Source organism: Pseudomonas sp. OF001, assembly GCF_904426495.1.
In the GTDB taxonomy this organism is placed as follows: domain Bacteria; phylum Pseudomonadota; class Gammaproteobacteria; order Pseudomonadales; family Pseudomonadaceae; genus Geopseudomonas.
On record NZ_CAJGBM010000011.1, the window covers coordinates 56,692 to 101,019 of the forward strand.

The window sequence follows — 44,328 nt, forward strand, 5'->3', positions numbered from 1 at the left end:
GGCATCCCCGGCGCAGAGCACCAGCACGGCGGTGAGCAGGCTGGTCAGGCATCCGGCCAGCAGGCTCAGCACGGTGACGTCGGTGGCCGTCTGCTCGTCCTCCGGCAGCGGGATGGCGATCTCGTAGCGCAGATTGGCCACCACCAGGAACACCGCCAGCAGGCCGCCGTACACGGCGAGCAGGCCGAAGTCCTCGGGGCTGAACAGGCGGGTCAGCAGCGGTGCGGCCAGCACCATCAGCATCTGCCCGCTGGCGGTGCCGCCGACCAGCACGCTGACGCTGCGGGCGAACGGCTGGCGGGGCAGCAGCCGCCCGGCGCTGACGCTCAGCTGGCGGATCATCTTCATGCGCTCCGCAGGGCGGCGACGATCTGCAGCTGGTCGCCCTCGCCCAGGTAGGGATGCATCGGCAGGCTGAGCACCTGCTCGGCCAGCAGGTCGCCCACCGGCAGCACGGCGTCCGGATCGGCCACCGCCGGCTGGCGGTTGAGCGGGATCGGATAGTGCACCGCGGTGGGCACGCCGGCCGCTTCCAGGCGCTGCTGCAGGGCGCTGCGCTCGGCCACGCGGACGGTGTACTGAGCCCAGGCGCTGCGGTTGTGCGGCGCGACGTGCGGCATGGCCAGCAGCGCCGAGCCTTCGCGGCCGCAGCCGGCCGCGGCGAGCAGGCGGTCGTAGCGCGCGGCCACCTGCTGGCGCAGCTCGATCTCCTCCTCGAGGATGTCCAGCTTGGGCAGCAGGATGGCCGCCTGCAGGGTGTCCAGGCGGCTGTTCACGCCGACCCGCACGTGGTGGTAGCGGCGATCCTGGCCGTGGCGGGCGATCTGGCGCAGCACCCGGGCCAGTTCGTCGTCGCCGGTGAAGATCGCCCCGCCGTCGCCGTAGCAGCCCAGCGGCTTGCTGGGGAAGAAACTGGTGCAGGCGATGGTGGTCAGGCTGCACGAGCGGCGGCCCTTGTAGCTGGCGCCGAAGCTCTGCGCCGCGTCCTCGATCACCGGCAGGCCGTGACGGGCGGCGATGGCGTTGATGGCGTCGAGGTCGGCGCACTGGCCGTACAGCGACACCGGAACCAGGGCGCGGGTGCGCTCGGTGATGGCCGCCTCCAGCCGCGCCGGGTCGAGGGTGCCGGTGTGCGGCTCGATGTCGACGTATACCGGCCGCGCGCCGAGCAGGGCGACGGTCTCGGCGGTGGCGACGAAGGTCAGGGCGGGGGTGATCACCTCGTCGCCCGGGCCGACGCCCAGCGCCATCAGGGCGATCTGCAGGGCGTCGGTGCCGTTGGCGCAGGTGATGCAGTGGCGGGCGCCGGAGAAGGCGCTCAGGCGCTCCTCCAGCTCGGTCACCTCCGGGCCGAGGATGTACTGGCCGTGGTCGAGGACGCGGCGGATGCCGGCCTCGATGCGCTCGCGGATGCGCTGCTGCTGGGCTTGCAGGTCGATGAACTCGATCATTTCCGTGCCCTCTGACGGGGGATGGGGCCGCTCCGGGCGGAGCGTTTCAGTAGGCGGCCTCGTCCATCACCTCGCCCAGCACGGCGCAGGTCTTGTCGATCTCGGCGTCGGTGAGGGTCGGGTGGACGAGGAACATCAGGCTGGTCTCGCCCAGTTCGCGGGCCACCGGCAGGCGCTCGGCCGGGCGCCAGCGGGTGTCGTCGAAGGCCTTTTCCAGGTAGACCTCCGAGCAGGAGCCGTAGAAGCAGGGCACGCCGCGGGCGTCGATCGCGGCGAGGATGCGGTCGCGGTCCCAGCCGGCGGCGAGCTGGCCGGGCTCGACGAACAGGTAGCACTTGTAGGCGGCATGCACGAGCTCGTCGGGCAGGCGCGGCACGCGCAGGCCGCGCAGCTGGCGGGCGCAGTCCCAGATGCGCTCGGCGTTGGCCAGGCGGCGGGCGTGCCAGGCATCGAGGCGGCGCAGCTGGATGCGGCCGATCACCGCCTGCACCTCCATCATTCGCCAGTTGGTGCCGAAGCGTTCGTGCAGCCAGCGGAAGCCCGGCCCGGTGTGCGGGCGGTGCACCGCCTCCCAGCTCTTGCCGTGGTCCTTGAGCGACCACATGGTCGACCACAGCTCGCGGCTGTTGGTGGTGACCATGCCGCCCTCGCCGCCGGTGGTGATGATCTTGTCCTGGCAGAACGACCAGGCGCCGACGTGGCCGATGGTGCCGACCGAACGCCCCTTGTAGCGGGCGCCGTGGGCCTGGGCGCAGTCCTCGATCACCTTGAGGTCGTGCTCGGCGGCCAGCGCCATGATCGGATCCATGTCGCACGGCCAGCCGGCCAGGTGCACGCAGATCACCGCCCGGGTGCGCGGCGTCAGCACGGCGCGGATGGTCTCGGCGGTGATGTTCTGCGAGTCGCGATCCACCTCGGCGAACACCGGCACCGCGCCGGCGTTGACGATGCTGGATACCGAGGCGAGAAAGGTGCGCGGCGTCACCACCACTTCGTCGCCCGGGCCGATGCCCAGGCCCTTGAGGGCGACGTCCAGCGCCACGGTGCCGTTCTCCAGGGCGATGGCGTACTCGGCGCCGGACCACTCGGCGAATTCCTTCTCGAACAGGTGGCACTCCTCGCCGGTCCAGTAGTTGACCCGGTTGGACAGGATGACGTCGCGTACCGCGTTGGCCTCTTCTTCCGTGAAGCATGGCCATGGTGAAAAGCTGGTATTCAACATGATGACCTGCTCCTGACTTTCACGCTTTCGGTGCTCGGTATCGGGGGAAAAAGCTTGTGTCGACAGGGGAATGCTCGCTGAGCTTCTGGTATTCCTCGTGATTGATGATTTTCCTGATCAAGTGGAAATCCCTGGTGAAGCGCGAGAATCCGGACTTGAAGTTGAATAGGGAGTCTTCCCGGGCGCCATGCCCGCCGCCCAGGCAGAAGTACTTGTAGCCGAGACGGGCGGCGTCCCGTCTGACGGTGTCGAGCATCAGTTTGGTGGGCGCCAGATTGCGGAACTCTGCTGCGGTGCCGCTGAGGTGGAACTGCACGAATTCGCCGCTGAAAACGAATATCCCGCTGCACATGATTGCGTCGTCGAGCGTGCAGGAATATATGCGGACTTCAAAATCCCCGGCGTCCAGCAATGCGCGATAGTACGCCGCCGGGAAGAAGTAATAGGACGCGGCCTCGAGTGACCTCATGGTCGCCTCGTAGTTGTCGATGAGGCCTTTCAGACTGCCCACGCCATTGTCCTGTACGCAACGGGCGCCGAGCTTGTGGAGCTTTCTCAGGCTGGCCTTGTGGTCCGGGCGGTAGGCGTCGTACTGCTCCTGCTCGGGCCGATCCAGGCGGATGATGACGACCCGTCCGGACGGCTGGAGATGCTCCTCGCCCAGCAGCCGGCTGGTCAGGATGGGGTGGCTGCGGGAGAACAGGCTGACATATCCCTGCTGGTACAGATGGGATATGAGAGCATCCCAGAACGAGGGAATTTCCACCTCTTCGATCTCGCCGTAGAACAGTGGGGATGGATATCCGTAGACCGAAGTGAGGTCCTTGAAACTGGATCCCTCGATCGTTCGGGAAAGCAGGGGGAAGAGTATTCCGCCGTTCGAGAGTCGGACTTCGAACATGACCGGAGTTCCCTCGCCGTTTTGGCGGGAAATCTGGTGGAAGTCCCAGCTGTGGTAGCAGTCGTGGCGTGGCACCCTGGCCAGGGCATGTTTCCAGCTTTCCTGGCCCGATATCTCAATAATGTCCATGACGGAGGATTCCACTAGTTGGCGTTGACGCTCTTCGGCGGATGGATTGCCTGCTTGGAACCGGTGAACTTGTCGGACGTGGCATCGTCCTGGAAATTGATGTCCTCGCGCAGGACGACTTTGCGGATGGTGCGGAGAATGATCTTCAGGTCCAGCCAGAAGGACTGGTGGTCGACGTACCACAGGTCGAGGCGGAACTTCTCCTCCCAGCTCAGCGCGTTGCGGCCGTTGACCTGGGCCCAGCCGGTGACCCCGGGACGCACCGCGTGGCGGCGGAACTGCTCGGCGTCGTACAGCGGCAGGTACTCCATCAGCAGCGGGCGCGGGCCGACCAGGCTCATGTCGCCCTTGAGCACGTTCCACAGCTCGGGCAGCTCGTCGAGGCTGCTGGCGCGCAGCCAGCGGCCGAAGGGGGTCAGTCGCTCGTGGTCGGGCAGCGGCTCGCCGTGCGCGTCGACGGCGTCGCGCATGGTGCGGAACTTGACGATCTCGAAGGGCATGCCGTTGCGCCCCGGGCGCAGCTGGCGGAACAGCACCGGCGCGCCGAGGCGGCGGCGCACCAGCCAGGCGATCAGCGCCAGCAGCGGGGCGAGCAGCAGCAGGGCGGTGGCGGAAACCAGGAGGTCGAACAGGCGCTTGCTCATATCCCCATCTCCTGCAGCATCACCGCGTTGACGCGGTGCACGTCGTACTTGTCCTCGGCCACCTGGCGCGCGCGCGCGCCCATGCGCCGGGCCAGCCCCGGCTCCTCGATGAAGCGCAGCATGGCGGCCTCGAGGGCGTCGACGTCGCGCACCGGCACCAGGAAGCCGTTGTCGCCGTCGACCACCGTCTCGCGGCAGCCGGGGGCGTCGCTGGTGACGATGGCGCGGCCCATGGCCATGGCCTCCAGCACCGTGCGCGGCGTGCCCTCGTGGTAGGAGGGCAGCACGTAGACGCTGCAGGCGGCGATGGCCGGGCGCACGTCGCTCTGGCGGCCGAGGTAGGCGAGGGTGCCGTCGGCCACCCAGGCGTCCAGCTCGCGCTGCTCGATGGCGTCCGGGTTGTCGTCGATCCAGCCGACCAGGCTGCACACCACCTGCGGATGGCGCGCGCGCACCCGGCGCGCGGCGGCGGCGTATTCGCGCACGCCCTTGTCGCCGAGCAGGCGGGCGATCAGCAGGAAGTGCGGGGTCGCCGGCAGCGGTGCGACCCGGTACTCGCTGACGTCCACCCCGGAGCCGTTGACCACGCAGGAAGGGGTGGCCGGCGGCAGGATGCCGAGGTTGCGGAACAGCGCCTGGTCGTCGGGGTTCTGCAGGAACACCTTGTGCGTGCAGCGCAGCGCCAAGGCATACAGCGGCTGCACCAGCGAGCGCAGCGCCAGGTGCCGTTCGCCCTCGGCGGCGTTCTGCTGGAACACGTAGCCGAGGCCGGTGACCAGCGCGTAGCGCCGCGGCACATGGGCCAGCAGCGCCGCCAGCGAGCCGTAGATCACCGGCTTGATGGTGTAGCCCAGCACGAAGCTCGGCTGGATGCGCAGCATCAGCTGCCACAGGTAGAGCAGGGTGGCGGCGTCGGCCAGCGGGTTGGTGCCGGTGCGCTTGAGCGGGATGTCGTGCACGCGGATGCCGCGCGCCTCCAGGGCTCGGCGCACCGGGCTGTCCGGCGGCAGGTCCGGCGCGGCCACGTGCACGGTCAGGCCGCGCCCGAGCAGCGCCTCGAGCAGCGGGCCGCGGAAGCCGAGGATCGAATCGGCGAAGCTAGCGATGAGCAGAAAGTTCATGGCGCCGGGTCTCCGTGAGCCAGGCCTGGAACATCAGCACGTCCCAGAGCTGGTGCTGCCAGTTGTGGCGTCCGCCCAGATGCTCGTTCCACAGCCGGCGGATCGGTTCGGGATGGAAATAGCCGTCCTGACGCAGGCGACCCTCGTCGAGCAGGTCCTCGGCCCAGTCGCGCAGCGGGCCGCGCAGCCAGCGGTCCAGCGGGATGCCGAAGCCCTGCTTGGGGCGCTCGATCAGCTCGCGTGGCACGTGGCGGTAGAGCACCTGGCGCAGCAGCCACTTGCCCTGGCCCTGGCGGATCTTCAGGTCCAGCGGCATGCGCCAGGCCAGCTCGACCACGCGGTGGTCGAGCAGCGGCACGCGGGTCTCCAGGCTGGTGGCCATGGCGGCGCGGTCGACCTTGACCAGGATGTCGTCGGCCATGTAGGTCTGCGCGTCCATGGCCATCATCCAGTGCTCGAAGCTGTCGCTGTGTGGCCAGGCGTTCGGGTCGGTCAGCCGGGTCTGCGGTTCGCGGGCACCGATGACCAGGCTGGCCGGATCCTTCCAGTGGCTGGTCAGCTGGCGGAAGAACGCCTGGCTGTCGGACAGCTCGAGCACGTCGGCCAGCTTCTGCGCCTTGTCGCCGGGGATGGCCAGGTGCAGGCGCCGCGGCAGCAGCGGCCTGGCCATCTCGAACAGGCGGTCCCAGGTGGCCGGCGGCAGTGCACGCAGCAGGCCGGCGGCGGCCTGGCGGGCGAAGCCCGGCAGGTGCTGCATCTGGCTCCACACCTTGCGTGCGCTCAGGTAGCGGTTGTAGCCGCCGAACAGCTCGTCGCCGCCGTCGCCGCTGAGCGCCACCGTCACGTGCTGGCGCGCCAGCTGGCTGACCAGGAAGGTGGGGATCTGCGAGCTGTCGCTGAACGGCTCGCAGTACATGCTCGGCAGGCGCGGGATCACCGCCAGGGCGTCCGCGGGGCTGGCGTACAGCTCGGTGTGCTCGGTGCCCAGGTGGCGGGCCACCGCCCTGGCATGCACCGCCTCGTCGTAGCCGCCCTCGTCGAAGCCGATGGTGAAGGTGCGCACCGGCTGGCTGCTCTGCGCCTGCATCAGCGCGGCGACCGTGCTGCTGTCCACGCCGCCGCTGAGGAAGGCGCCGAGCGGCACGTCGGCAAGCATCTGCGCGCCGATGCTGCGCGACAGCTGCGCGTGCAGCAGCTCGACCGCTTCCTCGGCGCTGCCGGCGAACGGCTCGGCCAGGCCGCGCTCCACCGCCTCGTTGAGGCGCCAGTAGGCGCTGGGTTCGGCGGTGCGGGCGGCGGTGGCATCGTGCAGCGGCAGGGTCACGAAGTGCCCGGGCGGCAGCTTGGATATGCCCTGGTAGATGCTGTAGGGCGCCGGGATGCAGTTGTGGCGCAGCAGCAGGGTCAGCGCGCCGCGGTCCACCCCGGCGCGGAACGCCGGGTGCGCCCTGAGCGCCTTGAGTTCGGAGCCGAACAGCAGGGTGTTGCCTTGCCAGCCGTAGTACAGCGGCTTCTCGCCCAGGCGGTCGCGGGCCAGGGTGAGCTGGCGCTCCTGGCGGTCCCACAGGGCGATGGCGAACATGCCGATGCAGGCCTTGAGGGTGCGCTCGACGCCCCAGGCGGCGAAGCCGGCGAGCAGCGTCTCGGTGTCGGAGTGGCTGCGCCACGCCGGCGCGCGGTCTGCGGCCTCGAGCTGGCCGCGCAGCTCCAGGTGGTTGTAGATCTCGCCGTTGAAGGCGATCACGTAGCGCTCGCAGGCCGACTGCATCGGCTGGTGGCCGGCCGGCGACAGGTCGAGGATCGCCAGGCGGCGATGGCCGAGGGCCAGGTTGTGCGCCTGGTCCAGCCATACCCCGCCATCGTCCGGTCCGCGGCTGCGCAGGGTATTGGCCATGCGCCAGGCAATGCCCGGCGAGGCGCTGGTGTCGCTGACGCCCACCGACCAGAAACCGGCTAGACCGCACATGCTGGGGCAACCTCCCGTTGTTCCTTGATGTGCTGATAGAGCACGAACAGCGTGACCCAGAAGATCGGGTGGCGGGCCACGAAGTGGAAGAAGGTGAAGCCGATCAGGCCGGCGGTGCAGGCGAACACCAGGCGCTGGTCGAGCCGATAGACGTCGATGGCGCACTTGACCGGGAAGAAGTAGATGGCGAGCAGGCCGAGCAGGCCGCCGACGGTGAGGATGTCGATCGGCGTGTTGTGCGCCTCCCAGCCCTGGAAGGGCCCGTGCAGCCCCGAGAAGTTGCCGGCGCCGTTGCCCAGCACGAAGGTCAGCGGGTTGTCGAGCCAGGCCTGCAGGCCGTTGATGTACAGGGTGAGGCGCGAGCCGCCCTGGTCGGCCAGCGACCACTGCCTGCCCAGGGAGCTGGCGATGTCGGTGAGGAACCACAGGCCGAGCAGCAGCGCGAGCATCAGGGTCGCCGGCGCCACCAGCATGAAGAAGCGGCTGGGGACGATCAGGCTGAGCAGCAGCACGCCGACGGTCAGCGCCAGGTAGGCGAGGAAGGCGTCGGACTGGCTGGCCAGGCCGAAGAACACCAGCAGGCTGAAGCAGAGCGTCCTGAGCAGCGGCCGGGTGACGTGGATGGCGGTGATCAGGATCAGGCAGACCAGGTAGAGGGCCAGCTGGTTGGGGTTGCGCGCGCCGCCGGTGAAGCGGGTGGTGGCGTACCAGACGCTGACGTCGCCGAACAGGTACTGCAGCGACACCAGGGCGAGGGTGATGACGAGGGTGAGCAGGGCGATCTGGCGGGTGCGCTCGGCCTGGGTGGCCAGGGCGAAGATGGTCAGCGCGCACAGCAGGTAGGCCAGCAGGTCGCGGAAGGCGATGCCGTAGGTGTCGTAGAGGGCGTTGAGTGCGGTGACCGGCAGCACGATCGCCAGCAGGTGGAGCAGGCTGAGCAGCGGCAGCGGGTGCTCGCGCAGCGACGGCGTGCGCGCTGGCGTGGCGAAGCATCTGGCGATGGCGTAGACGATGATCAGTGCCAGGCCGATCTCGCCGACGCCCAGTTCCGGGGACAGCCGGTAGTTGGTCTGCAGCACCAGGGAGATCGCCGTGGCGATCAGCAGGCTGGGGATGAGGTTCGTCATGGTGGCCGAGGCTCGATGGTGGCTGTGGACGGCCGGGGGGCCGGTGTTCCCTTCCGGTGCTGCGAGTTGACTCGGGACGGCGTGGACGGCGCTGGGCTACTGGGGCTGGCAGCAGCTCGCAGCATCGCGGTCGGGCGCGGCCAGGCTGCGCACGGCCGCGAGCAGTTGCTGCCGGGAGACGAGCGCGTAGTCGACCGGCTGCTGCTTCGGCAGGGACATCCGCCCGTCGAGGATGCGTTCGAGGTCGTCGAGGCTCAGCCGGCGACCGTGCTGCTCGAGGACCCTGCTGATTTCCGAGTGCTGGTCGGGGCCGAGGGCCAGGATCGGCTTGTCGGTGGCGAGGTACTCGAACAGCTTGCCGGTCAGTACCCCGCGCGCTTCGGGGGCCGGCGACTCGAGCAGGACGAGGATGTCCGACTGGCGCTGCAGGGCGATGGATTCGGCCCGCGGCAGGGCGCCGCGGAAGTCGACGAAGCCCTCGGCGCCGAGCCGGTGGGCGACCTCGAGCAGGCTGCCTGGGTGTTTCGAGGCCACGCAGAAGCGCACCGCGTCCGGGGCTATCCGCCCGTCCGCGCGCAGCGCCACCAGCCGCTGCAGCAACGGCGCCGGATCGCGCCAGGCGTCGAACAGGCTGCCGGTGTAGCTCAGGGTCAGCGGCGCGCCGGCCGGCCGCGGCGCACCGGCGGCGGCATCGGCGCACTGGCCGGGGCAGTTGTAGATCAGCCGGGTGCGCGCGGCGCCGAGCGAGCGGTCGAGGGCCGCCTGCAGGCCCTGGCTGACCGTGGAGACGACCTCGGCGCGCGCCAGCGCGCGTTTCTCCAGGTAGCGCTCCAGCAGGGAGAACGGCGGCAGGCCGGTGGACTTGTGGTCGTCGGCCCACAGGTCGCGGAAGTCCACCCACAGCTTGGTGTCGGGATGGTTCAGGCAGTACAGCAGGGCCGTGACCAGGCTGATGTAGGGGCTGTGGGTGGCGATCACCAGCTCGGGACGGATGCTCTGCAGCGCCCGGTAGGCGGACGGCAGCCAGAGGTCGTGCAGGCAGGGCATGCGGTAGGTCAGCACGCCTGAGCCGACCTTGGCCGGGCCGCCGGCTGCCCTGGCCTGGCCGGCCTGCGCAACCGCCCGCTGCAGGCGGGCGCGCTTGCGCCAGGCGTTGAGCGTCTCGATCAGGGCGATCGCCCGCGAGCGGGTACGCACCACCCGGTAGGGGGCGGCGGCATCCGCGCTGGCGTCGCCGGGGCCGGCGCCGGCGGCGCGGGTGACCACGTGCACCTCGTGCTCCTCGGCCAGCCAGTTGGCCCAGTTCTCCGGGCGGATGGCGCCGACCGCCTCGTCGGGGCGGAAGTGGAAGGCCAGCAGGGCGATTCTCATCTCGGGCTCCGGAGGCGGTTCAGGCGCGGCTGAGGCGGACGGTCGCCGCTCGCGCGGGCGGCACGCAGGGGGCGGCGCCCTGCAGGATCTGCTGGTAGAGGGTGCGCTCGGCCTGGGTATCGAACATCGAGTTGTGCCAGAGCAGGGTGAAGCAGCCACTGACCGCCTGGCAGCGCTCGCGCAGCTCGGCGAACTTGCGCAGCGCCTCCTCGCCGCGGCCCAGGCCCATGTACAGCGGTTCGAGGATGGTTTCCTCCATGGCGATCAGCGGGCGGATGCGCAGCTTCAGCGGCCGGCCGGCGACCGGGTCGAAGGCCGGGTACTCGAAGCAGGTGCCGCAGCGGAAGCCCGGCCGGTCGGCGTAGCCGAGGGTGCTGTCGTAGCTCATGCCGGCCTGCTCCCAGGCGCGCAGGGTGGTCGGGTTCTCCCAGCGCAGGTAGTGCATGCGCCCGCCCCAGGCGTCCTGCACGATGCCTTCCTCGGCGCACACCCGGCGCAGCCGCGCGGCCTCGGCGGCGATGGCCTGCGGGCGCTGGTAGGTGGCGTAGCTGGGGTGCAGGCCGATCTCGTGGCCGCGGGCGTGGATGCGCCGCAGCAGTTCGCGGATCGCCGGGTGCTCGGGCTCGTAGTCGGCATCGCGCCGCGCGTCGGTGCGCCCGCAGATGAAGTAGAAGGCGCTGGTCAGGCCGTGCCGCTCGGAGGTGTCCATCAGCCAGTCGAAGGTGTTGTCGAGGTCGGCGGGGTGCAGCATCAGCCGGCTGTTCAGGCGCACCCAGGGCGCCAGCCAGGCGCTGCGCAGGTAGCGGCGCTTGAGCAGGTCGCCGGCCATGACGCGCAGGATGGCGCGCGTCGAGCAGAAGCCGTAGCGGCTCGGCCGGTCGACGTCGTGGGACACCCTGATGGCGAAGCGGTGCTGGCGCAGCGGCAGGTGCGGCCACAGGCGCTGGATCACCTGGCCGAGCACGTGCAGCCACTCGTCGACCACCGGGCGCTCCAGGTAGCCGTGGCGGAAGGCGTGGGAGGCGGTGCCCGGGAAGCGCTGGTGGACGTCGAGGTCGCTGCGGTCCACTTCCTCCTGGCGGGTCAGCATCCAGTAGGCGAGGCCGAGCAGGTCGTAGTGGATGCGGTAGCCGCCGGGCGTGGTCTCGATCAGCGGCCAGCGCAGCCGGCTGCCGCCGGGCGCCGGCAGCGGCTTGCCGAGTACCGAGTGCCAGCCTTCGCGGCTGGCCGCCCAGCTGGCATGCGGCAGGTTGGAGTCGGCGCGGGCGAAGGTGGTGGCGTCGGTGTCGATCTCGATGGCCGCCGGGCTGCCCGGCAGGCTCAGGCGCACACTGGCACCGCCGCTGTCCTGCAGGCTGAAGGCGTGGCCGTAGCGCTCGGCGAGCAGGTGCTCCAGCCAGTCGAGGACGGCGCGGGAGGGCCAGGTCTTGCGGGCGTTCATGGCGTGCCTGCCTTCAGGTCCCGGAGGAACAGGAAGGTCTTGAGCAGGCGCGACGGCGTGCGCGAGACCGCGAAGTAGGGCGTCTGGACCGCGCCGTACTGGCGGAACGAACGCTCCACCGACTCGATCATCGAGCCCTCGAAGTCGAAGCGGCGGGTCTTGTCGGCGACGTAGGCGATGATCTGCTGGTTGAGCAGCGAGGCCGCGCCATGGGTGAGGTAGTCCGGGTCGATGGCGCAGATCAGCGCATAGGCGCTCATCTCGTCCCAGATCACGAACAGCGCGGCGTGCAGGTTGCCGTGGCGGTCGTAGGCGGCGATGGTCCTGCCGGCGCCGTGGGCGTAGCAGGCGTCGTGGATGCGCCGGAACTCCTCCCAGCCGTAGGCGATCTTCGCGCCCTTCTTGGCCAGGGTCAGGCAGTGGTGCTCGTAGAAGGTGCGCGCGGGAATGTCGTAGACCACCTCGATGCCGCGCTCGACGGCCTTGCGGATGTTGGCCCGCTTGGAGTTCTCGAAGCCCGCCACCACCTTGTCCATGTCGCCGAGGTCTTCGAGCAGGTAGGTGTAGCGGGTGGTCTCGCGGAAGCCGCGCCAGTAGAACGGCAGCCAGTTGGTCTGGCTGTAGTGCCAGTTCTGGTCGAAGTGGTCGTAGGCCGGCAACTGGTCGATCAGCGCCTCCATCAGGTCCTTCTGCTGGCTCAGGCGCTTGGCGTACTTGGCGCTGCTCTCGCGCAGCCACGGACCGAGCATTTTGGTGAACGGCGGCAGGGTCAGCAGGGTGAGGCCCAGGCGCCGCTCGATGGCGTAGGGCAGCGCGGCGATCACCCGGCCGTTGTTCTCGACCAGGGCGACGTCCCAGTGCTCGGCGCCGGCGCTGGCGTCCAGCCACCAGGCGCGACTGAAGATCGGCAGGGTCTTCTCGCTGGCGGAGAACTCCCGGTAGAGGGCTTTCCTGTCCCGCACCGCGGGCGCGGCGGCGCGCGGTGCGGCGCTGGGCTGCCAGTCCTGCGCGGCCGGCAGAGGCGTTTCCCGGTAGTCGACTCGTTCGAGCATTTACCTGGCTTCCTGTTTGCTGACGGTGTTGCCTGCCAGGACGTAGCGCGCGCCGGTATGCGGACACTGCACCTCGCCCTGCCCCTGCAGCGGCAGCGCGAGCTGCTCGCCGAACTCGCTCATCCAGCCGATCTGCCGGGCCGGCACGCCGACCACCAGGGCATAGGCGGGCACGTCCCGGTTGATCAGCGCGCCGGCGCCGACGAAGGCGTATTCGCCGATGGTCACCCCGCAGACGATGGTGCAGTTGGCGCCGAGGCTGGCGCCCCGCTTCACCAGGGTGTCGCGGTACTGGTCCTTGCGCTCGATCAGCGAGCGCGGGTTGTAGACGTTGGTGAACACCATGCTCGGCCCGCAGAACACGCCGTCCTCGAGGGTGACGTTGTCGTACACCGAGACGTTGTTCTGCACCTTGCAGTGGTCGCCGATCACCACCCGGTTGCCGACGAACACGTTCTGGCCGAGCGACACGCCCTTGCCGATGCGGGCGCCGCCGCAGACGTGCACGAAGTGCCAGACCCGCGAGCCTTCGCCGATCTGCGCGCCCTCGTCGACGATGGCGCTGGGATGCTGGTAGTGGTTCATGACATGACCCTCAGGCAGGCGGGGGACTTGAGCAGCGGGTGGTAGTCGCCCTGGGCGCCCAGCGGCTTGGCGTTGCGGATGGCGGCGACCGTGGTGATGGCGGTGCGGTTGGCTTCCAGGCCGAAGCCGCGGCCGGCGAGGATCTCCTCGTAGCTGCGGGTGTGCAGGTCGGTGAAGCCGCCGGAGAACTCGATCTCCTCGCCATCCACGGTGATCGAGCGGTAGGTGCGCTGGCCGGCCTCGCGCACTGCGCGCGGCACGTCGTCGATGTCCACCGACAGGTACCAGCGCACCCGGGCGTGCTCGTACTCCAGGTAGCCGGCGGCCTTGGTGGCGGTGCACAGGTGCACGCGGTTTTCCTGCAGTTCACCGAAGATGAAGTGCAGCATGTCGAAGAAGTGCACGCCGATGTTGGTGGCGATGCCGCCGGACTTGCGCGCATCGCCCTTCCACGAGCGCAGGTACCAGTGGCCGCGCGCGGTGATGTAGCTGAGGTCCACCTCGTGCTTGGTCGGGCACTGCTTGTTCAGCATCTGCTCGCGCAGGGCGATGATCGCCGGGTGCACGCGCAGCTGCAGGATGGTGTTGACCCGGTGGCCGGTGTCCTTCTCGATCTCCTGCAGCGCGTCGATGTTCCACGGGTTGAGCACCAGCGGCTTCTCGCAGATGGCGTCGGCGCCGCTGCGCAGGGCGAAGCGCATGTGCGAGTCGTGCAGGTAGTTGGGCGAGCAGATCGACACGTAGCTCACCTGGTTGTCGTGGTTGCGCCGGCGCAGCTTGTCGATGTGGCGGTCGAAGCGCTCGAACTCGGTGAAGAAGTCGGCCTCGGGGAAGTAGCTGTCGAGGATGCCGATCGAGTCGTTGGGGTCCAGCGCAGCCACCAGTTGGTTGCCGGTGGCCTTGATGGCCTGCATGTGGCGGGGGGCGATGAAACCGGCGGCCCCGATGAGAGCGAAGTTCTTCATGGGTTGGCTCTTCTGGTGCGTGGCGGGTGGCTGGTCCTGCCGGCCCTGCGCGGGGCAGGGGCGGCCGGTTCCGGTTCAGGTGTGGGCGATGTACCAGGGCATGGCCGCGGCGATGCCGGCGGCGATGTCGAACTGCGGCGCGTAGCCGAGCAGAAGGCGCGCCTTGCCGATGTCGGCCTGCGAGTGGCGCACGTCGCCGGCGCGGAACTCGCGGTACACCGGGCCCGGCGCGTAGTGCACGCCGTGGCTGGCCAGGCTGCGGCGCAGCGCGGCGAACAGCTGGTTGAGGTCGGTGCGGCTGCTGAAGGCGACGTTGTAGACCTGGTTGCGGGCGCCGGCGGCGGCGCTGGCGGCGAGCAGGTTGGCCTGCACCACGTTGGCGACGTAGCAGAAGTCGCGGCTGGTCTCGCCGTCGCCGTTGATCGCCACCGGCTCGCCGCGGATCATCGCCGCGGTCCAGCGCGGGATCACCGCGGCATAGGCGCCGTCCGGGTCCTGGCGCGGGCCGAACACGTTGAAGTAGCGCAGGCCGATGCTGGCGAAGCCGTAGCAGCGGGCGAACACCTCGGCGTACAGCTCGTTGACGTACTTGGTCACCGCGTAGGGCGACAGTGGGCGGCCGATGGCGTCCTCGACCTTGGGCAGGCCGGGGTGGTCGCCGTAGGTGGAGCTGCTGGCGGCGTAGGTGAAGCTCTGCACGCCGGCATCGCGTGAGGCGACCAGCATGTTGAGGAAGCCGTCGATGTTGGCGCCGTTGCTGGCGAGCGGGTCGTCGATCGAGCGCGGCACCGAGCCGAGGGCGGCCTGGTGGAGGACGTGGTCGACGCCCTCGCAGGCCTGGCGGCAGTCGTCCAGGTTGCGGATGTCGCCCTCGACGAAGCGGAAGTTCGCCCAGCGCTGCCGGCCGACCAGCGCCTGCACCTCGTCGAGGTTGCGTCGGTGGCCGGTGGCGAAGTTGTCCAGGCCGACCACCTGCTGGTCGAGCCCGAGCAGCGCCTCCAGCAGGTTGGAGCCGATGAAGCCGGCGACGCCGGTGACCAGCCAGGTCTTGTGGCTGCGGGCCAGCTCGTGCTGCAGGGCCAGGTAGCGGGACATGGTGGGCGCTTCCGTGGTGAGGGGGAACCGCGGTGATGGTTTGTGGGAGGTCGCCCGCGGCGCGCTGCCGGGTGCAACAGCAGCGCGGCAGACCGTGTCCGCCTGGCGGCGCGGGGCGCGCCTCCCACAATTCGGTGGCTACAGGCGCAGGTCGGCCTCGCTCTGGTCGAGCAGGTACTTGAGGTCGTAGAGCACGTGCTCGTCCTTGCCGTAGCGGCGGATGTTGGCGGCGCCCAGGCTGCGGAACTCGTCGTGGGCGACGGCGAGGATGATGGCGTCGTAGGCGGCGATGGCCGGTTCGCCGACCGGGGTGACGCCGTATTCGTGCTGGGCCTCGGCGATGTTCACCCAGGGGTCGTAGACGTCGGCGCTGATGTGGTACTCGGCCAGTTCGCGCAGGATGTCGACCACCTTGGTGTTGCGCAGGTCCGGGCAGTTCTCCTTGAAGGCCAGGCCCAGCACCAGCACGCTGGCGCCCTCGACGCAGATGCGCCGCTTGAGCATGGCCTTGACCAGTTGCGAGGCCACGTAGGCGCCCATGCCGTCGTTGAGGCGGCGGCCGGCGAGGATGATCTCGGGGTGGTAGCCGATGCTCTGCGCCTTGTGGGTCAGGTAGTAGGGGTCGACGCCGATGCAGTGGCCGCCGACCAGGCCGGGGCGGAACGGCAGGAAGTTCCACTTGGTGCCGGCGGCCTTGAGCACCGCCTCGGTGTCGATGCCCATGCGGTTGAAGATGATCGCCAGCTCGTTGATCAGGGCGATGTTGAGGTCGCGCTGGGTGTTCTCGATCACCTTGGCGGCCTCGGCGATGCGGATGCTGCCGGCCTTGTGGGTGCCGGCGGCGATGATCTGGCCGTACAACGCGTCGACCAGGTCGGCGACCTCCGGGGTGGAGCCGGAGGTGATCTTCCGGATGGTGGTGACGCGGTGCTCCTTGTCGCCGGGATTGATGCGTTCGGGGCTGTAGCCGGCGAAGAAGTCGACGTTGAACTTCAGGCCCGACACCCGTTCCAGCACCGGCACGCATTCCTCCTCGGTGGCCCCGGGGAACACGGTGGATTCGTAGATGACCAGGTCGCCGGGCTTGAGCACCTGGCCGATGGTCTGCGAGGCCCGGATCAGCGGGGTCAGGTCGGGCTGCTTGTGCTCGTTGATCGGCGTCGGCACGGTGACGATGAAGGTGTTGCAGGCGGCCAGGTCGGCGAGGTCGGCGCTGTAGCGCAGCTGGCTGGCCTCGCGCAGTTCGAGGTCGCTGACCTCCAGGGTGGCGTCATGGCCGCCGCGCAGGGCGTCGATGCGCGCCTGGTTGATGTCGAAGCCCACCACGGGGCGATGCTTGCTGAATTCGACGGCGAGCGGCAAGCCGACGTAGCCGAGGCCGATGATGGCGAGTTTGATGTCGTCCGGCGTGTGCATGGTGGTCGTCCTGATGGGGCCAGTGGTGGGTCGTGGCCATCCATGGGCGGAGAGCGGCGGGGCGCCTTCCGGGCGTCCGCGCAGGATCCGGGCCGTGTCGCGGTTCAGGCGAAGTGGCCCCGGGCGATCTGCCAGGGGGTGTCGATGACCAGGCGTTCGGCCTGGAACGCGCCGACGATGCGTGCGGCCTGCTGCATGCCTTCGCTGAGTACCGGCGGGCGGTGGCGGACGTTATGGGCGTCGCTGGCGAGGATGGTGACCAGCCCCAGCTCGAGCAGGGCGCAGGCGATCAGCCGGGCGGGCTCGCCGAAGTGGCCGGCGACGGCCCCGGCGGTGACCTGCAGCAGGCAGCCCTGCTCGATGAACGGCTTGAGCTTGCGCGGGCACTGCATCACGCCCTTGTTGCGCTCGGGATGGGCGATCATCGGCATGACGTCGTGCTGCAGCAGCCATTCGGTGAGGCGCTCGGCGCCGAACGGCACCTCGCCGTGCGGCAGCTCCAGCAGCAGTACGCGCTTGCCGTGCCAGCGGCCGAGGAAGGGCAGGCTGTCCTGCTCGATGCCCTGCATCAGCTCGGTGCTGTAGCGGACCTCGGCGGCAGCGGCGACCTGCAGCGGGATGCCCGCTTCCTGCAGGCCGGCGACCAGGCGCTGGCGCGCGGCGGAGATGCTGGCGAGGTCGTTGTCGTAGCGCCCGGGGTGGATGTGCGGGGTGCAGACCAGGTGGGTGATGCCTTCGGCGACCGCCAGGCGCGCCAGCTCCAGGGCGGTGTCGAGGTCGGGGGCACCGTCGTCGATGCCCGGCAGCAGGTGGTTGTGCAGGTCGATCATGGACGAACTCCCTGTTGTCCGCCGGTAGCGGGGCGCGGCGCAGGCCTTCAGGCCTTCTGCGCCTCGGTGGCCGGCTGGCTGCTGGTGTAGCCGTAGTAGTCGTAGTAGCCGCCGTAGTGGTAGCCCTGTTTCTGCGCCTTGCGCACGTCCACCTGGTTGAGCACCACGCCGGTGACCGGCGAGTTGCTCTGCAGCAGCTGGCCGACGCCTTTCTGCGCTAGCGGCACCGGCGTGGTCTCGGACTTGATCACGTAGATCTGCGCGTCGGCGTGGGTGGCGAGGATGGTGGCGTCGCTCACCGCCTGGATCGGCGGCGAGTCGATGATCACCCGGTCGTAGCGGCTCTTGAGATCCTCGATGACCGCGGCGAAGCGTTCCGAGGACAGCAGCTCCAGCGGGTTCGGCGGCACGGCGCCGGCGCACAGCATGTCGATGCCCTCGATGGTCTTGATGCAGTCCTCGACCCTGGCGGTGCCGGCGATCAGGTTGGCCAGGCCGGGGGTGCCCACCGGGAACTTGAAGTTCTTCGCCAGGGTCGGCCGGCGCAGGTCGGCGTCGACCAGCAGCACCTTCTCCAACTGGCCGAAGGCGTAGGCCAGGTTGGCCGCCACGGTGCTCTTGCCCTCGCCGGGCAGCGAGGAGGTGACCACCAGGATGCGGTGCGGCTCGGCCATGCCGGACAGCACCAGGCCGGTGCGTATGGTGCGGATCGACTCGCTGAAGCTGCGGTCCTCGTTGCTGCTGAACAGGTGGGCGATCTGGCTGCGCTGGCGGTTCTTGACCAGCGGCAGGATGCCCAGCACCGGCAGGTTGAGCTTGCTCTCGACCTCCTCGATGCTCTTGAAGGTGTTGTTGAGGATCTGCAGCAGCAGGGTCATGGCGACGCTGCACACCAGCGCGAGGATGCCGGAGAGGCCGACGATCAGGCCCTTCATCGGCCGGATCGGCGCGCTGGGCAGCACCGCCGGGTCGACCACGCGGGCGTTGGCCGCCTCCAGGTCGGCGGTGGCGGTGGTTTCCTTCAGGCGGGTCATGAAGGTGTCGTAGAGGGTGCGGTTGGCCTCCACCTCGCGCATCAGCTCGCGGACCTCGAACTCCTTGCGGGAGATCTTCTGGATCTGCGCCTTGTTGGATTCCACCGAGGCGCGCAACGACTCTTCGTTGGCCACCGCCAGCTGGTAGTTGCGCTCGATGCCGGCGACGATCTGCTCGACCTGGCCGCGCAGGCTGGCCGAGGCGGCGGCGAGATCGGAGCGCGCGGCCTCGAGTGCCGGGTGGCGGGAGCCATAGCGCTTGGACAGCTCATCGACCTTGGCGCGGGCCTTGGCCTCGTCGGACTTGAACTGCTGGATCAGCGGGTGGCCGAGGACGGCCGGGATGGTGGCGAGCTTCTCCCAGCCGCCCTTGCGCATGGATTCCACCTGGCGGTACTGGCTCTGCGCCTCGGCGCGCTGGCGGCGGGCATCGATCATGCGGTCGCTGGTGGCGGTCAGTTCGGCGGCGCTGACGCTGGCGACGCCGCCGACGTCCACCAGGTTCTCCTTCTCGCGGAAGGCCTGCAGGCGGGACTCGGCGTCCTTGAGCTTGCTGCGCAGCTCGACCATGCGGTTGTTCATCCAGGTGGTGGCCATCATGGACATGTCCATGGAGGCTTCCAGCTGGGCCTCGATGAAGCCGTTGGCCAGGGCGTTGGCGGCGCGGGTCGCCAGCTCCGGATCGGTCATGTCGACCATGACCTTGACCAGCTGGCTCTTGCCCATGGGCTCGATGGTCACCCGGGCCATGAGTTCGCGGGTCACCTCGTCGAAGATCTTCGCCTCGCTCGGGCCGCCGGCATTCTCCGGCAGGCTTTGCGTCCCGGTGGCGGGGTTGGCCTCGGCCACGCTGCTGAAGCCGGCCAGCAGGCCGCGCACGTCGATCAGCGGACCGTCCTGCTGGCGCGGATCGAACTCGGGGTGGCTGGTCAGCTCCAGGCGGCGCACCACCCGTTCGGCCAGGGCGCGCGACTTGAGCAGCTGGAACTGGGTTTCCAGGTACTCGTTGCCGGTACCCTCGGCCCCGTAGACCTGCTCGATGGAGACCACGTTGGCCTTCTTCTGCTCGATCAGCAGGGTGGCGGTGGCCCGGTAGGTCGGGGTGACGGCGAAGGTGCCCAGGGCGGCCACCATCATGACGATCAGGATCAGGGCGAGAATTCCCCACTTGCGCCGCCAGATGGTTTGCCACATCTGCAGCATGTCGGGAGCATCGCTCGTCAGGCGGCTGGCGATCCAGGTACGCGCTTGGTGTCGGGCGGTGGTGTCCATGGCAGAAAGCCCCCTGCTCAGTGGGTCAGAAGAAACCCTGGTCGATGGTGATGGTGTCGCCCGGCATCACCGGGGTGTCGAGGCTGGCGCGCTCGGGACGGCGCTGGGGATCCTGGTCGCGGATGATGGTGATGCGGCTGGTCGAGGCGCGCTCGGTCAGGCCGCCGGCCAGCGCCACGGCGCGGCGCAGGGTCAGGCCGGGCTGGAAGGTGTAGCCGCCGGGGGTCTTCACTTCGCCGCTGATGAAGAACTCGCGGTACCTGAGGATGCTGACCGACACCCGCGGGTCGACCAGGTAGCCGCCCTTGAGGCGCTCGGCGAGCATCCGCTCGATCTCGGCGGCGGTCTTGCCCCTGGCCTGGATGTCGCCGAGGAAGGGGTAGGAGAAGATGCCCGCGTCGTTGAGGCGGACCTCCGGGAAGCTGAGATCCGGCTCGCCGAACACGCTGATGGCGATGATGTCGCCCGAGGCCAGCTTGTAGGTGGAGTAGCCTTCCGCCCGCACGGCGCCGCCGTGGGGCAGGAGCAGGCCGAGGCTCAGGGCCAGGAGAAGGTGACGGAGGATCATGGCGTGTTCTCTGGTGACGTCGTGGAGGTCAGCGGGCGCCGCCGATGGCGCCCGCATCTGCCGCAACCGAATGCTCGAGCGACAGGCCTTCCTGTTCGCGGCGCTTCGTGCTGCCCGCGCCGCGCTGGGGCCGGCCGTCAGCTGCGGCTGGCAGGCGCTTGGTCGCGGCCATTGCCGGGGGTGCGCTCCTCGCCGGGGGTGGCAGGCTTCGCCGGCGAGGCCGGTTCGTCCGCGCTTCCCGGTTGCGCCGGCGTGGCTGGGGTGGCCGCCTGGTCGGGCCTGGCGTCCCGCTGTTCGGCGCTCGACTCGTCGACCGCCAGCAGCAGGGGGCTGGCCGCGAACCGTGGGGCGTCCGGCGCTGCGGGGAGCGCGATGGCCTGAGTGGCGGCCAGCGCCAGCATCAGGGAAAGGGGGATCAGGATGCTGCGCATGTCGAATCTCCTCGCGGCCGGGGCGGATCGCCTGTCGGCTGGCGGGTGCTGCCGGATAGTTGCTGTTTGACAGGCTGTTCCGGGCACGCTACCGCCCCAAGATTTACCGCAAATTCTTGAAAACGAGTCTTTGCAATGTCGATGGCAATTCGTGGAAAGCATCACTTGAAGCGTGCTTATGGACGTGAGTGTAGTGCGGCTTTGCAACTCGTAAAGGCAGCCTGATTACTTGTTGAGCGTTCACTCGGCGTCTACTTTATGAAGTGCTGGAAGTTGTTTTGTTGAAGGGTTTTCGAGTGACAGGGGTGGGGTATGGACGCATCGCTTGAGGGTGGGCAAGGTCCCTAGCGTTTCCCGGAAGTGGCTTTCCAGAGCGGTTTCGGCGGGGATTTACGCTTCGCCTTGACGCTCGTCCGCGTGCAGGCGAAGTTCGCCGACGGGAGTCCTGCATTCAATTCTTGTTTGTAGCCTGCATGGCACTTTGGCCGTGCGGGCCGTTCGCGCTTGTTTGTCGTTCTTGTTGTTGTGCAGGATTGCTAATTGCGCTGGTAGAAAATTAATACCGGGATATTCGTATATTCCGGTTTGCGGTTTTATGGTTGTCGACTTGCAAGTTGGTTGATCTGGTATATATGCGCCGGACTATTTATATGTTCTGGTAGAAAATTACTTCGGATTATCTGTCGGCGCGGCGACAGGTACATATGGGAGAGCGTCCGCAGCGCGGGTATCGCACCGCGGGGAGGGGTGTGCGTCCGCCCCTGCTGTCCGGAGCGGCGAGGGCTGGCGGGCGCCGCAGGCACGCACCTGCGGCGCTCGCTCAGCGCCGCGGATCAGATGGCGGGTGCCGAAGCATCGCTGCCGGAGGCGCAGCGCGGGCTGCAGGCGCGAAGCACCGCCTCGCGCAGGGCGTGTATCTTCAGCGGCTTGGTCAGGTAGCTGATGACGTCGAGGTCGCTGACCTGGGCGAAGTCCTCGGGCAGGGCTCCGGCGCTGATGACGATCACCGGCAGTTCGCTGGTGCGCGCGTTGCGACGCAGGCTGCGCAGCAGGCTGTCGCCCTGCAGGCCGGGGAGGTCGATGTCGAGCAGCAGCAGTTCCGGTGGGTTCTCGGTGATCCAGTGCAGGGCCTCCAGGCCGTTCTCCATCACCTCCACCTCGCCCAGGTCGGCGAGGGCCTTCTGCACCAGCATCTGGCTGGCGCGGTTGTCCTCGACGTAGAGGATGCGCAGGCGCGGCGTGGGGGTGGCGCGCTGCTGGCCGGCGCTGCCGCGCTGCATCGCCGGATTGAACGGCAGCTCGATCCAGAAGGTGCTGCCGATGCCGGGCTCGCTGCTGAAGCCGAGCCGGCCATGCATCAGTTCGGCCAGCTCGCGGCTCAGCACCAGGCCGATACCGGTGCCCTTGATGGTGCTGTTCTCGTGGCCGAGGCGCTGGAACGGCTTGAACAGCAGAGCCTGCTTGTCCGCGTCGATGCCGAGGCCGGTGTCCTCGACGATCAGGCGCAGGCTGGTGGGGGTGGTCTTGTAGCTGAGCGAGATGAGGCCGTTGGGACGGTTGTACTTCACTGCATTGCTCAGCAGGTTGAGCAGGATCTGCCGCAGGCGCCGCGGCTCGGCACGCACCAGCAGGCAGCCTTCGGGCAGGTGGCTTTCCAGCTGCAGGTGCTGCTCGCGAGTCTGCGGGCGGATCAGCTCGATGCATTCGCTCATGATCTGCCGGGCATCGACGGTTTCCAGGCTGACGCTGGTCTTTTCCGCCTCGATGTGCGCCAGGTCGAGGATGTCGTCGACCAGCAGGCACAGGTGGCTGCTGGCGGCGAGGATTTCGCCGGCATACTGCTGCAGGCCGGCTTCCTCGGGGCGCTCGAGCAGTTCGAGCTGGATCATCTGGGCGAAGCCCTGCACGGCGTTGAGCGGCGTGCGCAGCTCGTGGCTCATGCTCGACAGGAAGCGGGTCTTGGCCACGTTGGCGGCCTGGGCCTGCTGGCTGGCCTGGCTGAGCGCCTCCTGGGTGGCCTTGAGGGCATCGATGTCGACGTGGGTGCCGACCAGGCGCTGCGCCCGGCCTTCGACATCGATGGCGATCGCCCGGCCGCGGCTGAGCAGCCAGTGGTAGATGCCGCAGGCGTCGGCGAAGCGGAATTCGATGGTGTAGTTGTCGCTGGGGTGCTGCTCGGGATGTTCGTGGCAGACCACCACCGCCTCGAGGTCGTCGGGGTGGACCAGGGCGTAGAAGGCGTCCAGCGCCATGTCCGGCTCGCCCAGCCCGAAGCGCTCCAGAAAGCGGCCCTCGATGTGGATGCGCCGCTGGTCCAGGTCGATCTCCCAGACGCTGTCGGTGGTCGAGTCGAGAACCAGGGCGAGCTGCTCCTGGGCCTGCCGGCGGGTGGCTTCGCTGCGGGCGAGCTGCTCGCCCATGACGGCGGCGGCGCTGGCCATCCGGTCGAGTTCGTCGATGCTCGACTGGGCGCGCTCGGGGCTCCAGTTGCCCTGGCCGATCTGCGCCATCATGCCGGTGACACCGTCGATCGGCTGCTGCAGCTGGTCGACCAGCTGGCGCGAGCGCAGCCACATGACCGCGAAGAACAGCAGGTAGAACAGCACCAGCCCGGCGATCAGCAGGTAGCCGATCTGCTGGTAGCGTTCGGCGAGGGTGTTGGTCTTGCTGAACACCTCGGCCTCGTCGACCACGGTGATCAGCTTCCAGCCGGTTTCCGGGATGGTCGCCCAGGCCGCCAGCTTGGGTTTGCCGTCCAGCACGAGAGCCTCGATGCCGGTCTGGGCGCGGCTGATGGCGCGGGCCAGGGCAAGGGTGTCCGGGCGCTTGCCGAGGTTGAAGTCGGCCGGCTTGAAGATCTCCTTGCGGATGGCCTCGTCGTAAGAGTGGCTGGTCAGCTCGGCGAGGGCGAGGTCCCGCTCGCCCTGGGGGGGCAGGGCCATGATGTTGAGTTCGCCGCTGGCCAGCAGCGCATAGCCGTTCCAGGCCACCTGCAGGCCGGCGATCTCGCGCAGGATGGTGTCGACGGTGATGTCGAGGCCGGCGACGCCTTCGAGGAAGTCGCCCCGGTAGACCGGTGCGAGGGCCGACATCATCCAGCCCTGGCCGGCGGGATCGACGTAGATGTCGGTCCAAACCACCTTGCGCTGCGGGTTGTGACGCGTGTCGGCGAGGTAGTAGAAGTTGTAGTTGGGGATCACCATGTCGTGGGGATACTGCGACGGGGTGTGGAACCACGGGTAGATCCGGTTGTAGCTGTCCCAGGTGTTGAAGTAGATGGAGGCGATCAGCGGATTGGCGCTGTGCAGGCTCTTCATCAGCGGGTCGAGCTGGGCCAGGCGCAGGACGCGTTCGAGGTCCTGGCGTTCGGGCGGGGTGCTGTTGGCGTAGAAGGAGGCGGCCCGGCCGTCGTCGGTGCGGGTATAGAGCACGCCATCCTCGGTGCGGGTGTGGCGCTGGCGCTCCGCTTCGTCGACCAGGTAGCCCGGCGCGCGCAGGACGCTGTCGATCTGGTGGCGGTAGACGTCGGTGAGCTTGGCGATGGCGGCCAGCCGCTCGCTGACCAGGTGCGCTTCCTGCTGGGCGGCGGTCTTCAGATCGCTCAGCGCGGTTTCGCGCAGGTGCTCGATCTGTGCCTCGCGAATCGAGCTGTTGGTCAGCAGGTAGGCGGCGATCAGCACGGTCTCCACCAGGACCAGCGGAATCAGTGCGCTCTGCACGAAAGCACGCCACATCCAGCCGCGGAGGGTGGTTTTCTTGTTGTCCTGCATTCCTTGGGCTCTCGGTCGCGCTGGGGGCTCTGCTCAGGCAAGGGATCGGCTGCCGAGGCGTTGTCGGTCGCCTGGGGGGCGAGAACGGCGAATCTTGCGGTGCGATGATAATTCAATGCGCTTGTTTTGTGATCCACTTTGCATATTGATGCAGGTCAGACCTGCTGCAGGTAATGGCGATCCGCCCGGCCGCCAGATCGTGGCGCAGAGTTTTTCGCTTGCCGGGTTGTAACTTGCGCGCGACTCGCTACAATGGCGCGGCTCGCCGACTGGCGGGTACGTTATGGTGGCTCCATCGGTCCCCCCGCAACGATCAGCCGTAAACCCGGTCAGGCCCGGAAGGGAGCAGCCGTAGCGGTGACATCGTGTGCCGGGGTGTGGCTGGTGGGGCCACCTCCATTTCTGCCCCTCTGCAGCTTTTCTCCCCGGCCTTTTCCGCAGGCCAGCCTACGCTCCGATTTGACGTGATCGCCCCTGGTGGCGGTTGACGCACCTTTCCCGTCTGTCCCTCTCGTCCTGCATTGCCATGCGCCACCGTTTGCTCATGGCGTCTGCGGACGGCCCCTGTCCGCCGGTTTGTGGCACGACCGTTTCGCCTGCGCTTGCTGGCTGCGCTGCCGGGTGCGCCAGGCCGAAGCGCGGCGCCTGACGGTTTCAGGCGCCACGTCGCGGGCCTGTGCGCCTGGCGCTATCCGCCAGGCGCACAGGTCACAGGAACACGGCTTCCTCCTCCTGCTGCTGCGGAGTCGAGCGCAGCGGGGCGGGCTCGGGCGCGGCGCCGGACAGCTTGAATGCCCCTACGGAAAGGCTCAGGCGGCGTGCCTGTTCGCGCAGGTGGGCGGCGGCGGCCGTGGACTCGCCGGCCAGCAGGGCGTTCTGCTGGGTCATGCGGTCCAGCTCGGCGACGGCGAGGTTGACCTGGGCGATGCCCTGACTCTGCTCGCGGGTGGCTGCACTGATCTCGCCGAGTACCCCGGCGACCTGGTCTACGCTGCCCACGACCCGCTCCATGCTTTCGCCGACGTTCTGCGCCAGCCCCGCGCCGTTGCGCGTCTTGTCGGCCGAGGCGTCGATCAGCTGGCGGATCTGCTGTGCGGCAGCGGCGCTGCGACTGGCCAGCTGGCGCACCTCGCTGGCGACTACGGCGAAGCCGCGGCCCTGCTCGCCGGCGCGGGCGGCTTCGACCGAGGCATTGAGCGCCAGCAGGTTGGTCTGCAGGGCGATGCCGTCGACGACGCTGACGATCTCGGCGATCTGCTGCGAGGCGGCATCGATGTCGCCCATGGTCTTGACCATCTGCGCGACGACTTCGCTGCCCTGCGAGGCGACCCGGGTCGCTCCCTGGGACAGCTGGCTGGCCTGCTGCGAGGATTCCGCCGTGAGGCCTACCGTACCGGTGAGCTGCTCCATCGAGGCCGAGGCTTCCTGCAGGTTGGCGGCGGTGGATTCGGTGCGTGCGGAGAGGTCCTGGCTGCCTTGGGCGATCTCGTCGGAGGCCAGGCGGATCGATTCGCTGCTGTCGCGGATGTCGATGAGCACCTGCTCGACCTTGCCGACGAAGCGGTTGAATGCGCCGGCGATCTGGGCCACTTCGTCGCGCCCGCTGACGGGCAGGCGCCGGGTGAGGTCTCCGGTGCCGCTGGCGATGTTTTCCATGGCGTCGCGGGCGTGGATCAGGCCGACGAAGGCGCGCTTGAGCCACAGGCCGAGCAGGACGGCGGCGCTCAGGGTGACGATCAGCAGGGTTGCCAGCGAGGACTGGATGATGGCGCGCAGGCCGCTGGTCGCCTCGTGGCTGTCAAGGGCGACGCCCAGCTCCCATTCGCTGCCGGCGATCGGTGTCACGCGCAGCAGCCTGCTGCGACCGCCGAGTTCCATCTGCTGCCAGTGGTCGTCCCGGGTCGCGGCAGCGAGGAGCTGCGGGGTCAGGAGCGGATTCAGGATGGTGACCGGCTGCAGGGACAGCTTGGCGTCGGGGTGGGCGATCAGTGTTTCGCCCTTGCGGCTCAGGAACGCGAAGCTCTCCGGGGTCGGGCGGATCGCCGCGACGCTGGCGATGATGCTGGCCAGGGTGATGTCGCCGGCGAGGACGCCGCGCAACTGGCCATCCTGCGTCACCGGGGTCGCGATGGTGACCACCAGTGCGCCGGTGTTGATGTCGGTGTAGGGCATGGTCAGCACGGTCCTGCCGGCCTTGACGGCCTCCTGGTACCAGATGCGCTGGCGCGGATCGTAGTCGCTGCCGGGCTGCCAGCCGTCGCTGCTGATGAGGCTGCCGTCGGTCCTGGCCATGTAGGCCATGGCGAAACCGCCGGATTCGGCCAGTTGCCGCAGTGCTGGGAGCTGGTCCGCTTCGCGCATGCGGCTGCGGGCGGCCTCGACCATGGTGATGCTGGAGTTCACCCAGTGCTCGATGTTGTCGACGTTGCTCTTGATGACGGCATCAAGGTTGCTTTTGATCGTATCCTCGTAGTGGGATTTGACAGTGAAATAGCTGACCACGGATACCAGGGCCATCGCCAGGGCGATGATGGCCAGGCTGGTGAGCTGGATGCGGGCTTTCAGGGAGAAAAACATGGGGAGGAACCTCGGTCAGGGGAAGCGGGCTCTTGTGGAGCTGTTCTCCTGGAGTCTGTGGGGCCGACAGGGATAGCTGCCGATCCTGTATTTATTAGCTTGTTATTGTTCTGATGATTATTAAGTTATTGATATTCGTGGGCGTCAGATCTCCTTGCCGCTAATTGTTTGATTTATTCCGGCAAATGCAGCGAAGCACCTGGCGTCCGGCTGCAGCTGGGCGGCCGGGCCGTTGGCGTGTCCGGTGGCGTGGGAATCGGGAGGTGGCGGAGGTTATCGCTCCGCCGCTGGCGCGGTCAATGGGCTGTCGGAGGCAGGCTTGACGGCCGGGGTTTGCGCCTGGCGTGCGTTCGCAGGGGCCGCACTGCATCCGTCTCCCGGCTGGCCGGGGAGTGCAATTGCCCGGCCGCTCGGCCCTCGTCAGTGCAATTTGCCCCGCGCTTCGCTAGCATGGTGACCCACGCTCAACACAGCAGTAGCGAACCGATTCGATGAGTTACCAGGTCCTTGCCCGCAAGTGGCGTCCGCGCTCGTTCCGTGAAATGGTCGGCCAGACCCATGTGCTCAAGGCCCTGATCAATGCGCTGGACAACCAGCGCCTGCACCACGCCTATCTGTTCACCGGCACCCGCGGGGTGGGCAAGACCACCATCGCGCGCATTCTCGCCAAGTGCCTGAACTGCGAGCAGGGCGTCAGCTCGACCCCGTGCGGGCAGTGCTCGGTGTGCCGGGAGATCGACGAGGGCCGTTTCGTCGACCTGATCGAGGTCGACGCCGCCAGCCGCACCAAGGTCGAGGATACCCGCGAGCTGCTCGACAACGTGCAGTACGCGCCGACCCGCGGGCGCTACAAGGTCTACCTGATCGACGAAGTGCACATGCTGTCCACGCACTCGTTCAACGCGCTGCTCAAGACCCTCGAGGAGCCGCCGCCGCACGTCAAGTTCCTGCTCGCCACCACCGACCCGCAGAAGCTGCCGGTCACCATCCTGTCGCGCTGCCTGCAGTTCTCCCTGAAGAACATGCCGCCGGAGCGGGTGGTCGAGCACCTGACCCACGTGCTCAGCGTCGAGCAGATTCCCTTCGAGGCGGATGCGCTGTGGCTGCTCGGTCGCGCCGCCGACGGCTCGATGCGCGATGCCATGAGCCTCACCGACCAGGCGATCGCCTTCGGCGAGGGCAAGGTGCTGGCCGCCGACGTGCGCGCCATGCTCGGCACCCTCGACCATGGTCAGGTCTACGGCGTGCTGCAGGCACTGCTGGCCGGCGATGCCCGCGCGCTGCTCGAGGCGGTGCGCCAGCTGGCCGAGCAGGGCCCCGACTGGGCCGGCGTGCTGGCCGAGATGCTCAACGTGCTGCACCGGGTGGCCATCGCCCAGGTGCTGCCGGATGCGGTGGACAATGGTCAGGGCGACCGCGAGCGGGTGCTGGCGCTGGCCGCTGCGCTGCCTGCCGAGGACGTGCAGTTCTATTACCAGATGGGCCTGATCGGCCGCCGCGACCTGCCGCTGGCCCCCGATCCGCGCAGCGGCTTCGAGATGGTGCTGCTGCGCATGCTGGCGTTCCGCCCGGCCGATGCGGCGGCGGCGCCGACGACAACGCTAAAGACGCCGGGGATCGGTGAAGCCACCACCGATTCCGCGGCGGCTCCGGTGGCTGAGGCAGCTGCACCACGCATGGCGCCACTCGCCGAAGAGCCGGTCGCGCCGCGGGCGAGCGCTGCGGAGCAGGCCCGGGCCGTCAGGGCCGAGCCGGTGGACGTGCCCTGGGATCTGCCGCCTGCCGAGAGTGTCCCGCCGGTACGCCGGGCTGCGGTGCAGCCGCCGGTGCCCACCGAGCGCCCGGCGCAGCCGCCCGCACGTCCCGAACCGGCCGCCCGCCCGCCGGCTCCCGCGGAGCGCACCGAGGCTGCGCCGGCGGCACCCGCCGGCCCTGTCGCCGACGAGGAGCCTGCGGACGAGGGCGACGACTACGAGTCGATCGACATCGATGCCTATGCCTATCTGGAAAGCATGCAGCCGGTCGATGTGCACGAGCCGCTGGAGCCCGAGCCGGCCGAGGAGGTGTTTCCTGCGGCCCGACCGGCCACCGGCCTGGCCGCCGAGTGGCTGGAACTGTTCCCGCGGCTGGGGCTGGCGGGCATGACCGCCAGCATCGCGGCCAACTGCAGCCTGGTGGCGAAGGACGGCGACCGCTGGCACCTGCACCTGGACCCGGGGCAGAGCGCGCTGTTCAACGCCGGTCAGCAGCGCCGCCTGACCGATGCGCTGAGCGGCTATCATGGTCGACCGTTGACCCTGCAGATCGATATCGTCCGGCCCGAGCAGGAAACCCCGGCTCAGGCCGCCGCCCGAGCACGCGCCGAACGCCAGCGCGCGGCCGAGGCGTCGATCCATGCCGACCCGCTGGTTCGGCAGATGATGGACCAGTTCGCCGCGGTGATCCGCGACGGCACCATAGTACCCCTGGACAATTGAGGTGATCCCATGATGAAAGGTGGCATGGCCGCGCTGATGAAGCAGGCCCAGCAGATGCAGGAAAAGATGCAGAAGATGCAGGAGGAGCTGGCCAACGCCGAGGTGACCGGCCAGTCCGGCGCCGGCCTGGTGAGCGTGGTGATGACCGGTCGCCACGACGTCAAGCGCGTCTCCCTGGACGACAGCCTGATGCAGGAAGACAAGGAGATCCTCGAGGACCTGATCGCCGCGGCGGTGAACGACGCCGTGCGCAAGATCGAGCAGAACAACCAGGAGAAGATGGCGGGCATGACCTCCGGCATGCAGCTGCCGCCCGGCTTCAAGATGCCGTTCTGACGGATAGGTCCCGATGAGTTTCAGCCCCCTGATCCGCCAACTGATCGACGCCCTGCGCATCCTGCCGGGCGTCGGTCAGAAGACCGCCCAGCGCATGGCGCTGCACCTGCTCGAGCGCGACCGCAGCGGCGGCCTGCGCCTGGCCCAGGCGCTGAGCCGGGCGATGGAGGGGGTCGGCCATTGCCGGCAGTGCCGCACGCTGAGCGAGGACGAGCTGTGCCCGCAGTGCAGCGATCCGCGCCGTGACGACGAGCTGCTCTGCGTGGTGGAGGGGCCGCTGGACGTGTTCGCCGTGGAGCAGACCGGCTATCGCGGGCGCTACTTCGTGCTCAAGGGCCACCTGTCACCACTGGACGGTCTGGGGCCGGAAGCCATCGGTATTCCCGAGCTGGAGGCGCGCGTCGCCGCCGGCGCGTTCAGGGAGGTGATCCTGGCGACCAACCCGACGGTCGAGGGCGAGGCCACGGCCCACTACATCGCGCAGCTGCTGGCGCCACGCGGCCTGGTGCTGTCGCGCATCGCCCATGGCGTGCCGCTGGGTGGCGAGCTGGAGCTGGTCGATGGCGGTACCCTGGCGCATGCCATGGCGGGGCGCCGGCCGATCGGCCTGTAAGCCACCGGAAATGCACAACGCCCGCTGCGGCTTGCCGGAGCGGGCGTTGTTCTTTGCGTGCTGCCGTGTGGCTCAGCCTTCCAGGCGGCCGCCGGCCAGACTGCACAGCTCGACCGAGTCGAGGATCTGCACTTCCTTGCCTTCGGCCAGCAGCAGGCCGTTCTGCTGGAAGCGGGTGAACACCCGCGACACGGTTTCCACGGCCAGACCCAGATAGTTGCCGATCTCGCTGCGCGACATGGCCAGGCGGAACTGGTTGGCCGAGTAGCCGCGGGCGCGGAAGCGTGCGGAGAGGTTGACCAGGAAGGTGGCGATGCGCTCGTCGGCGGTCTTCTTCGACAGCAGGAGCATCATCTGCTGGTCGTCGCGGATCTCGCGGCTCATCATGCGCATCAGCTGGCGGCGCAGCTGCGGCAGTTGTACCGACAGCTCGTCGAGCTTCTCGAAGGGGATCTCGCACAGCGAGGTGGTTTCCAGCGCCTGGGCCGACACCGGGTAGGCCATGCCATCCATCCCCGACATGCCGACCAGCTCGCTGGGCAGGTGGAAGCCGGTGATCTGCTCCTCGCCGCCGTCGGTGACGCTGAAGGTCTTCAGCGCGCCGGTGCGCACGGCGAACACCGAATTGAAGCTGTCACCCTGGCGGAACAGGAACTCGCCCTTCTTCAGCGGCCGGCCGCGCTTGACGATGTTGTCCAGCGCGTCCATGTCCTCGAGATTGAGGGACAGCGGCAGGCACAGCGGGGCGAGGCTGCATTCCTTGCAGTGCGCCTGCGGCAGGTTGCGTGCCTTGATGGTGTCTTGGCCGGCAGTCATGGCGAATCCTTACCTAATACAACAGAAAGTTGGGCAAGGTTACCCCAGCCAGCCGGAGGCTGCCAGTGTGCCGCCGCGACCATTTGGCTCAGATGACGCGGGAGAAGCGCTGGGTGTCGAGCATCGGCAGGTAGCGGTCGAACAGCATGCACACCGAGCGCACCAGCAGCCGGCCGGCCGCGGTGATGTCGATGCCCCGGGGGTCCAGCTGGATCAGGCCGTCCTCGGCGACACGCTGCAGGCTTGGCCAGACATCGTTGAAGTAGCCGCGGAAGTCGATGTTGAACTGCTCCTCGATCTCGGCGAAGTCGAGCCGGAAGTGGCAGATCAGCTGCTGGATCACCGCGCGGCGGATGCGGTCGTCGCTGGTGCAGTGCAGGCCGCGGCGGGTGGCGAGCTGATTGGAGTCGAGGGTGCTCTGGTAGTCGGCGATGTCGCTGCTGTTCTGGCAGTAGAGGTCGCCGATCTGGCTGATCGACGACACACCGAGGCCGATCAGGTCGCAGTGGCCGTGGGTGGTGTAGCCCTGGAAGTTGCGCTGCAGGCTGCCTTCCTCCTGGGCGATGGCCAGTTCGTCGTCGGGCAGGGCGAAGTGGTCCATGCCGATGTAGCGATAGCCGGCGGCCGTCAGTTGCTCGATGGTGCGCTGCAGCATCTCCAGCTTGGCGCCGGGGCTGGGCAGGTCCGCGGCGTTGATCCGCCGTTGCGGCATGAAGCGCTCGGGCAGGTGCGCGTAGTTGAACACCGACAGGCGATCGGGCTGCAGGGCGATGACTTCCTCGACGGTCCTGGCGAAGGACTCGGGGGTCTGCAGCGGCAGGCCGTAGATCAGGTCGATGTTGACCGAGCGGAACTGCAGGGTGTGGGCGGCCTCGACGATGGCGCGGGTTTCCTCGACGCTCTGCAGGCGGTTGACCGCGCGCTGCACGGCCGGGTCGAAGTCCTGCACGCCGAGACTGACGCGGTTGAAACCGATGTCGCGCAGCAGGCCCATGGTCGCCCAGTCGGCCTCGCGCGGGTCGATCTCTATGCTGTAGTCGCCGGTGTCGTCGTCCAGCAGGTGGAAGTGCTGGCGCAGGCCGGTCATCAGCTGGCGCAGCTCGTCGTGGCTGAGGTAGGTCGGCGTGCCGCCGCCGAAATGCAGCTGCTCGACCAGCTGGTCGGGCGAGAGGTGGCGACTGATCAGTTCCGCCTCGCGCAGCAGGCGCTGCAGGTAGGGTGCGCTGCGCCCGCGGTCCTTGGTGATGACCTTGTTGCAGGCGCAGTAGTAGCAGATGTGGGCGCAGAACGGCACGTGCACGTACAGCGACAGCGCGCGTCTGGCCTGGGCGCTGTCGCGCAGGGCGTGGAGCAGGTCGAAGGGACCGATGCCGTCGTGGAACTGCACGGCGGTCGGGTAAGAGGTATACCGCGGCCCGGCCAGATCGTAACGGCGGATCAGATCGGTATCCCAGCGGATGGCGTCGAGCATGCGGTTGTCTCGGATTATCAGACGTGCTTTGCAGTCTAGAGTCCGGGCTGCGGGGGGGTGTTGACTTGCATCAACCGCTTCAGTGTGCGCCTTGCAGGCTGGCGTGGCCGCCGCCGTGGCCCATCAGCCAGTCCTGGTGCGGGCCGGGCAGGGTCCACAGGCCGAACAGGATCACCAGCATTCCGCCGGCGATGCGCACGCCGCGGCGGCGCAGCAGGGCGGTCAGCCGCTCGGCGGCCAGTCCGGTGGCCAGCAGCACCGGCAGGGTGCCGAGGCCGAAGGCCAGCATCAGCAGGGAGCTGTCGAGGGCGTCACCCTGGCTGGCGGCCCACAGCAGCGTGCTGTAGACCAGGCCGCAGGGCAGCCAGCCCCACAGGCCGCCGAGCAGCAGGGCGCGTCGTGCGTCGCGTACCGGCAGCAGGCGGCGGGCCAGCGGTTCTATGTGGCGCCAGAGCAGGCGGCCGGCGCCTTCGATGCGGGTCAGGCCGCCCCACCAGCCGGCCAGGTACAGGCCCATGGCGATCAGCAACAGGCCGGCGAGCGCGCGCAGCACGGTCGCCGCCGGGCCGCTGGCCAGCGCCCAGCCGGCGGTGCCGAGCAGCAGCCCGGCGAGGCCGTAGGAGGCGATGCGCCCGAGGTTGTAGGCCAGCAGCAGCTGCAGGCGGCGCGGCCGCTGCTCGGCGGGGATGGCCATGGTCAGCGCGCCCATCAGGCCGCCGCACATGCCGATGCAGTGCCCGCCGCCGAGCAGGCCGAGGACCAGGGCCGAGACCAGCAGGGGCAGCAGTTCAGCCACGCGGCGGCTCCCCGTCGCCGCGTTTGCCATCGCCGTGGCCGGAGCTGGCTTCGTCGATGCCGGCCTGGTGCTGGGGATCCTCGTCGTCGAACAGGATGCTGTGCGCCGGGCTGTCTAGGTCGTCGTACTGGCCGTTGTCGACGGCCCAGAAGAACATCCAGATGGCCAGGGCGACCAGCACCACGGCGACCGGGATCAGCAGGTAGAGGGCGGACATGGGAACCTCCGGGTCAGGGGCGGCTGCTGGCGTCGGCCAGGACCGCGGGGGCATGGCCGGTAGCGGCGGCGACCGGCCGGCTGCCGGCTTTCACCCGGCTCAGGCGCAGGGCATTGAGCACCACCACCAGCGAGCTGGCCGACATGCCGATGGCCGCCCAGCCGGGGGTGATCCAGCCGAGGGCGGCGAACGGCAGGATCAGGCCATTGTACAGGCAGGCCCAGGCGAGGTTCTCGACGATGATGCGGCGGGTGCGTCGCGCGACGTCCAGGGCCTGCACCAGGCTGGCCAGGCGGTTGGACAGGAGCACGGCATCGGCGCTGGTCTTGGCCAGGTCGGTGGCGCTGCCCATGGCCACGCTGATGTCGGAGCCGGCCAGTACCGGCACGTCGTTGACGCCGTCGCCGAGCATCAGCACGCGGCGTCCCTGCTGGTGCAGCTCGCGCAGCACGGCGAGCTTGGCGTCCGGAGTGAGGCCGCCGCGGGCGTCGTCGATGCCCAGTTCGGCGGCGACGCTGGCGACCATCGGCGAGCTGTCGCCGGACAGCAGCAGCACCTGCCAGCCACGGGCGCGGGCGGCGTCGACCAGCGCGCTGGCGTCGCCGCGCAGGCGGTCGTCGAGGCGCAGCCAGGCCAGCGGTCCCTGCTGGTCGCCGAGCAGCAGCCACTGGCCCGGTTCGGCCGGCATGGCCGGTGGCGTCTGGCCGGCCAGCTGGCTGACGAAGACCGGCTCGCCGATGCGCAGGCAACGGCCGTCGACCCGCCCGTCGAGGCCCTTGCCGGGCTCGCTGTGCACTTCCTCGGCAGCCAGCGGGGCGCGGCCGAAGGCGCGGGCGATGGGATGCTCGGAGCGGTTTTCCAGAGCGGCGGCCAGGCCCAGGCAGGCCTGGCTGTCGAGGGCGCCGAGCGGGCGCACCTCGCGCAGGGTCAGGCGGCCTTCGGTGAGGGTGCCGGTCTTGTCGACGATCAGGGTGTCGATCTGGTTGAGGCTTTCCAGCACGTGGCCGCGGGTCACCAGCAGGCCGAGCTGGTGCAGGCTGCCGGTGGCGGTGGTCAGCGCGGTGGGGGTGGCCAGCGACAGGGCGCAGGGGCAGGTGGCGACCAGCAGGGCGAGGACGATCCAGAACGCCCGCTCGCTGTCGATCTGCCACCAGACCGCGCCGACCACCACGGCGGTGAGCAGCACGATGACCAGGAACCACTGCGCCACCTTGTCGGCCAGCTGCGCCAGGCGCGGCTTGTCGGCCTGGGCGCGCTCGAGCAGGCGGACGATGGCGGACAGGCGGGTGTCGTCGCCGAGCGCCTCGACCTGCAGGGTCAGCGGCCCCTCGACGTTGAGGGTGCCGCCGGTGACGCGCTGGCCGACGCCGCGCGGCTGCGGCAGGTATTCGCCGGTGAGCAGCGACTCGTCGATGCTCGACTGGCCGGCGAGGATGGTGGCGTCGGCCGGGATCACCGCGCCGGGCGGCACCAGCACGCGGTCACCGAGCTGCAGCTCGCTGAGCAGGATGCGCTGGCTCTGCTCCTGGTCGTCCAGGCGCAGGCAGGAGGCCGGCAGCAGGTTGACCAGCTGGGCGGTGACCTGGGCGGTGCGCTCGCGGGCGCGGCGCTCCAGGTAGCGGCCGGCGAGCAGGAACAGGGCGAACATGCCGACGGCGTCGAAGTACAGCTCGCCCTCGCCGCTGACGGTGGCCCACAGGCCGGCGACGTAGGCGCCGCCGATGGCCAGCGACACCGAGACGTCCATGGTCAGGTGGCGGGTGCGCAGGTCGCGCAGGGCGCCGCGGAAGAACTGCCCGCAGCAGTAGAAGACGATCGGTGTGGTGAGGAACAGGCTGGTCCAGCGCAGGATGCGGTCGAAGCTGTGACTGAGGTCGAGGTTGAACTCCGGCCAGGTGGCCATCGAGGCCATCATCACCTGCATCCACAGCAGGCCGGCGACGCCGAGCTGGCGCATGGCCCGGCGATTCTCCCGCTGCATCTGCTCGGCGGCGGCGTCGGCCTGGTAGGGGTGCGCGGCGTAGCCGATCCGGCGCAGCTCGGCGAGCAGCTGGCTGAGCGGCAGGCGGGCGTCGTCCCAGCGTACCTGCAGGCGCTGGTTGGACAGGTTGAGGCTGGCCTCGCTGACGCCGGGCAGCTTCTTCAGGTGGTGCTCGATCAGCCAGCCGCAGGCGGCGCAGCTGATGCCCTCGATCAGCAGGCAGGTCTGCGCCTGTTCGCCGTTGTGCTGGACCAGGCCCTGCTGCACGTCGGCACGGTCATAGAGGGCCAGTTCGTCGCTCAGGGCCTTGGGCAGTGCCTCGGGGTTGGCGGCGGTTTCGCTGCGGTGGCGATAGTAGCTTTCCAGGCCGCCGGCGACGATGGCCTCGGCCACCGCCTGGCAGCCCGGGCAGCACATGGCCCGCGATTCGCCGAGCACGTGGGTGTGGTAGGGGCTGCCGTCGGGAACCGGCAGCCCGCAGTGGAAGCAGGGCAGGGGCGTGGTCATGCCGCGGCGATCAGGGCGCGAGCTGGATCGGACGGCCGTCTTCCAGGACGAATTCGTCGAACAGGCGCCAGTCCTTGCCGCCCTCGCTGCCGATCAGCTCGACGAAGCGGCGGCCGCTGACCGCATCCTGCATCTGGCCGCGGTACAGCCCGGCCTCGCCGGCCACCGGCTGGAGAATGACGCGGCGGTCGCGCTCCGGCTGGGTCGGCGAGATCAGGTTGAGCACCAGCTGCGCCGGCTGGCTGATGCCGCTCAGGCGCAGCTCGGCGCTGCCGGCCTGCTCGTCGAGGGTCAGGCCGGCCTGCATGCCCAGGCGCTTGGCCAGTTGCTCGCGCTCGAGCGACTGGTTGATGCCCTTGCCGACGTCGTAGTAGTTGTCGGCCACCAGGGTGTCGGCGGTACGTACGGATACCACCACCAGGGTCACCCCCAGCACCACGGCGATGGCCAGGATGGCGATGACGAACCAGGCCCAGAACTGCTTGTACCAGCGACTGGTGATCTCGGGCTGCTGCATGCTCTCTCTCTACTGTCAGCGGACGCGCGGGCCGATGAAGCGGCTTTCGGCGTCGAAGGTCTTGCCGGGAAGATCGGCGGCCTGGATTGTAAAGAGAATCTCGTTGGTGGTGGAAGGCAGCTTTTCCGGATCGATGGACAGCTCGATCGGTACCGACAGCACCTCGCCGGCGGCGGCGCGCACCTCACGGCTGCCTTCCAGGGCCAGGCCGTCGAGCCCCTCGACGCCGATGGTGTAGACGTGCTCGCGCTGGTCCTTGTTCATGATCCGTAGGGTGTAGACGTTCTCGATGCGGCCTTCCTCGTTCTCGCGATAGAGCACGCGGTCCTTGAGCACGTCCAGCTCGGCCAGCGGGCGCATCAGCAGGGCGGTACCGAAGGCGCCCATCATGATCAGCAGGGCGATGGCGTAGCCGATCAGGCGGGGGCGGACGATATGGGTCTTGTGGCCGTTGAGGTTGTGCTCGGTGGTGTAGCCGACCAGGCCGCGCGGATAACCCATCTTGTCCATGATGCTGTCGCAGGCGTCGACGCAGGCGGCGCAGCCGATGCAGGCGATCTGCAGGCCGTTGCGGATGTCGATGCCGGTCGGGCAGACGTGCACGCACATCTTGCAGTCGATGCAGTCGCCGAGGCCCTGGGCCTTGTAGTCGGCATCCTTCTTGCGCGGGCCGCGCCTCTCACCGCGGTTGGCATCGTAGGAGACGATCAGGGTGTCCTTGTCGAACATCACGCTCTGGAAGCGCGAGTAGGGGCACATGTGGATGCACACCTGCTCGCGCAGCCAGCCGGCGTTGCCGTAGGTGGCCAGGGTGAAGAAACCGACCCAGAACAGCGCCCAGCCCTCGAGGTTGAAGGTGGCGAGATCGACCACCAACTGGCGGATCGGGGTGAAGTAGCCGACGAAGGTTAGCGCGGTGAGCAGGGCCACGCCCAGCCAGATGGCGTGCTTGGCGGCCTTGCGCAGGAACTTCCCGGCGCTCATCGGCTGCTTGTCGAGCTTCATGCGCTGGTTGCGGTCGCCCTCGGTGACCTTCTCCGCCCACATGAACACCCAGGTCCACACGCTCTGCGGGCAGGTGTAGCCGCACCAGACGCGGCCGGCGAACACGGTGATGAAGAACAGGCCGAAGGCGCAGATGATCAGCAGCCAGGACAGCAGCATGAAGTCCTGCGGCCAGAAGGTGGCGCCGAAGATGTAGAACTTGCGCTCCGGCAGGTTCCACCAGACGGCCTGGCGATCGCCCCAGTTGAGCCAGGCGGTGCCGAAGAACATCAGGAACAGGAAGGCGCCACTGACCAGGCGGATGTTGCGGAACAGCCCGGTGAAGGACTTGGTGTAGATCATCTCGCGCTTGGCGTAGAGGTCCACGCTTTCGCCTTTCTTGACAGGGGCGGGGGTTACATCCTGGACGGGAATCTTGTCGCTCATCGGTCTCTACCACGGCTGGAGGAGGAGAGGTGCCTCGCGGTACATGGCCACGGGGGCTGTTCACCATGGGTGCAATGGTACGCCTAATGGCGACGGGCTGCATGCGACGGGTCGTCGCGCGATACCTGGTGGGGTATCGCGTTGGCGTGGTTTTTGTGATTCGCGCGCAATGAAAAACGCCGCCCTCCGGAGGCCGGGGGGCGGCGTTGTCGGTTACGACCCTGGCGCTTACTTCTGCGACAGGCTGTACACGTAGGCAGCCAGCAGGTGCACCTTGTCGTTGCCGAGCAGCTCCTGCTGCGCCGGCATCTGGCCCTGGCGGCCGAGGCGGATGGTCTGCTGCAGCTGGGTCAGGCTCGAGCCGTACAGCCAGCCGGCGCTGGCGGTCAGGTCCGGGGCGCCCATGGCCGGAGTACCCTTGCCCTGCGGGCCGTGGCAGGCGACGCAGTTGGTGGCGAAGATCTTCTGGCCGGCGGCGACGTCGGCACCGTGGCCTTCCGGCAGTTTCAGGCCGGCCAGCTCGCTGCGCACGTAGGCGGCGACGTTCTTCACGCCATCCTCGCCGATGACCGCGGCCCAGGCCGGCATGATGCCGTGACGGCCGCCGAGGATCGAGGTCTTGATGGTGTCGGCCTCGCCGCCCCAGCGCCAGTGGGCGTCGGTCAGGTTGGGGAAGCCGTAGCTGCCCTTGGCGTCGGAGCCGTGGCACACCGAGCAGTTGGAGGCGAACAGGCGCGCGCCCATCTTCAGGGCCTGCTCATCCTTGGCCACCTCGGCCACCGGCATGGCGGCGTACTTGGCGAACAGCGGGCCGTACTCGGCGTCGGCGCGGTCCATTTCCTTCTTCCACTGGTTGACGCCGGTCCAGCCGTTCTCATAGCCCGGCAGGACGCCCTTCCAGTTGCCTAGGCCCGGGTAGAGCACCAGGTAGCCGAGGGCGAAGATCACGGTGCCGACGAACAGCAGGAACCACCACTTGGGCAGCGGGTTGTCGTACTCCTCGATGCCGTCGAAGCTGTGGCCCACAGTCTGATCGGTGGTGTCCTGACGCTGGCCCTTGCGGGTCGCGAACAGCAGCCAGGTCAGCGCCACTATGGTGCCGAGGCTGAGTACGGTGACGTACCAATTCCAGAAACTGGTCATTCGTGCTTACTCCTAGAAGCTTCTTCTTCACGCTTTTCGGATTTGGGCTCATCGGCGAACGGCAGATTGGCCGCTTCGTCGAAGCTCTTCTTGCGCCTGCCGCTGAAGACCCAGAGCAGCAGGCCCACGAAGGCGATCAGTACGATGGCTGTGCCCAGTCCACGCAGAGTCCCGATATCCATGGTGCGTTACCGTTTGTTCTTGATGCTGGTGCCGAGGACCTGCAGGTACGCGACTAGCGCGTCCATTTCGGTCTTGCCCTTGACCGCGTCGCGGGCACCGGCGATGTCTTCCTCGGTGTACGGCACGCCCAGGGTACGCATGGCCTGCAGCTTGGCGGCGGTGTCCTTGCCGGTCAGCTTGTGCTCCACCAGCCAGGGGTAGGAGGGCATCTTCGACTCCGGCACCACGTTGCGCGGGTTGTACAGGTGGGCGCGGTGCCAGTCGTCGGAGTAGCGGCCGCCGACGCGGGCCAAGTCCGGACCGGTACGCTTGGAGCCCCACAGGAACGGGTGATCCCAGACGCTCTCGCCGGCGACCGAGTAGTGGCCGTAGCGCTCGGTTTCGGCGCGGAACGGACGGACCATCTGCGAGTGGCAGCCGACGCAGCCTTCCCTGATGTAGATGTCGCGGCCTTCCAGTTGCAGCGCGGTGTAGGGCTTCATGCCTTCCACCGGCTCGTTGACCACGTCCTGGAAGAACAGCGGCACGATCTGGGTCAGGCCGCCGATGCTGACGGCGATGACCATCAGCAGCGCCATCAGGCCGATGTTCTTCTCGACAATGTCATGATTCTTCATCAGTGGGCTCCTTGAACCACGAACTTCTCGGCGGCGGCCATTTCAGCGGCCTTGGCCACGCGCACGGTGCGCCAGGTGTTGTAGGCCATCAGCAGCATGCCGGTCAGGAAGAAGGCGCCGCCGATCATGCGCACCAGGAAGCCCGGGTGGCTGGCTTCCAGCGCCTCGACGAAGGAGTAGGTCAGGGTGCCGTCCTCGTTGACCGCGCGCCACATCAGGCCCTGGGTGATGCCGTTGACCCACATGGAGGCGATGTACAGCACGGTGCCGATGGTGGCCAGCCAGAAGTGGGCGTTGATCAGGCCGATGCTGTGCATTTCCTTGCGGCCGAACACCTTCGGCAGCAGGTGGTACAGCGAGCCGATGGACACCATGGCGACCCAGCCGAGGGCACCGGCATGCACGTGGCCGATGGTCCAGTCGGTGTAGTGGGACAGGGCGTTGACGGTCTTGATGGCCATCATCGGGCCTTCGAAGGTGGACATGCCGTAGAAGGCGAGGGAGACCACCAGGAAGCGCAGGATCGGGTCATGGCGCAGTTTGTGCCAGGCCCCGGACAGGGTCATCATGCCGTTGATCATGCCGCCCCAGCTCGGAGCGAGGAGGATGACCGACATCACCATGCCGAGGGACTGGGCCCAGTCCGGCAGGGCGGTGTAGTGCAGGTGGTGCGGACCGGCCCAGATGTACAGGGTGATCAGCGCCCAGAAGTGCACGATGGACAGGCGGTAGGAGTACACCGGACGCTCGGCCTGCTTGGGCACGAAGTAGTACATCATGCCGAGGAAGCCGGTGGTCAGGAAGAAGCCCACGGCGTTGTGGCCGTACCACCACTGCACCATGGCGTCGGTGGCGCCGCTGTACAGCGAGTAGGACTTGAACAGGGTGACCGGGATCTCCATGTTGTTGACGATGTGCAGCATCGCCGTCACCAGGATGAACGCCCCGAAGAACCAGTTGCCCACGTAGATGTGCTTGGTCTGGCGCTTGAGGATGGTCCCGAAGAACACCACCGCGTAGGAAACCCAGACGATCGCCAGCAGGATGTCGATCGGCCACTCCAGCTCGGCGTACTCCTTGGAGGAGGTGAAGCCCTGCGGCAGGGTGATCACGGCGAGCACGATCACGGCTTGCCAGCCCCAGAAGGTGAAGGCGGCGAGGGTGTCGCTGAACAGGCGTGCCTGGTTGGTGCGCTGCACTACATAGTAGGAGGTGGCGAACAGGGCGCAGCCGCCGAACGCGAAGATCACCGCGTTGGTGTGCAACGGACGCAGGCGACCGAAGCTGGTCCACGGCAGGTCGAAGTTCAGGCTCGGCCAGACGAGCTGGGCGGCGATCAGCACACCCAGACCCATCCCAATGACCCCCCAGATTACCGTCATGACGGCGAACTGGCGGACCACCTTGTAGTTATAAGCAGTCGGACTGATTGCTGTACTCATTGCAGGGGTTCCACGGTTATGGACTTTCGGGACAAAAAACGGCGGCAAGTATGGAGAAAGGAGGTAGCCATTGCAACGCAACCTCTTGTCGTGCAAGGGATTGCGCGCCGGAGAAAAAGGCCGTCTCCCGCCATGTTGTCGTCGTCACTGTGGCGCAGAACGGAGTCTCGAAAGACGCCGCAAGGGTGCTGTCGCGTTGTTTTTGTAACGGCGTGCGACTGGGGGGAGAGCTTAGTCCTCGGCGCCGAGGCTGTGAAGGAAACTTCGGGATAGGTGCGACACTTGGTCGCGCGTGGCGAGGGGCTTCGAGAAGGGGGGGAAAGGGCGGCGAGGAGAAGGGCGCGCCGCATTGCGCGGCGCGCCCCCGGTCTTACTTGGCGGACTGTTGCGACAGGCTGTACACGTAGGCAGCCAGCAGATGCACCTTGTCGTTGCCCAGGTAGGGTTGCTGGGCCGGCATCTGGCCCTGGCGGCCGAGGCGGATGGTCTGCTGCAGCTGGGTCAGGCTCGAGCCGTACAGCCAGCCGGCGCTGGCGGTCAGGTCCGGAGCGCCCATGGCCGGAGTACCCTTGCCCTGCGGGCCGTGGCAGGCGACGCAGTTGGTGGCGAAGATCTTCTGGCCGGCAGCGACATCGCCTTCGGCACCGGCCGGCAGCGGGAGACCGGCCAGCTCGCTACGCACGTAGGCGGCGACGTTCTTCACGCCATCCTCGCCGATGACCGCGGCCCAGGCCGGCATGATGCCGTGGCGGCCGCCGAGGATCGAGGTCTTGATGGTGTCGGCCTCGCCGCCCCAGCGCCAGTGGCTGTCGGTCAGGTTGGGGAAGCCGTAGCTGCCCTTGGCGTCGGAGCCGTGGCACACCGAGCAGTAGGAGGCGAACATGCGCGAGCCCATCTTCAGGGCCTGCGGGTCCTTGGCCACCTCGGCCACCGGCATGGCGGCGTACTTGGCGAACAGCGGGCCGTACTCGGCGTCGGCGCGGTCCATCTCGCGCTGCCACTGGTTGACCTGGGTCCAGCCGTTCTCGTAACCCGGCAGGACGCCCTTCCAGTTGCCCAGGCCCGGGTAGAGGGCCAGGTAGACGGCGCCGAAGATCAGGGTGCCGATGAACAGCAGGAACCACCAGCGCGGCAGCGGGTTGTCGTACTCCTCGATGCCGTCGAACGAGTGACCCATGGTCTGGTCGGTGGTGTCGGGGCGCTGGCCCTTGCGGGTCGCGAAGATCAGCCACCACAGCACCACCAGGGTACCGATGGTGAGGATGCTGACGTAGATACTCCAAAAGCCTGTCATGGATGATTACTCCTGGCTGAGGCCGCGCATCAGCGCTTGTTCTTGAGGCTGGTGCCGAGGACCTGCAGGTACGCGACCAGCGCGTCCATTTCGGTCTTGCCCTTGACCGCGTCGCGGGCGCCGGCGATGTCGGCATCGGTGTACGGCACGCCCAGGGTGCGCATGGCCTGCATCTTGGCGGCGGTGTCCGAGCCGGTCAGCTTGTGCTCCACCAGCCAGGGGTAGGAGGGCATCTTCGATTCCGGCACCACGTTGCGCGGGTTGTACAGGTGGGCGCGATGCCAGTCGTCGGAGTAGCGGCCGCCGACGCGGGCCAGGTCCGGACCGGTACGCTTGGAGCCCCACAGGAACGGGTGATCCCAGACGCTCTCGCCGGCGACCGAGTAGTGGCCGTAGCGCTCGGTTTCGGCGCGGAACGGACGGACCATCTGCGAGTGGCAGCTGACGCAGCCTTCCTTGATGTAGATGTCGCGGCCTTCCAGCTGCAGCGCGGTGTAGGGCTTCATGCCTTCCACCGGCTCGTTGACCACGTCCTGGAAGAACAGCGGCACGATCTGGGTCAGGCCGCCGATGCTGACGGCGAGCACCATCAGCAGCGCCATCAGGCCAATGTTCTTCTCGATGATTTCGTGCTTGTTCATCAGTGGGCTCCTTGAACCACGAACTGCTCGGCAGCGCTCATTTCAGCGGCCTTGGCGACGCGAACGGTGCGCCACACGTTGTAGGCCATCAGCACCATGCCGAAGAGGAAGAAGGCGCCGCCGATCATGCGCACCAGGAAGCCCGGGTGGCTGGCTTCCAGCGCCTCGACGAAGGAGTAGGTCAGGGTGCCGTCCTCGTTGACCGCGCGCCACATCAGGCCCTGGGTGATGCCGTTGACCCACATGGAGGCGATGTACAGCACGGTGCCGATGGTGGCCAGCCAGAAGTGGGCGTTGATCAGGCCGATGCTGTGCATTTCCTTGCGGCCGAACACCTTCGGCAGCAGGTGGTACAGCGAGCCGATGGACACCATGGCGACCCAGCCGAGGGCACCGGCATGCACGTGGCCGATGGTCCAGTCGGTGTAGTGGGACAGGGCGTTGACGGTCTTGATGGCCATCATCGGGCCTTCGAAGGTGGACATGCCGTAGAAGGCGAGGGAGACCACCAGGAAGCGCAGGATCGGGTCATGGCGCAGTTTGTGCCAGGCCCCGGACAGGGTCATCATGCCGTTGATCATGCCGCCCCAGCTCGGAGCGAGGAGGATGACCGACATCACCATGCCGAGGGACTGGGCCCAGTCCGGCAGGGCGGTGTAGTGCAGGTGGTGCGGACCGGCCCAGATGTACAGGGTGATCAGCGCCCAGAAGTGCACGATGGACAGGCGGTAGGAGTACACCGGACGCTCGGCCTGCTTGGGCACGAAGTAGTACATCATGCCGAGGAAGCCGGTGGTCAGGAAGAAGCCCACGGCGTTGTGGCCGTACCACCACTGCACCATGGCGTCGGTGGCGCCGCTGTACAGCGAGTAGGACTT

General features: G+C 68.2%; 38 protein-coding genes, 1 other RNA gene and 1 pseudogene (1 of these 40 only partly in view). 4 read left to right on the forward strand and 36 right to left on the reverse strand.

Going from position 1 to position 44,328, the window contains the following annotated elements:
* The 20 genes from RA210_RS07945 to RA210_RS08040 all read right to left on the reverse strand — a co-directional run.
* A protein-coding gene (locus RA210_RS07945; RefSeq protein WP_201486012.1) for a lipopolysaccharide biosynthesis protein crosses the window boundary here: on the reverse strand, positions 1–348 show its 5' end (the start). The gene continues 1,104 nt to the left of window position 1, outside the view; the window shows 348 of its 1,452 coding nt (coding positions 1–348); the start codon lies at positions 346–348; its stop codon lies beyond the left edge, outside the window.
* Positions 345–1,451 carry a DegT/DnrJ/EryC1/StrS family aminotransferase gene (locus RA210_RS07950; protein WP_201486013.1) on the reverse strand — a complete coding sequence of 369 codons (1,107 nt, stop codon included), beginning with the start codon at positions 1,449–1,451 and terminating at the stop codon, positions 345–347. Before RA210_RS07950 ends, RA210_RS07945 begins: the two co-directional genes overlap by 4 nt.
* Positions 1,452–1,497: 46 nt before the next feature.
* Positions 1,498–2,673 carry a DegT/DnrJ/EryC1/StrS family aminotransferase gene (locus RA210_RS07955; protein WP_201486014.1) on the reverse strand — a complete coding sequence of 392 codons (1,176 nt, stop codon included), beginning with the start codon at positions 2,671–2,673 and terminating at the stop codon, positions 1,498–1,500.
* 19 nt (positions 2,674–2,692) lie between these two features.
* On the reverse strand, positions 2,693–3,703 hold the full coding sequence (locus tag RA210_RS07960) for a GNAT family N-acetyltransferase (RefSeq protein WP_201486015.1): 1,011 nt from the start codon (positions 3,701–3,703) through the stop codon (positions 2,693–2,695).
* 14 nt (positions 3,704–3,717) lie between these two features.
* A complete protein-coding gene (locus tag RA210_RS07965; protein ID WP_201486016.1) occupies positions 3,718–4,347 on the reverse strand; it encodes a sugar transferase in 630 nt (209 codons plus the stop codon).
* On the reverse strand, positions 4,344–5,468 hold the full coding sequence (locus RA210_RS07970; RefSeq protein ID WP_201486017.1) for a glycosyltransferase family 4 protein: 1,125 nt from the start codon (positions 5,466–5,468) through the stop codon (positions 4,344–4,346). Before RA210_RS07970 ends, RA210_RS07965 begins: the two co-directional genes overlap by 4 nt.
* Complete coding sequence (gene asnB, locus RA210_RS07975) at positions 5,446–7,434, reverse strand: asparagine synthase (glutamine-hydrolyzing) (protein WP_201486018.1); 1,989 nt, start codon at positions 7,432–7,434, stop codon at positions 5,446–5,448. The genes RA210_RS07970 and asnB overlap by 23 nt, the downstream gene beginning before the upstream one ends.
* Positions 7,422–8,561 (reverse strand): hypothetical protein, encoded by a 1,140-nt coding sequence (locus RA210_RS07980; RefSeq protein ID WP_201486019.1) that lies wholly within the window; start codon positions 8,559–8,561, stop codon positions 7,422–7,424. Before RA210_RS07980 ends, asnB begins: the two co-directional genes overlap by 13 nt.
* A 96-nt stretch (positions 8,562–8,657) precedes the next feature.
* Positions 8,658–9,932: a glycosyltransferase gene (locus tag RA210_RS07985; protein ID WP_201486020.1), complete on the reverse strand. Its 1,275-nt coding sequence runs from the start codon at positions 9,930–9,932 to the stop codon at positions 8,658–8,660.
* A gap of 19 nt (positions 9,933–9,951) precedes the next feature.
* Positions 9,952–11,373, reverse strand: coding sequence for a polysaccharide deacetylase family protein (locus tag RA210_RS07990; protein ID WP_201486021.1), 1,422 nt, complete (start codon positions 11,371–11,373; stop codon positions 9,952–9,954).
* Complete coding sequence (locus RA210_RS07995) at positions 11,370–12,425, reverse strand: GNAT family N-acetyltransferase (RefSeq protein ID WP_201486022.1); 1,056 nt, start codon at positions 12,423–12,425, stop codon at positions 11,370–11,372. The genes RA210_RS07990 and RA210_RS07995 overlap by 4 nt, the downstream gene beginning before the upstream one ends.
* Positions 12,426–13,010 (reverse strand): UDP-2-acetamido-3-amino-2,3-dideoxy-D-glucuronate N-acetyltransferase, encoded by a 585-nt coding sequence (gene wbpD, locus RA210_RS08000; protein ID WP_136488040.1) that lies wholly within the window; start codon positions 13,008–13,010, stop codon positions 12,426–12,428.
* Positions 13,007–13,975 (reverse strand): Gfo/Idh/MocA family oxidoreductase, encoded by a 969-nt coding sequence (locus RA210_RS08005; RefSeq protein WP_136488041.1) that lies wholly within the window; start codon positions 13,973–13,975, stop codon positions 13,007–13,009. The genes wbpD and RA210_RS08005 overlap by 4 nt, the downstream gene beginning before the upstream one ends.
* A gap of 75 nt (positions 13,976–14,050) precedes the next feature.
* Positions 14,051–15,070: an SDR family oxidoreductase gene (locus RA210_RS08010; protein ID WP_201486023.1), complete on the reverse strand. Its 1,020-nt coding sequence runs from the start codon at positions 15,068–15,070 to the stop codon at positions 14,051–14,053.
* A 138-nt stretch (positions 15,071–15,208) separates the two neighbouring features.
* On the reverse strand, positions 15,209–16,486 hold the full coding sequence (gene tviB, locus RA210_RS08015; protein WP_136488043.1) for a Vi polysaccharide biosynthesis UDP-N-acetylglucosamine C-6 dehydrogenase TviB: 1,278 nt from the start codon (positions 16,484–16,486) through the stop codon (positions 15,209–15,211).
* A gap of 104 nt (positions 16,487–16,590) precedes the next feature.
* Positions 16,591–17,316 carry a tyrosine-protein phosphatase gene (locus RA210_RS08020; protein ID WP_201486024.1) on the reverse strand — a complete coding sequence of 242 codons (726 nt, stop codon included), beginning with the start codon at positions 17,314–17,316 and terminating at the stop codon, positions 16,591–16,593.
* 47 nt (positions 17,317–17,363) lie between these two features.
* Complete coding sequence (locus RA210_RS08025; RefSeq protein WP_201486025.1) at positions 17,364–19,622, reverse strand: GumC family protein; 2,259 nt, start codon at positions 19,620–19,622, stop codon at positions 17,364–17,366.
* A gap of 25 nt (positions 19,623–19,647) precedes the next feature.
* On the reverse strand, positions 19,648–20,190 hold the full coding sequence (locus RA210_RS08030) for a polysaccharide biosynthesis/export family protein (protein ID WP_136488046.1): 543 nt from the start codon (positions 20,188–20,190) through the stop codon (positions 19,648–19,650).
* A gap of 137 nt (positions 20,191–20,327) precedes the next feature.
* Positions 20,328–20,621, reverse strand: coding sequence for a hypothetical protein (locus tag RA210_RS08035; protein WP_201486026.1), 294 nt, complete (start codon positions 20,619–20,621; stop codon positions 20,328–20,330).
* 833 nt (positions 20,622–21,454) lie between these two features.
* Positions 21,455–24,391: an ATP-binding protein gene (locus RA210_RS08040; RefSeq protein ID WP_201486027.1), complete on the reverse strand. Its 2,937-nt coding sequence runs from the start codon at positions 24,389–24,391 to the stop codon at positions 21,455–21,457.
* Between the two features lie 293 nt (positions 24,392–24,684).
* Here RA210_RS08040 and ffs point away from each other — a divergent pair.
* Positions 24,685–24,781, forward strand: an RNA gene (gene ffs, locus RA210_RS08045) — signal recognition particle sRNA small type.
* Between the two features lie 318 nt (positions 24,782–25,099).
* Here ffs and RA210_RS22180 read toward each other — a convergent pair.
* A complete protein-coding gene (locus RA210_RS22180; protein ID WP_442963389.1) occupies positions 25,100–25,801 on the reverse strand; it encodes a methyl-accepting chemotaxis protein in 702 nt (233 codons plus the stop codon).
* Positions 25,802–25,945: 144 nt separating this feature from the next.
* Positions 25,946–26,968: pseudogene (locus RA210_RS22185) on the reverse strand (cache domain-containing protein); the annotation flags it as partial.
* A gap of 491 nt (positions 26,969–27,459) precedes the next feature.
* Here RA210_RS22185 and dnaX point away from each other — a divergent pair.
* From dnaX to recR, 3 genes are read left to right on the forward strand one after another with little or no spacing between them, the layout of a single operon-like run.
* Positions 27,460–29,445: a DNA polymerase III subunit gamma/tau gene (gene dnaX, locus RA210_RS08055; protein ID WP_201486029.1), complete on the forward strand. Its 1,986-nt coding sequence runs from the start codon at positions 27,460–27,462 to the stop codon at positions 29,443–29,445.
* Between the two features lie 9 nt (positions 29,446–29,454).
* Positions 29,455–29,781, forward strand: coding sequence for a YbaB/EbfC family nucleoid-associated protein (locus RA210_RS08060; RefSeq protein WP_136491381.1), 327 nt, complete (start codon positions 29,455–29,457; stop codon positions 29,779–29,781).
* 13 nt (positions 29,782–29,794) lie between these two features.
* Positions 29,795–30,394: a recombination mediator RecR gene (recR, locus tag RA210_RS08065; RefSeq protein WP_136491382.1), complete on the forward strand. Its 600-nt coding sequence runs from the start codon at positions 29,795–29,797 to the stop codon at positions 30,392–30,394.
* A 72-nt stretch (positions 30,395–30,466) separates the two neighbouring features.
* Here the strand turns inward: recR and fnr are convergent, their stop codons facing one another.
* From fnr to RA210_RS08135, 14 genes are all read right to left on the reverse strand, one after another.
* The gene (gene fnr / locus RA210_RS08070; RefSeq protein ID WP_136491383.1) at positions 30,467–31,210 is read right to left on the reverse strand and encodes a fumarate/nitrate reduction transcriptional regulator Fnr; all 744 of its coding nucleotides are present in this window, start codon (positions 31,208–31,210) and stop codon (positions 30,467–30,469) included.
* An 88-nt stretch (positions 31,211–31,298) separates the two neighbouring features.
* Positions 31,299–32,681: an oxygen-independent coproporphyrinogen III oxidase gene (hemN, locus tag RA210_RS08075; protein WP_201486030.1), complete on the reverse strand. Its 1,383-nt coding sequence runs from the start codon at positions 32,679–32,681 to the stop codon at positions 31,299–31,301.
* A gap of 79 nt (positions 32,682–32,760) precedes the next feature.
* Positions 32,761–33,477 (reverse strand): sulfite exporter TauE/SafE family protein, encoded by a 717-nt coding sequence (locus tag RA210_RS08080; RefSeq protein WP_201486031.1) that lies wholly within the window; start codon positions 33,475–33,477, stop codon positions 32,761–32,763.
* Positions 33,470–33,694, reverse strand: a complete 225-nt coding sequence (ccoS, locus tag RA210_RS08085) for a cbb3-type cytochrome oxidase assembly protein CcoS (protein ID WP_136491386.1) — start codon at positions 33,692–33,694, stop codon at positions 33,470–33,472. Before ccoS ends, RA210_RS08080 begins: the two co-directional genes overlap by 8 nt.
* A gap of 13 nt (positions 33,695–33,707) precedes the next feature.
* Positions 33,708–36,182: a heavy metal translocating P-type ATPase gene (locus RA210_RS08090; RefSeq protein ID WP_201486032.1), complete on the reverse strand. Its 2,475-nt coding sequence runs from the start codon at positions 36,180–36,182 to the stop codon at positions 33,708–33,710.
* A 10-nt stretch (positions 36,183–36,192) separates the two neighbouring features.
* On the reverse strand, positions 36,193–36,699 hold the full coding sequence (locus RA210_RS08095) for a FixH family protein (protein ID WP_136491388.1): 507 nt from the start codon (positions 36,697–36,699) through the stop codon (positions 36,193–36,195).
* Positions 36,700–36,714: 15 nt separating this feature from the next.
* Positions 36,715–38,130, reverse strand: a complete 1,416-nt coding sequence (gene ccoG / locus RA210_RS08100; RefSeq protein WP_201486033.1) for a cytochrome c oxidase accessory protein CcoG — start codon at positions 38,128–38,130, stop codon at positions 36,715–36,717.
* Positions 38,131–38,358: 228 nt separating this feature from the next.
* Positions 38,359–39,273 carry a cytochrome-c oxidase, cbb3-type subunit III gene (gene ccoP / locus RA210_RS08105; RefSeq protein ID WP_136491390.1) on the reverse strand — a complete coding sequence of 305 codons (915 nt, stop codon included), beginning with the start codon at positions 39,271–39,273 and terminating at the stop codon, positions 38,359–38,361.
* The gene (locus RA210_RS08110; protein WP_136491391.1) at positions 39,270–39,455 is read right to left on the reverse strand and encodes a cbb3-type cytochrome oxidase subunit 3; all 186 of its coding nucleotides are present in this window, start codon (positions 39,453–39,455) and stop codon (positions 39,270–39,272) included. The genes ccoP (RA210_RS08105) and RA210_RS08110 overlap by 4 nt, the downstream gene beginning before the upstream one ends.
* Positions 39,456–39,461: 6 nt before the next feature.
* Entirely contained in the window at positions 39,462–40,073 is a 612-nt protein-coding gene (gene ccoO / locus RA210_RS08115) for a cytochrome-c oxidase, cbb3-type subunit II (RefSeq protein ID WP_201486034.1), read from the reverse strand.
* Positions 40,073–41,515, reverse strand: coding sequence for a cytochrome-c oxidase, cbb3-type subunit I (gene ccoN, locus RA210_RS08120; protein ID WP_201486035.1), 1,443 nt, complete (start codon positions 41,513–41,515; stop codon positions 40,073–40,075). The genes ccoO (RA210_RS08115) and ccoN overlap by 1 nt, the downstream gene beginning before the upstream one ends.
* Before the next feature lie 370 nt (positions 41,516–41,885).
* Entirely contained in the window at positions 41,886–42,809 is a 924-nt protein-coding gene (gene ccoP, locus RA210_RS08125; RefSeq protein ID WP_201486036.1) for a cytochrome-c oxidase, cbb3-type subunit III, read from the reverse strand.
* Positions 42,810–42,838: 29 nt separating this feature from the next.
* Positions 42,839–43,450: a cytochrome-c oxidase, cbb3-type subunit II gene (gene ccoO / locus RA210_RS08130; RefSeq protein ID WP_201486037.1), complete on the reverse strand. Its 612-nt coding sequence runs from the start codon at positions 43,448–43,450 to the stop codon at positions 42,839–42,841.
* On the reverse strand, positions 43,450–44,328 hold an 879-nt coding region (locus tag RA210_RS08135), incomplete at its 5' end, for a cbb3-type cytochrome c oxidase subunit I (RefSeq protein WP_201486038.1). The genes RA210_RS08135 and ccoO (RA210_RS08130), both read right to left, overlap by 1 nt.

Bases quoted from the DNA above. Each gene is read 5' to 3' on its own strand.
- RA210_RS07950 (WP_201486013.1), bottom strand. From the start codon at position 1,451: ATGATCGAGTTCATCGACCTGCAAGCCCAGCAGCAGCGCATCCGCGAG.
- RA210_RS07955 (WP_201486014.1), bottom strand. From the start codon at position 2,673: ATGTTGAATACCAGCTTTTCACCATGGCCATGCTTCACGGAAGAAGAG.
- RA210_RS07960 (WP_201486015.1), bottom strand. From the start codon at position 3,703: ATGGACATTATTGAGATATCGGGCCAGGAAAGCTGGAAACATGCCCTG.
- RA210_RS07965 (WP_201486016.1), bottom strand. From the start codon at position 4,347: ATGAGCAAGCGCCTGTTCGACCTCCTGGTTTCCGCCACCGCCCTGCTG.
- RA210_RS07970 (WP_201486017.1), bottom strand. From the start codon at position 5,468: ATGAACTTTCTGCTCATCGCTAGCTTCGCCGATTCGATCCTCGGCTTC.
- asnB (WP_201486018.1), bottom strand. From the start codon at position 7,434: ATGTGCGGTCTAGCCGGTTTCTGGTCGGTGGGCGTCAGCGACACCAGC.
- RA210_RS07980 (WP_201486019.1), bottom strand. From the start codon at position 8,561: ATGACGAACCTCATCCCCAGCCTGCTGATCGCCACGGCGATCTCCCTG.
- RA210_RS07985 (WP_201486020.1), bottom strand. From the start codon at position 9,932: ATGAGAATCGCCCTGCTGGCCTTCCACTTCCGCCCCGACGAGGCGGTC.
- RA210_RS07990 (WP_201486021.1), bottom strand. From the start codon at position 11,373: ATGAACGCCCGCAAGACCTGGCCCTCCCGCGCCGTCCTCGACTGGCTG.
- RA210_RS07995 (WP_201486022.1), bottom strand. From the start codon at position 12,425: ATGCTCGAACGAGTCGACTACCGGGAAACGCCTCTGCCGGCCGCGCAG.
- wbpD (WP_136488040.1), bottom strand. From the start codon at position 13,010: ATGAACCACTACCAGCATCCCAGCGCCATCGTCGACGAGGGCGCGCAG.
- RA210_RS08005 (WP_136488041.1), bottom strand. From the start codon at position 13,975: ATGAAGAACTTCGCTCTCATCGGGGCCGCCGGTTTCATCGCCCCCCGC.
- RA210_RS08010 (WP_201486023.1), bottom strand. From the start codon at position 15,070: ATGTCCCGCTACCTGGCCCTGCAGCACGAGCTGGCCCGCAGCCACAAG.
- tviB (WP_136488043.1), bottom strand. From the start codon at position 16,486: ATGCACACGCCGGACGACATCAAACTCGCCATCATCGGCCTCGGCTAC.
- RA210_RS08020 (WP_201486024.1), bottom strand. From the start codon at position 17,316: ATGATCGACCTGCACAACCACCTGCTGCCGGGCATCGACGACGGTGCC.
- RA210_RS08025 (WP_201486025.1), bottom strand. From the start codon at position 19,622: ATGGACACCACCGCCCGACACCAAGCGCGTACCTGGATCGCCAGCCGC.
- RA210_RS08030 (WP_136488046.1), bottom strand. From the start codon at position 20,190: ATGATCCTCCGTCACCTTCTCCTGGCCCTGAGCCTCGGCCTGCTCCTG.
- RA210_RS08035 (WP_201486026.1), bottom strand. From the start codon at position 20,621: ATGCGCAGCATCCTGATCCCCCTTTCCCTGATGCTGGCGCTGGCCGCC.
- RA210_RS08040 (WP_201486027.1), bottom strand. From the start codon at position 24,391: ATGCAGGACAACAAGAAAACCACCCTCCGCGGCTGGATGTGGCGTGCT.
- RA210_RS22180 (WP_442963389.1), bottom strand. From the start codon at position 25,801: ATGGAGCAGCTCACCGGTACGGTAGGCCTCACGGCGGAATCCTCGCAG.
- dnaX (WP_201486029.1), top strand. From the start codon at position 27,460: ATGAGTTACCAGGTCCTTGCCCGCAAGTGGCGTCCGCGCTCGTTCCGT.
- RA210_RS08060 (WP_136491381.1), top strand. From the start codon at position 29,455: ATGATGAAAGGTGGCATGGCCGCGCTGATGAAGCAGGCCCAGCAGATG.
- recR (WP_136491382.1), top strand. From the start codon at position 29,795: ATGAGTTTCAGCCCCCTGATCCGCCAACTGATCGACGCCCTGCGCATC.
- fnr (WP_136491383.1), bottom strand. From the start codon at position 31,210: ATGACTGCCGGCCAAGACACCATCAAGGCACGCAACCTGCCGCAGGCG.
- hemN (WP_201486030.1), bottom strand. From the start codon at position 32,681: ATGCTCGACGCCATCCGCTGGGATACCGATCTGATCCGCCGTTACGAT.
- ccoS (WP_136491386.1), bottom strand. From the start codon at position 33,694: ATGTCCGCCCTCTACCTGCTGATCCCGGTCGCCGTGGTGCTGGTCGCC.
- RA210_RS08090 (WP_201486032.1), bottom strand. From the start codon at position 36,182: ATGACCACGCCCCTGCCCTGCTTCCACTGCGGGCTGCCGGTTCCCGAC.
- RA210_RS08095 (WP_136491388.1), bottom strand. From the start codon at position 36,699: ATGCAGCAGCCCGAGATCACCAGTCGCTGGTACAAGCAGTTCTGGGCC.
- ccoG (WP_201486033.1), bottom strand. From the start codon at position 38,130: ATGAGCGACAAGATTCCCGTCCAGGATGTAACCCCCGCCCCTGTCAAG.
- ccoP (WP_136491390.1), bottom strand. From the start codon at position 39,273: ATGACCAGTTTCTGGAATTGGTACGTCACCGTACTCAGCCTCGGCACC.
- RA210_RS08110 (WP_136491391.1), bottom strand. From the start codon at position 39,455: ATGGATATCGGGACTCTGCGTGGACTGGGCACAGCCATCGTACTGATC.
- ccoO (WP_201486034.1), bottom strand. From the start codon at position 40,073: ATGAAGAATCATGACATTGTCGAGAAGAACATCGGCCTGATGGCGCTG.
- ccoN (WP_201486035.1), bottom strand. From the start codon at position 41,515: ATGAGTACAGCAATCAGTCCGACTGCTTATAACTACAAGGTGGTCCGC.
- ccoP (WP_201486036.1), bottom strand. From the start codon at position 42,809: ATGACAGGCTTTTGGAGTATCTACGTCAGCATCCTCACCATCGGTACC.
- ccoO (WP_201486037.1), bottom strand. From the start codon at position 43,450: ATGAACAAGCACGAAATCATCGAGAAGAACATTGGCCTGATGGCGCTG.